This is a genomic window from Pseudomonas sp. GW456-E7 (assembly GCF_059424105.1).
Genome location: NZ_JBWKZB010000013.1, coordinates 1 through 57,671, shown reverse-complemented (window position 1 = coordinate 57,671; position 57,671 = coordinate 1). Strand labels below are relative to the sequence as shown.

At 58.7% G+C, this 57,671-nt stretch carries 44 protein-coding genes, 3 tRNA genes, 1 pseudogene and 1 riboswitch (1 of these 49 running past the window's edge); of the genes and pseudogenes, 21 read left to right on the top strand and 27 right to left on the bottom strand.

The genetic code is table 11. The features are described 5' to 3' along the window. The 4 genes from flgA to AC07YV_RS11140 form a co-directional block, all read left to right on the top strand. A protein-coding gene (flgA, locus tag AC07YV_RS11155; protein WP_102699809.1) for a flagellar basal body P-ring formation chaperone FlgA crosses the window boundary here: on the top strand, window positions 1-267 show its end. It extends 492 nt beyond the left edge of the window; only the last 267 of its 759 coding nucleotides appear in the window; the start codon falls outside the window, past its left edge; the stop codon is at window positions 265-267. Between the two features lie 166 nt (window positions 268-433). Beyond that, window positions 434-760 carry a flagellar biosynthesis anti-sigma factor FlgM gene (gene flgM, locus AC07YV_RS11150; RefSeq protein WP_102699810.1) on the top strand — a complete coding sequence of 109 codons (327 nt, stop codon included), beginning with the start codon at window positions 434-436 and terminating at the stop codon, window positions 758-760. Between the two features lie 48 nt (window positions 761-808). Then, complete coding sequence (locus tag AC07YV_RS11145) at window positions 809-1,276, top strand: flagella synthesis protein FlgN (protein WP_102699811.1); 468 nt, start codon at window positions 809-811, stop codon at window positions 1,274-1,276. 93 nt (window positions 1,277-1,369) lie between these two features. Beyond that, the gene (locus tag AC07YV_RS11140; RefSeq protein WP_102699812.1) at window positions 1,370-2,116 is read left to right on the top strand and encodes a flagellar brake protein; all 747 of its coding nucleotides are present in this window, start codon (window positions 1,370-1,372) and stop codon (window positions 2,114-2,116) included. Window positions 2,117-2,179: 63 nt separating this feature from the next. Here the strand turns inward: AC07YV_RS11140 and AC07YV_RS11135 are convergent, their stop codons facing one another. From AC07YV_RS11135 to AC07YV_RS11120, 4 genes are all read right to left on the bottom strand, one after another. Then, window positions 2,180-3,556 (bottom strand): MFS transporter, encoded by a 1,377-nt coding sequence (locus AC07YV_RS11135; RefSeq protein ID WP_102699813.1) that lies wholly within the window; start codon window positions 3,554-3,556, stop codon window positions 2,180-2,182. 70 nt (window positions 3,557-3,626) lie between these two features. Continuing rightward, on the bottom strand, window positions 3,627-4,871 hold the full coding sequence (locus tag AC07YV_RS11130; protein ID WP_173900809.1) for a glutamine synthetase family protein: 1,245 nt from the start codon (window positions 4,869-4,871) through the stop codon (window positions 3,627-3,629). A 287-nt stretch (window positions 4,872-5,158) separates the two neighbouring features. Next, entirely contained in the window at window positions 5,159-5,851 is a 693-nt protein-coding gene (locus tag AC07YV_RS11125) for a sensor histidine kinase (protein WP_102699815.1), read from the bottom strand. Then, the gene (locus AC07YV_RS11120; RefSeq protein WP_102699816.1) at window positions 5,848-7,452 is read right to left on the bottom strand and encodes a tetratricopeptide repeat-containing response regulator; all 1,605 of its coding nucleotides are present in this window, start codon (window positions 7,450-7,452) and stop codon (window positions 5,848-5,850) included. Before AC07YV_RS11120 ends, AC07YV_RS11125 begins: the two co-directional genes overlap by 4 nt. A gap of 613 nt (window positions 7,453-8,065) precedes the next feature. On the opposite strand from AC07YV_RS11120, the gene AC07YV_RS11115 reads away from it, so the two are divergent. Both AC07YV_RS11115 and AC07YV_RS11110 read left to right on the top strand, forming a co-directional pair. Continuing rightward, entirely contained in the window at window positions 8,066-8,194 is a 129-nt protein-coding gene (locus AC07YV_RS11115) for a hypothetical protein (RefSeq protein ID WP_256356710.1), read from the top strand. Then, a complete protein-coding gene (locus tag AC07YV_RS11110) occupies window positions 8,191-8,904 on the top strand; it encodes a response regulator transcription factor (RefSeq protein ID WP_102699817.1) in 714 nt (237 codons plus the stop codon). The genes AC07YV_RS11115 and AC07YV_RS11110 overlap by 4 nt, the downstream gene beginning before the upstream one ends. A gap of 278 nt (window positions 8,905-9,182) precedes the next feature. On the opposite strand, the gene AC07YV_RS11105 is transcribed toward AC07YV_RS11110, so the two are convergent. Further along, the gene (locus AC07YV_RS11105; RefSeq protein ID WP_494990285.1) at window positions 9,183-15,620 is read right to left on the bottom strand and encodes a DUF5801 repeats-in-toxin domain-containing protein; all 6,438 of its coding nucleotides are present in this window, start codon (window positions 15,618-15,620) and stop codon (window positions 9,183-9,185) included. A 269-nt stretch (window positions 15,621-15,889) separates the two neighbouring features. Continuing rightward, window positions 15,890-15,966 (bottom strand) — tRNA-Arg (locus AC07YV_RS11100). Window positions 15,967-16,256: 290 nt separating this feature from the next. On the opposite strand from AC07YV_RS11100, the gene AC07YV_RS11095 reads away from it, so the two are divergent. From AC07YV_RS11095 to AC07YV_RS11085, 3 genes are all read left to right on the top strand, one after another. Then, window positions 16,257-16,478, top strand: a complete 222-nt coding sequence (locus AC07YV_RS11095) for a hypothetical protein (protein WP_102699819.1) — start codon at window positions 16,257-16,259, stop codon at window positions 16,476-16,478. Between the two features lie 21 nt (window positions 16,479-16,499). Then, window positions 16,500-16,679, top strand: coding sequence for a PA3371 family protein (locus AC07YV_RS11090; protein ID WP_102699820.1), 180 nt, complete (start codon window positions 16,500-16,502; stop codon window positions 16,677-16,679). Window positions 16,680-17,086: 407 nt separating this feature from the next. Then, the gene (locus AC07YV_RS11085) at window positions 17,087-17,413 is read left to right on the top strand and encodes an Arc family DNA-binding protein (protein ID WP_003178899.1); all 327 of its coding nucleotides are present in this window, start codon (window positions 17,087-17,089) and stop codon (window positions 17,411-17,413) included. A gap of 335 nt (window positions 17,414-17,748) precedes the next feature. Here the strand turns inward: AC07YV_RS11085 and mgtE are convergent, their stop codons facing one another. Then, entirely contained in the window at window positions 17,749-19,191 is a 1,443-nt protein-coding gene (gene mgtE / locus AC07YV_RS11080) for a magnesium transporter (RefSeq protein ID WP_007971042.1), read from the bottom strand. A 321-nt stretch (window positions 19,192-19,512) separates the two neighbouring features. On the opposite strand from mgtE, the gene AC07YV_RS11075 reads away from it, so the two are divergent. Next, window positions 19,513-20,031: a cell envelope protein SmpA gene (locus tag AC07YV_RS11075; RefSeq protein ID WP_102699822.1), complete on the top strand. Its 519-nt coding sequence runs from the start codon at window positions 19,513-19,515 to the stop codon at window positions 20,029-20,031. Window positions 20,032-20,050: 19 nt separating this feature from the next. Here AC07YV_RS11075 and AC07YV_RS11070 read toward each other — a convergent pair. From AC07YV_RS11070 to ltaE, 6 genes are all read right to left on the bottom strand, one after another. Continuing rightward, window positions 20,051-20,127, bottom strand: a tRNA-Arg gene (locus tag AC07YV_RS11070). A 107-nt stretch (window positions 20,128-20,234) separates the two neighbouring features. Then, window positions 20,235-20,325: transfer RNA gene (locus AC07YV_RS11065), tRNA-Ser, on the bottom strand. Window positions 20,326-20,387: 62 nt separating this feature from the next. After that, complete coding sequence (gene csrA / locus AC07YV_RS11060; protein ID WP_002554426.1) at window positions 20,388-20,576, bottom strand: carbon storage regulator CsrA; 189 nt, start codon at window positions 20,574-20,576, stop codon at window positions 20,388-20,390. A gap of 188 nt (window positions 20,577-20,764) precedes the next feature. After that, on the bottom strand, window positions 20,765-22,006 hold the full coding sequence (locus AC07YV_RS11055; protein ID WP_007971040.1) for an aspartate kinase: 1,242 nt from the start codon (window positions 22,004-22,006) through the stop codon (window positions 20,765-20,767). 91 nt (window positions 22,007-22,097) lie between these two features. Beyond that, window positions 22,098-24,719 carry an alanine--tRNA ligase gene (gene alaS / locus AC07YV_RS11050; RefSeq protein ID WP_102699823.1) on the bottom strand — a complete coding sequence of 874 codons (2,622 nt, stop codon included), beginning with the start codon at window positions 24,717-24,719 and terminating at the stop codon, window positions 22,098-22,100. Window positions 24,720-24,865: 146 nt separating this feature from the next. After that, window positions 24,866-25,870, bottom strand: coding sequence for a low-specificity L-threonine aldolase (gene ltaE / locus AC07YV_RS11045; RefSeq protein WP_102699824.1), 1,005 nt, complete (start codon window positions 25,868-25,870; stop codon window positions 24,866-24,868). 285 nt (window positions 25,871-26,155) lie between these two features. Further along, window positions 26,156-26,326: riboswitch (FMN riboswitch) on the top strand. A gap of 103 nt (window positions 26,327-26,429) precedes the next feature. Here ltaE and AC07YV_RS11040 point away from each other — a divergent pair. Further along, complete coding sequence (locus AC07YV_RS11040; RefSeq protein ID WP_102699825.1) at window positions 26,430-26,939, top strand: 6,7-dimethyl-8-ribityllumazine synthase; 510 nt, start codon at window positions 26,430-26,432, stop codon at window positions 26,937-26,939. Window positions 26,940-27,067: 128 nt separating this feature from the next. Here the strand turns inward: AC07YV_RS11040 and astE are convergent, their stop codons facing one another. The 7 genes from astE to AC07YV_RS11005 form a co-directional block, all read right to left on the bottom strand. Further along, entirely contained in the window at window positions 27,068-28,078 is a 1,011-nt protein-coding gene (astE, locus tag AC07YV_RS11035) for a succinylglutamate desuccinylase (RefSeq protein WP_008049561.1), read from the bottom strand. A gap of 12 nt (window positions 28,079-28,090) precedes the next feature. Continuing rightward, a complete protein-coding gene (locus AC07YV_RS11030; RefSeq protein ID WP_007971029.1) occupies window positions 28,091-28,381 on the bottom strand; it encodes a hypothetical protein in 291 nt (96 codons plus the stop codon). A gap of 61 nt (window positions 28,382-28,442) precedes the next feature. Continuing rightward, on the bottom strand, window positions 28,443-29,789 hold the full coding sequence (gene astB, locus AC07YV_RS11025; RefSeq protein ID WP_102699826.1) for an N-succinylarginine dihydrolase: 1,347 nt from the start codon (window positions 29,787-29,789) through the stop codon (window positions 28,443-28,445). Between the two features lie 137 nt (window positions 29,790-29,926). Next, on the bottom strand, window positions 29,927-31,396 hold the full coding sequence (gene astD, locus AC07YV_RS11020; protein ID WP_173900810.1) for a succinylglutamate-semialdehyde dehydrogenase: 1,470 nt from the start codon (window positions 31,394-31,396) through the stop codon (window positions 29,927-29,929). Continuing rightward, window positions 31,393-32,418, bottom strand: coding sequence for an arginine N-succinyltransferase (gene astA, locus AC07YV_RS11015; protein ID WP_008049558.1), 1,026 nt, complete (start codon window positions 32,416-32,418; stop codon window positions 31,393-31,395). Before astA ends, astD begins: the two co-directional genes overlap by 4 nt. A gap of 87 nt (window positions 32,419-32,505) precedes the next feature. Further along, the gene (aruF, locus tag AC07YV_RS11010) at window positions 32,506-33,525 is read right to left on the bottom strand and encodes an arginine/ornithine succinyltransferase subunit alpha (protein ID WP_007971023.1); all 1,020 of its coding nucleotides are present in this window, start codon (window positions 33,523-33,525) and stop codon (window positions 32,506-32,508) included. Window positions 33,526-33,739: 214 nt separating this feature from the next. Further along, entirely contained in the window at window positions 33,740-34,960 is a 1,221-nt protein-coding gene (locus tag AC07YV_RS11005; protein WP_095963651.1) for an aspartate aminotransferase family protein, read from the bottom strand. Window positions 34,961-35,270: 310 nt separating this feature from the next. Between AC07YV_RS11005 and AC07YV_RS11000 the strand changes: the two genes are divergently transcribed. Then, the gene (locus AC07YV_RS11000) at window positions 35,271-40,208 is read left to right on the top strand and encodes a dermonecrotic toxin domain-containing protein (RefSeq protein WP_102699828.1); all 4,938 of its coding nucleotides are present in this window, start codon (window positions 35,271-35,273) and stop codon (window positions 40,206-40,208) included. 7 nt (window positions 40,209-40,215) lie between these two features. Here the strand turns inward: AC07YV_RS11000 and argR are convergent, their stop codons facing one another. From argR to acs, 7 genes are all read right to left on the bottom strand, one after another. Next, window positions 40,216-41,208 (bottom strand): transcriptional regulator ArgR, encoded by a 993-nt coding sequence (gene argR, locus AC07YV_RS10995; protein ID WP_007971017.1) that lies wholly within the window; start codon window positions 41,206-41,208, stop codon window positions 40,216-40,218. Window positions 41,209-41,472: 264 nt separating this feature from the next. Beyond that, window positions 41,473-42,237, bottom strand: coding sequence for an ABC transporter ATP-binding protein (locus tag AC07YV_RS10990; protein ID WP_007971015.1), 765 nt, complete (start codon window positions 42,235-42,237; stop codon window positions 41,473-41,475). Between the two features lie 27 nt (window positions 42,238-42,264). Further along, entirely contained in the window at window positions 42,265-43,389 is a 1,125-nt protein-coding gene (locus AC07YV_RS10985; protein WP_102699829.1) for a M14 family metallopeptidase, read from the bottom strand. Between the two features lies 1 nt (window position 43,390). Beyond that, window positions 43,391-44,089, bottom strand: a complete 699-nt coding sequence (locus AC07YV_RS10980; protein ID WP_007971009.1) for an ABC transporter permease — start codon at window positions 44,087-44,089, stop codon at window positions 43,391-43,393. Further along, window positions 44,086-44,775: an ABC transporter permease gene (locus AC07YV_RS10975; RefSeq protein WP_047532379.1), complete on the bottom strand. Its 690-nt coding sequence runs from the start codon at window positions 44,773-44,775 to the stop codon at window positions 44,086-44,088. The genes AC07YV_RS10980 and AC07YV_RS10975 overlap by 4 nt, the downstream gene beginning before the upstream one ends. Before the next feature lie 91 nt (window positions 44,776-44,866). Further along, complete coding sequence (locus AC07YV_RS10970; RefSeq protein ID WP_007971007.1) at window positions 44,867-45,643, bottom strand: ABC transporter substrate-binding protein; 777 nt, start codon at window positions 45,641-45,643, stop codon at window positions 44,867-44,869. 677 nt (window positions 45,644-46,320) lie between these two features. Next, a complete protein-coding gene (gene acs, locus AC07YV_RS10965; RefSeq protein ID WP_494990284.1) occupies window positions 46,321-48,276 on the bottom strand; it encodes an acetate--CoA ligase in 1,956 nt (651 codons plus the stop codon). 474 nt (window positions 48,277-48,750) lie between these two features. On the opposite strand from acs, the gene AC07YV_RS10960 reads away from it, so the two are divergent. The 9 genes and pseudogenes from AC07YV_RS10960 to AC07YV_RS10920 form a co-directional block, all read left to right on the top strand. Continuing rightward, window positions 48,751-49,014, top strand: coding sequence for a DUF2790 domain-containing protein (locus tag AC07YV_RS10960; protein ID WP_102702737.1), 264 nt, complete (start codon window positions 48,751-48,753; stop codon window positions 49,012-49,014). Between the two features lie 188 nt (window positions 49,015-49,202). Beyond that, window positions 49,203-49,556 carry a hypothetical protein gene (locus AC07YV_RS10955; protein WP_007978182.1) on the top strand — a complete coding sequence of 118 codons (354 nt, stop codon included), beginning with the start codon at window positions 49,203-49,205 and terminating at the stop codon, window positions 49,554-49,556. 528 nt (window positions 49,557-50,084) lie between these two features. Next, window positions 50,085-51,332, top strand: coding sequence for a ribonucleotide-diphosphate reductase subunit beta (locus tag AC07YV_RS10950; protein ID WP_007978181.1), 1,248 nt, complete (start codon window positions 50,085-50,087; stop codon window positions 51,330-51,332). Between the two features lie 407 nt (window positions 51,333-51,739). After that, window positions 51,740-52,273 (top strand): BRO-N domain-containing protein, encoded by a 534-nt coding sequence (locus AC07YV_RS10945; RefSeq protein ID WP_102702736.1) that lies wholly within the window; start codon window positions 51,740-51,742, stop codon window positions 52,271-52,273. A gap of 116 nt (window positions 52,274-52,389) precedes the next feature. Continuing rightward, window positions 52,390-53,103: an HNH endonuclease gene (locus AC07YV_RS10940; protein ID WP_102702735.1), complete on the top strand. Its 714-nt coding sequence runs from the start codon at window positions 52,390-52,392 to the stop codon at window positions 53,101-53,103. Window positions 53,104-53,838: 735 nt separating this feature from the next. Continuing rightward, window positions 53,839-54,813 (top strand): Fe(II)-2OG oxygenase family protein, encoded by a 975-nt coding sequence (locus AC07YV_RS10935; protein WP_102702734.1) that lies wholly within the window; start codon window positions 53,839-53,841, stop codon window positions 54,811-54,813. Between the two features lie 11 nt (window positions 54,814-54,824). Then, the gene (gene murI / locus AC07YV_RS10930; protein ID WP_102702738.1) at window positions 54,825-55,697 is read left to right on the top strand and encodes a glutamate racemase; all 873 of its coding nucleotides are present in this window, start codon (window positions 54,825-54,827) and stop codon (window positions 55,695-55,697) included. A 147-nt stretch (window positions 55,698-55,844) separates the two neighbouring features. Next, window positions 55,845-57,062, top strand: a complete 1,218-nt coding sequence (locus tag AC07YV_RS10925; protein WP_102702733.1) for an MFS transporter — start codon at window positions 55,845-55,847, stop codon at window positions 57,060-57,062. A gap of 199 nt (window positions 57,063-57,261) precedes the next feature. After that, a pseudogene (locus tag AC07YV_RS10920) lies at window positions 57,262-57,441 on the top strand (HNH endonuclease); the annotation flags it as partial. Between the last annotated feature and the right edge of the window lie 230 nt (window positions 57,442-57,671).

Sequence of the window (57,671 nt, the reverse complement as noted above, 5' to 3'; positions counted from 1 at the left end):
CTCGACCAGGCGATCGGGCAGCGATTGACCCGACCAATGGTCACCGACCAGGTGATTACCCTGGTGCATATCGAACAGGCCGAGGTGATCCGCAAGGGTGATCAGGTGGTGATTACCGCCCGCAGCGGTACGCTCAGCGTGCGCATGCCCGGCGAAGCCCTGTCGAACGGCAGCCTGAGCGAACAGATCCGGGTGAAAAACCTCAACTCCCAGCGAGTCATCAAGGCGCAGGTCATGGCGCCGGGGCAGGTGGAAGTGTCCATGTAAGGCGCTCTGCTCATCGGAATGTGGCGCTTGCCGCGGCTGTTCCCTAGACTGTGCTCCATGCAGGGCAAGCGCTGACGCGCGCGAGGTTCATTGAAAATGAGCCTAAAGTTTTCCAGGGAATGGCCGAAACCATGGCAAGCGTCCAAATTCCCAGAGGTTTTTTATCATGGTCATCGATTTCAGCCGTTTGAACAGCTCCTCGCCCCTTACGGGCAGTACACGTACCAGCGCCAGCAAGGAAAGCGCCGAAGCCGGCAAAACCGCGCCGCTGGAATCCGCGGCCGAACAGGCCGGTACCGTCAACAGCGGGGAATCGGTACATCTCAGCAATGAGGCTCAACAGTTGCAGAAGGTCACTGACAAGCTGCGCGATCAGCCTGCCGTCGACAAAGCCCGCGTGGCCGAGTTGAAAGCAGCGATTGCCGATGGCAGCTATAAAGTCGACAGCAACCGTGTAGCCAGCAAACTGCTCAACTTCGAAGCCCAGCGCTAGGCCACCGCCGGCGCCAGGCTTTTGGACGCTTAAAACCCAAGGCCAGCCATGCACGACACTCATTTACTGCAACTGATCACCGACGACTTTGCTCCAGCGCAACATCTGCTGGAATTACTGCAGACCGAATCCCTCGCCTTGCATGGCCGTGACATGCCATTGCTCGAGGGCATCCTGGCGCAGAAACAGGCATTGGTCGTCCTGCTCGAACAGCATGGCCGCAAGCGCAGTGAAATCCTCGCCAGCCTCAACCTGCCGACCAACCGCGGCGGGCTGGAGCAACTGGCCAGCCAGTCGAGCATTGGCGACCAGTTGCTGGCGCAAAGTGACGTGCTGACCGATCTCCTGGCCCAGTGCCAGGCCATCAACGCCAACAACGGCCAGTCGATCCTCACTCAGCAGGCCGCTACGGCCACCCAGCTGAAAATCCTTACAGGCGGTGAAACTCCGGCGCTTTACGATGCCAGCGGAACATTCTCCAAGCTTGCTAAGCCGCGCCCCCTCAGTCAGGCTTAGGCCGCTCAATGAGCCCGCTCTATCCAAGACGCGAAAGATGCTGGCAGAATGCTGGCCAGCCGTAGTCAAATTTTGCCTGGAGATTGATTAACCGTGTCCAATGCCTTATCCGTGGATGATGCTCCGCAGCCACCCAAGGTGCTCTCCACGCCCTTGGAAATCTCCAGCAACCTGCGCCAGCTGCTCGAAAGCCATGACCCGCTGATCATCACGTTCCACGAGCGCAGCCAGCGCTTCCAGAGCTATCTGGTGGATCTGGACCGTGACAGCAACATGATTGCCCTGGACGAAATGATCCCTCGTGATGGCGAGCGCTACCTGATGGCGGGCGAACCTTTCAGGGTCGAAGGCTTCCACGAAGGTGTGCGCATTGCCTGGGAAAGCAACGGCCAATTGAAGATCGACGAATCCGGTGGCAGCCGCTGCTATCGCGGCGCCCTGCCCGATGAAGTGGTGTACCACCAGCGCCGCAATGCGTTCCGCGCGGCACTGAAGCTGGCACAACTGGTCAACGTCAATCTCGACGGCGAAAAACTCAAGGCCCCCATCAGCGGCAAGCTGCTGGATATTTCCGCTACCGGCTGCAAACTGCGTTTCGACGGCGACATCACGGGCAGCCTGCAACTGGGCCAGGTGTACGACCGCTTCAGCGCCGACCTGCCCTTTGGCAAGATGACTGCTCCGGTCGAGTTGCGTTATCTGCACTTTGAAGAAAAGATCTCCACCACCTTCGCCGGCGTTCGCTTCCACAACATGAGCGGACTGGTGCAGCGTCAGGTCGAACGCTTCGTCTACCAGTTGCAACGAGAAGCGCGCCGCTTCGACAAAGACGACATCTGATAGAGCCTCCACAAAAAACGGGCAGTCCCTTGCGGTGACTGCCCGTTTTTTTTGTGCCCGGCTTTAAGGCCTGGCCTCGCTGAAGTTAGGGTCCCGCCCTGTATCAGGGTCTTGCGGCGGCTGATCGGTTTCAGTTTCGGTGACGGCTTCTGGTTCTGGCTCAGGCCCGGTACTCACCGGAGTGTGCATCTGATCCTGCACCACCTGTTCATCAACACGCGGGTCGAGGCAGGCCACCAGTGGCGAACTCGTCATATTGTCCGGCATGGCCACGTGATGCAGCGGTGCGTCGTCGACCTGATGCAGGTTGGTCACCGCTTTCGGGCGAATCCGCCACACCAGCACCAAGGCGAAGAAACTGAAGAAGGCATAAAGCATCTGGCTGCCGAACAGCTTCATCAGCACACCTGCCACCAGCGGCCCGATACTCGCACCCACACCGTAGGTCACCAGCAACATCGCCGTCAGGGACACCCGGCGATCACCTTCGACGTGGTCATTGGAGAACGCCACCGCCAACGGATACAGGCAGAACTGCACCAGCGAGCAGAGGAAGCCGGCGATGAACAATACCTCCAGCGGCACCTGCGGCATGATCGCCAGCGGCAGTGCGGCCAGTGCCAGGCTGAACGCGAAACTGCGGATCAGCACCGCCCGGTCGTAGCGGTCGGACAGCCAGCCCAACGGCCACTGCACCAGCAGCCCGGCAAAAATGCAGCTACCCATGAACAGACCGACCTGCTCCGTGGACAACCCTTGCTGCGAGGCATACAGCGGCGCCAGACCGTAGAACGAACCGACAATCAGGCCCGCCCCGAGCACCGTACTCAATGATTGCGGGACACGCTTGATAAAGAACCGTGGCTCCATCGGTGCAGGATGCAAGGGTGCAGGGTGAATCCGCCGGGTCAGGGCCACAGGCACCAGGCACAGGGCAAAACACAGGGCGACCAGCATCAGCAGCTCCAGCCCCAGCGCCGGGTGCATGACCAGAATCAGCTGCCCCAGCACCAGGCCCAGGTACGAAGCGATCATGTAACCGCTGAATACCATGCCGCGCTGATTGGCATCGGCCTGCTCATTGAGCCAGCTCTCGATCACCATGTACTGACACATCATGCCCAGACCCACGATGACCCGCAGGAACAGCCAGGCCGGCAGCCAATCGACCAGGCCATGGCCGAGCACCGCCGCACCGACGATCCCCGCACAAGCCGAGTAGGCCCGGATATGCCCGACCCGGGCAATCAAGCGGTGACCGATCTTGCCCCCCAGCACCAGGCCGAAATAGTTGGCGGCCATCAACGCACCGACCCACAGGCTGTCGACATGGTCGGCCGCCAGGCGCAAGCCCAGGTAAGTACTCAACAGGCCCGAGCCGATCAACATCATCAGCGAGGCGAAATACAGTGCTCGAAAGGATTTCCAGATTTGGCGCATCGGCGTTCCGAGCGGCTCCTTGCAGTGAGAATCGGCTATCGCTAAACGATAGCCGGATGTCGACAGATCGTCAGGCCTGGGCGGCTAAAACACGTCGTTCCCAGGGCGTAATTTCATCATGGAAACTGCTCAGCTCCAGGGTCTTCGAAGCGATGTAGCCTTCGATGAATTCCGTGCCGAACAGTTCCTTGGCCAACTGGCTACGTTTCAGACGCTCAAGTGCTGCATGCAAGGTACACGGCAATGAAAGATTGTCCGGCACTTCGAATTCACCCTGGATCGGTGCGCTCGGCTCCAATGCGTTCTCGATGCCATGCAACCCTGCCGCCAGGCTTGCGGCAATCGCCAGATACGGGTTGGCATCGGCGCCAGGCAGGCGGTTCTCGACCCGACGGGCCACCGGCAAACTGGCCGGGATACGCAGGCCGGCCGCCCGGTTGTCGTGGGACCAGCAGGCATTGTTCGGTGAGGCGTAAGGGTGGCACAAGCGCTGATAGGAGTTCACGTTCGGCGCAAACAACGCGGTGAAGTCGGCCATGCACAACTGCTGACCGGCAATGAAATGGCGGAAGGTGGCCGTCTCCTGCCCCGCCTCGTCACTGAATACGTTACGCCCCGAATCGATCTCGACCACGCTCTGGTGAATATGCATCGAACTGCCCGGCGTATGCGCCAACGGCTTGGCCATGCAGACCACACTCAGGCCGTGCTTGAGCGCCACTTCCTTGAGCAGGTGCTTGAACAGGAACGTCTGGTCGGCCAGCAGCAATGGATCGCCATGCAGCAGGTTGATCTCGAACTGGCTGACACCCATCTCGTGCATGAAGGTATCGCGGGGCAATCCCAAGGCCGCCATGCACGCGTAGACTTCATTGAAGAACGGCCGCAAGCCGTTGTTGGAACTGACGCTGAACGCCGACTGACCGTCCTCGCGACGACCGTCCTGCCCCACCGGTGGCTGGAACGGCTGAGTCGGGTCGGTGTTAGGCGCAAAAACGAAGAATTCCAGCTCGGTCGCCACCACGGGCGCCAGGCCGAGGGCCGCGTAACGGGCAATCACCGCCTTGAGCTGGCCACGGGTCGACAGGTTGGAGCTGGTGGTAGTGCCCAGTTCATCCGCGTCGCAAATGGCGAAAGCACGCGGCGGGTTGCTCCAGGGCAAGCGGTGGATTTGTGCAGGGTCCGGAATCAGCGCCAGGTCGCCATCATCGCTGCCGTAAAACCGCGCCGGCGGATACCCGCCCATGATGCATTGCAGCAGCACACCCCGCGCCAGCTGCAAACGTCGACCGTCGAGAAAACCCTCGGAGGTCATCACTTTGCCCCGTGGTACGCCATTCAAATCCGGCGTGACACATTCAACTTCATCAATGCCCGTCAATCGCTGCGCGAGTGAACTCAGGCCAACGGTCGTCATGACGCTATCCTTGTTATTGTGCGGGCCGCGAACGGCGACCGTACAAAATAGGCTCCGCGTGTTCGGAATTTCAAGCAGCCCTCATCAATAAAGACGCAAAACCCCGTAGGAGCTGCCGAAGGCTGCGATCTTTTGACTTCCAGGATCAAAAGATCGCAGCCTTCGGCAGCTCCTGCGAGAAACAATCATGGAAGGAAAAGTCTGAAGACCCCACCGCCCAACGGACCGCCATTGCTGATCTCGGTGTGCCCGCCCACGCCGTTGCGTTGATGCAGTGCGGCAATTCGTCCGGCAAAGTACAGGCCCAGGCCGGTGCTGCCGGTGCTTTGATTGATGCCCTGCGCGTAATCGGCCTGACGCTCGATCATCTGCGCCGGATACCCCTCGCCATCGTCATTGATGGTCAACACCAGTTGCCCGGCTTCGTCACTGACACTGATCAGAACGGCATGCCGTGCAAAACGAATGGCGTTGTTGATGCAGTTGGCCAATACCGACGCGATCAACTCGCGGTCGAAGAAACCCAGCGGGCTCAGCGGGTCCACTTCATAGGTGGCCATGATGCCGCGGCTGGCGAACACCTCTTGATGACACGCCAGTTGCGCTTCGATGAAGTCGTCCAGCTCATGGTAGGCCGGTTGCAACGGCATCTGGTTGACGCCGAGCTTATACAGCCCCAGCAACTGCACCAGCATGCCGTTGAGGTGGGCGAACTCGAAGTCGATCACGCCCTGCTCCGGCGTCTGCTGCGCCGATTCCGGCAATCGCGCCAGCCACTGGCTGTGGGCCTGCATCAGCATGGCCAGCGAGTTCTTCATGTCGTGCACGGTGGAGGCGATCACCGTGGAGAAGTCCAGTGCCTGTTCGTTGTCGTTCATTGGCCAAACGCCTTGCTTTTGAGCTTTTGGTAACGTGGAAAACGCGCGTCGGTGTCGGGCATCAAGCCGACCATTTTCAGACAGGTCCGGCATTCCTCCAGCTCCGCCGAAGCAATGCTGGTATCGGTGCCGTGCAACAACGACTGCGCCATGTTCAGGGCGATACTGATGTTCTTCGGTTGCATGGCCAGGGCTTTGCGAAAGACCTGCCGGGCCTCCACCAGATTGCCGGTCTTGTAGACGCGCACGCCCTGACGGTTGAGTTCAGCGGCGGCGTTGCCGGCATTGAGGATGCTCGGGTCGTCGGTCTGCTTGGCGATGTCCTTCATCACCGCCGGATCGTCGCCGTAGATTTCCACGCAGTTTTTCAGCATCGCGGTGCCGGCCTCGGACTGCCCGAGCATTTTCAGTTGCTTGGCCACCAGCAACGCAGCTTCCGCGCTCATGAACTGCTCCATGCCATCGAGGCGCAACAGGGCCTGCTCGGTGAGCTTGTCGGCCGTTTCCGCATCGTTGATCAGCAGACTGGTGGCCTTCATCAAGCGTGCACGAATTTGCAGGCCAGGGTCGCCAGGGTTGTCCTTGGCCACTGCGCTCAACGTGGTGTTGATTTCCAGCCGGGTGCGGGTATCCAGCCCCCTGTCGCTGCCCTTGCTGATCAAGGCGTGAGCCAGGCCGAGGTTACTTTCAGGATCCTTGAAACGTGACTGCGCGCCTTGGGCTACCGCCTGTCGATAGGCTTTGGAAGCGGTATCGAAGTCCTCGTTGGTCATCGCCAGCTTGCCCAGCAACGCTTGCCGGCGCACCGCCAGCGGCGACAGGCGAATCGCTTCTTCGAGAACGCGTTGCGCCCCCTTGGTGTCCCCTTCGGCGACCAGCACGTCAGCCATGCCGTCGTACAGCGACGGCATCATCGGGAACACTTTCAGGGCTTTTTCGTAGATACCTTTGGCCTGTCCGACCTGACCGCGCTTGAATAGCAACTTGCCCAGCCCGGCAAATGCCCAGGGCAACGGACGGTCGGCGATGATGCCGTCGTACAGCCGCTCCAGCGCTTCGTTCTGATTGAGGTCGCGCAAGGCATCGGCGCGATAGCGCAGGCACAACGGCGAGTAACGGATGTCTTGCTTGCACAAGGCGATGCAGGCGTTGAGCACCTCCATCGGCTTGCCTCGGTCGAGGGCCTGCAGGATCGGCTTGAGCAACGTCTTGCGCTGCTCCAGGCGCTCCAGGCGCTGGGCCAGGCTGGAACGGTTGAACGGTTTGGTCAGGTAGGCATCGGGCTCATGCTCCAACGCACTGAGCACCATGGCCTGGCTGGTTTCGGCGGTGACCATCACGAACACCGCTTCATGGCTGATCAACTTTTCTTCCATCAGGTCTTCGAGCACCTGCTGGCCGTTCTTCTTGCCGTCGCCCAGGTGAAAGTCCTGCAGGATGAAATCGTAGGCCTTCTGCGAACACATTTTCAGCGCCTGTTCGCCGGTATCGGCAGTGTCCACGTCCTTGACACCCAGTTCGCGCAGCATCGAGCGAACCGAACTGCGGAAGTCCGAGAAATCATCGACGATCAGAAAACGCTTTTGGTGATACGACAGCATCGAAGATTTCCAGGCAATTTAAGAAGGAGAACCCAAAGGCAAATACACGGACGGACTCAGCTTCGCAGCCCCTGTTTTGGCGCGCAGATGATAGCTGGTAGCCCTTAGCCATCAAACAGCTTCTCATCGCCAATCAGCACATGCACTGACCGCCAGAGGTGAAGACGCTCGTAACTGTCCGGGTTATCGGCCAGCCATGGCATTCCCTTGAGAACCTGCCCCAACGCTCACTCGGAATAGGTGACGGCGTTTCTGGAAACGAGACATCGCGCACAAAAAGTGCTGATTCATGAACACCGGCAATACATGAACACCCGCAATTGCCAGCGGCTGGCCAGGCAGATTTCGCCGATAAATTGACTGGACTGATATTAGCGCTCCTAAGTTAACGCCACTCGTCGATTAATTGACGACCATAATGTGGATCCGACCTTGGCCATTGGCCATCTATGGCAGGCCTAATACCTTGATTTTCTAGGGTTACTCTCCCTTCCCGAGAGCATCGGACTGGCCTGTCCGCACCGGATCTGGATCGAGGACTGATGGGCGGGCAGGCAGGTAGCGCTCCGGGTTGACCTAGAATCAGTTGAGAGGCGGGAGGGAGCAGATCATCATGCGCAAACCACTGATAATTATTCGTATTTATCTGCTCTCCCGGGCTTTGGCTGCCTTCTGGAAACGTTCGCGCCGCCTGCCGGTGGAGGCCATCATTGGTTTTTCAAGGAGGTCAGGAAGATCATGACTGACCCAAAAGAGCCCATTGGCGTGATGCTGATCGATTGTCGCCCCCTCGTACTCATGGGCCTTCACGACTTGATCAATGCCAGAAAGCCCCGGATGGAAGTGACAGGACAGGCCACCACCTATACCCAGGCGCTGGATCTTGCCGATCAGTTGCAGCCCGATGTCATTTTTTTCAGTTTCTTTCCGGATGCGCTGAATCCCCTGGATGTCGTCGCCGAACTCACCCGTAGCGCCGCAATGAAAGTGCTGCTGCTCAAGGGCCTGTACGAAGTCGTTCCCGCAGCCCAAGCGATAGAGGCTGGCGCTCGCGGCATCGTGTTGGCGGAAGACCCGACAGAATCGATTATCCAGGCCATCCTCAAGGTCCACCATAGCGACTGCGCAATGGATAGAGCCTGGGCCGGCGGCCTTTCCGGCTATGCCGCGAACGGGCATTTCCCCATGAAGTGCAATCTGGAGCGGGCAAAACAGGCGCGGTTGACGCTGCGCGAGAGAGAGCTGATTCGCGCCATCGTGGGTGAGCCGTCCGCCAAATATGTAAGCATCGCCGGGCGCCTGGGGATCAGCGAGCACACCGTGCACAACCACCTCAGCAACATCTATCAAAAGCTTAATCTGATCAATCGCATCGACTTGCTGATGTATGCGCTGAAACACGGGCTCACCAACGAAGCTCCGACCGAGTCCGCCTGGGTGGAACTGGATTGAGTTTCAAGTCGATAGAAGGCGGTCTGCCATTCAGGAGCCAGGCCGTCACTGTTCCCCCCTCCTTGTCGCTGGCCCGGGACAGAGTGCCCCCGCAAGATTGATGTCGTTCTCGGTAAATCCTGCCTCTCCCACTTGCACCTACCCTGCGCGCTCTTCAAGCCTTGTGCTGCTCGCCAGTCCACAGCGCATGGGCACATGGGGATCTCGCATCAGAACTGCAAAAAGAATGCGAGGGTGGTTTCCTGCGCCACCCTCGCATCCGTCACGCGCGCAAAGCCTCAGGCGCTGCCAAAAAAGATGTCGGTACTCTGAACATGGGCCCCGACCAAGGTGATGGTCGTTGTTTGTCCGCCCGTCTCGGCAACCGTCACGACGCTGTCTGCGCCGACGTTGTTGATCGATTGAACAACAGCGCTCGGGTCTCCGTTGAGCACCAGCTTGTCTTGCGTGCCTGAGCCCACATCGAAGCCGCTGACCTGGTACAGGTTCTCATTGACTGACAGATCGATGTTGAACGCATCCTGCAGACCGATTGTGCCAACCAGCGAGAAGTCGAAGGCTGCGTTGACCGGGTCGTTGGCGAACAGGTTGGCGGCAAACGTACTCGTCGCCGAGTCCCCATCCTTGTCCGTCAGCGTCGCACTGAACGCCAGCTGGACATCGCTGGCCAGACTCTCGCTCTGCTGAATGAACTGGATCACCGGGATCTTGACATCGCCCCGGCCCATCGTCAGCTGGACAGCGTCGATCAGTGTCGCGCCCTCCTTCTGGACGAGGAAGGACACCTGCCCGCCAGCCTCCGGCGTCAGGGTGTTCACCTCGACGAGGCTGGAATTCGAGCCATCGGCGTAGTAGATCCTGTAGTACAGGTCCTCGGTCGCCGTGTTGTAGCCCGCCACGGAGTTGTCGATGAAGACCTTCATGCCCGTCAGCAGGCTCTCTGGATTGATGACGAAACTTTCATCGGCAGCGCTGATTGCCGCCAGGTTATCGCCCTGGAAAACGTTGTTGGCGACGCCGATGCCGGACGTGCTGACGTTCATCGCCGCCGGGTCGATGTACGACGGCAGGGGGTTGGTCTGCAGCGTGGCTTCGGTGGGGTCGGATGCTCCGAGCCCGATGCCGGTCAGGATGTCCGCCGTCGAAGCAAGCGCCTTCGCGGAAAAGAACACGATCTCCTCGGATGTCGAAGGAATAGCCGGGTTACTGGTCTGCGGAATCAACAACGTGCGTACCGAATCCGGGCCACCGGCAGCGAGCGAGCCGTCGGCACTGCTGAGCACGATCGTCGAACTGAAGCCCTGCACCAGATCCAGTGCATAGCGACCATCGGCATAGGCGGTCAACGTGTAGTCGACGGTGGTATTCGTCGTTGCACTGTTGTTGTCGAAATCACCGGTCAAGGTTCCCGCGAACTGGTACGCGCCATTGACATCCGGTGACTGCGCCAGCTCGGTGAGCGTGCCGGTCCCGGTCGTGGTCGTGTTGTCTGGCCTGACGAGGGTGAACAGGTTGTTGACCAGCGAGATATCCAGACCGGCCGCACCCAGCCCGTCGGCTCCGGTCGCCATATTCCAGAACCCGGATTGCGCCAGGACACTACCGGTCCCGATCAGGTTGCCGAAACTGAGTGCCGGCCCGTCGTCCTTGAACACCAGGTTCTGCCCGATGTTCAGCGTCGCCTGGGCGCTGTCGCCGTCCCCGTCGGTCTTGATCGCCGTCAGCGTCACCAGGTTGTCCGCGGTCAACGTCCTCGAATCATCCGGATTGTTTGGATCGGAATGCACCACGGCGCGGAGTTGGTCAAGCGTGACGCTGCCATTGGCGGCGACACTGACGGTGAATACCAGCAGGTTGCTGAGGGCCGTACGCCCTTCGACCACGGCGCCATTGAGCGACAGGTTCACCGCCTGGCCCGAGGCCGTGTCCGTCAGCCCGGAGGCCCCGGCCACCACGCCCAGCGCATAGCTCAGCGTGCCCGCCCCATCGGCGCCAAATGCCGAGTTGAAGTTGGCGGCGAAGCTCTGGGTGTCGTTGGTCGCCAGCAGTGTCTCGTCCACCGTCAGCGTTGGCTCCGTGCCGGTGGTGCTGATGCTCGGCCCGTCATCCTTGAACACCAGGTTCTGCCCGATGTTCAGGGTCGCCTGGGCGCTGTCGCCCTCCTTGTCGGTAATGGTCGCCGTCAGCGTCACCAGGTTGTCCGAGGTCAGCGTCTTCGAATCATCAGGATTGGTTGTGTTGGGATGGACCACGGCGCGGAGCTGGTCAAGGGTGACGCTGCCATCGGCGGCGACGCTGACCGTAAACACCAGCAGGTTGCTGAGGGCTGTACGCCCTTCGACCACGGTGCCATTGAGCGACAGGTTCACCGCCTGGCCCGAGGCTGTGTCCGTCAGCCCGGAGGCTCCCGCCACCATGCCCAGCGCATAAGTCAGCGTCCCGGCACCATCAGCGCCAAACGCCGAGTTGAAGTTGGCGGCGAAGCTCTGGGTATCGTTGTTCGCCAGCAGCGTTTCGTCCACCGTCAGCGTCGGCTCCGTGCCAGTGGTGCTGATGCTCGGCCCGTCGTCCTTGAACACCAGGTTCTGCCCGATGTTGAGGGTCGCCTGGGCACTGTCGCCGTCCCCGTCGGTCTTGGTCGCGGTCAGCGTCACCAGGTTGTCCGCGGTCAGGCTCGTCGAATCATCCGGATTGGTTGGGTCGGGATGGACCACGGCGCGAAGCTGGTCGAGCGTGACGCTGCCATCGGCGGCGACACTGACCGTGAATACCAGCAGATTGCCGAGGACCGTACGCCCTTCGACCACGGCGCCATTGAGCGACAGGTTCACCGCCTGGCCGGAGGCCGTATCCGTCAGCCCAGAAGCCCCGGCCACCACGCCCAGCGCATAGGTCAGGGTGCCTGCCCCATCCGCGCCAAACGCCGAGTTGAAATTGGCGGCGAAGCTCTGGGTATCGTTGCTCGCCAGCAGTGTTTCGTCCACCGTCAGCGTCGGTTCCGTGCCGGTGGTGGTGATGCTCGGCCCGTCGTCCTTGAACACCAGGTTCTGCCCGATGTTCAGCGTCGCCTGGGCGCTGTCGCCGTCCCCGTCGGTCTTGGTCGCGGTCAGCGTCACCAGGTTGTCCGCGGTCAGGCTCGTCGAATCATCGGGATTGGTTGGGTCGGAATGCACCACGGCGCGGAGCTGGTCGAGCGTGACGCTGCCATCGGCGGCCACGCTGACGGTGAACACCAGCAGGTTGCTGAGGGCCGTACGCCCTTCGACCACGGTGCCATTGAGCGACAGGTTCACCGCCTGGCCCGAGGCCGTGTCCGTCAGCCCCGCAGCTCCCGCTACCACGTCCAGCGCATAAGTCAGCGTCCCGGCACCATCCGCGCCAAACGCCGAGTCGAAGTTGGCGGCAAAACTCTGGGTATCGTTGGTCGCCAGCAGCGTTTCGTCCACCGTCAGCGTCGGCTCCGTGCCGGTGGTGCTGATGCTTGGCCCGTCGTCCTTGAACACCAGGTTCTGCCCGATGTTCAGGGTCGCCTGGGCGCTATCGCCATCTCCGTCAGTCTTGGTCGCCGTCAGCGTTACCAGGTTGTCCGAGGTCAACGTCTTCGAATCATCGGGATTGGTTGGGTCGGGGTGCACCACGGCGCGGAGCTGGTCGAGCGTGACGCTGCCATCGGCGGCGACACTGACCGTGAATACCAGCAGGTTGCTGAGGGCGGTACGCCCTTCGACCACGGCTCCATTGAGCGACAGGTTCACCGCCTGGCCCGAGGCTGTGTCCGTCAACCCGGAGGCTCCGGCCACCATGCCCAGCGCATAAGTCAGCGTCCCGGCACCATCAGCGCCAAACGCCGAGTTGAAGTTGGCGGCGAAGCTCTGGGTATCGTTGTTCGCCAGTAGCGTTTCGTCCACCGTCAGCGTCGGCTCCGTGCCGATGGTGCTGATGCTCGGCCCGTCGTCCTTGAACACCAGGTTCTGCCCGATGTTCAGGGTAGCCTGGGCGCTGTCGCCGTCCCTGTCGGTCTTGGTCGCGGTCAGCGTCACCAGGTTGTCCGAGGCCAGGCTCGTCGAATCATCGGGATTGGTTATGTTGGAATGCACCACGGCGCGGAGCTGGTCGAGCGTGACGCCGCCATCGGCGGCCACACTGACGGTGAACACCAGCAGGTTGCTGAGGGCTGTACGCCCTTCCACCACTGCACCATTGAGCGACAGGTTGACCGCCTGGCCCGAGGCCGTGTCCGTCAACCCGGAGGCTCCGGCCACCATGCCCAGCGCATAGGTCAGGGTGCCTGCCCCATCGGCGCCAAACGCCGAGTTGAAGTTGGCGGCAAAGCTCTGGGTGGCGTCGGTCGCCAGTAGTGTTTCGTCCACCGTCAGCGTCGGCTCTGTGCCAGTGGTGGTGATGCTCGGCCCGTCGTCCTTGAACACCAGGTTCTGCCCGATGTTCAGGGTCGCCTGGGCACTGTCGCCGTCCCCATCAGTCTTGGTCGCGGTCAGCGTCACCAGGTTGTCCGAGGCCAGGCTCGTCGAATCATCCGGATTGGTTGTGTTGGAATGCACCACGGCGCGGAGCTGGTCGAGCGTGACGCTGCCATTGGCGGCCACACTGACGGTGAACACCAGCAGGTTGCCCGTGGCGGTGCGGCCTTCCACTACGGTGCCGTTGAGTGACAGGTTGACCGCCTCGCCCGAGGCCGTGTCCGTCAGCCCGGAAGCCCCGGCCACCATGCCCAGCGCATAGGTCAGCGTCCCGGCACCATCGGCGCCAAACGCCAAGTTGAAGTTGGCGGCGAAGCTCTGGGTATCGTTGGTCGCCAGCACCGTCTCGTCCACCGTCAGCGTTGGTTCCGTACCAGTGGTGCTAATGCTCGGTCCATCGTCGTCGAAGATGATCTTGGAACCGATCTCGGCTTTCGAAATAGAGGCCTGGACCAGCGTGAAACCACCGATATCAAAATCGGCGTGCTCATTGCCCTTGGCATTGACGGCCGCACCGTTCTCGACGAGCACGCGGTTGTGGTCCGACGTCGTGGTGTATTCAATCTGGTAGCCGGCTTTAACGCCGGTGATGGTTGCAACCCCTGTTGCAAAGCTGATGGTGATGGCCGGATCATTCACCGAGCCGTTTGAGTTCTCGATCACCTGCCCGGTACTGTTGAAGACGCGAACATTGGTGATGGCCACCGACGCATCATTCCCGTACCCATTGATGAAATTCGTGCCGGGTTCAGCCGCGGTGCTGAATGCGCTGACCCTTACCACGGCACTCTTGCCGCTTTGCAACTGCACAACGTCGAAACTGGCCGACTTCGCATTGAAGACGCCGGTAAAGTCGACGTTGGATTCAACATCGGCTTCGTTCTGGTCCAGGTTGGGAATGGTCACATTCTGCCTGGCACCCGTGACGAACGAAAAGCGGATGCCCTCTTGCTCCACAATCATCTGATTGTTGGTACCGAATGTGGTCGGCCCCCCCGCCTGGCTGGTATTGATCGTGTCGCCAGTCGTTATATTGACGCCGCTTGACTGGTCTGCGGGGTCTTTGCCGGTGGCGATGATGGTGGGATCCGTGATCCGCAACACACCTGCGACATCGACAACGTTCGGGTTCACCTTCGTGAACATCAGGAAGAGGTTCTGACCGGACGGCGCATTGGCCAGGCTGAATTCCAGGTCCTGGCTGGCCCCGATGAAAACCTTATCCGCCAGATTGAGCGAATCATCGGCATTCGTCATGTCAGGATGTTTGAGCGGTTGGTACTCCACGGTCCAGATCTTGCCGCCCGTGACCGGCGATCCGGTTTCTTCTATATAGGCGGCGAACACGATCGCGCCGGTTGCACTCCCGGCTCGGCCCAAGACGATGTTGTTGTTCGTATCCGTATAGAGAAGGATGCTGGTGCCATCGAGGGTATCCAGTCCGCTGTCCACGCCATTGAGTGGTGCGCCGGAGCTGCCGACGAAGCTGATATCGGTAATGCTTGCGCCGGGGTCAGCGGTGATGGTGAATGCATTGCTGCCCGTGTTGCCCGCGGCACCGGTATAGCCACTCAAGGCCGCGCCCGTGGCAGTACCTGCCCCCAGTGCGGCTAAACGGGTAGTGAAGGTCGAAGGCAGGGACGCCACCAGAATGTCGTTGTCGTCAACGTCCCCCGCCGGGGTTGGCGTGGCAGTGGCGTTCTGTAACCCGGCCGTTTCGTCCAGAGTCACGTCCTCGCCAGTCGCCACGACGCCCAAAACGCTGTCCGTAAACGACGTTGTCGCCACGGCGTCGTCACCGCTGCCGACGACGCCATCGACGCCCGCAGAGGCCGCAGTGAGCAGAAACGTTGCGCCCGCCGAGTCGTCGGGATTCACGTACCAGGACGTGGTAACGCTGCCGTTGACCTGGCCGTCGAGATCGCCGGCACCGCCGTCGGTCACGGACCAGGGCTCGTGACCCGCGCCGGTGTTGGTATCGAGCACATCGTCGGACGTGCCCCACACGCCATCCGCGCCAGCACCGACGACGTGGTCCACTTCGAGCGTCACTGTGCTGCCAGCGGCGAAACCGCTGGCCGTGATGATGGCAGTGCTGCCCGGTGCGTAGTCTTTAAGGTTGGTGGTGACGGTCGGAATGTAGGTAAAAGTCCAGTCGTGGCTGACGGGTGAAGGATGCTCACCGGCGTTACTGGCCAGGTCATTCGTTAGCGATGAGGTTCTCTTGCGCATAGCCATGACTTTCTCCTGAGCGGGGGTCCAGTCATCGGAGGTCGACCTTGGACCATTTTCTGATCTATAGGTCCAACTATGAACAAGCACTGCAGGCCGCACATCGGCGGAAACTCCCAGACGGGATGGGAGATTCAGACTACGTGGGAGAGGAGGACGGAGAGTCGCGAAGACAGGGTTGATAGCTTCGATAAATCCAGGGCACCTGAATCTGTCGGGTTTTATCTACAAGTCGTGAAAAGGAAGCGTTGAAACAGGCGGGGAGTTGAAGAATATGGTGTCCCAGGGCAGGTTCGAACTGCCAACCTTCCCCTTAGGAGGGGGATGCTCTATCCAATTGAGCTACTGAGACACAAGTCGGCCGCGAAGAAACGCGGTGCGATGGACGGCGTGCATGTTAACGGCCGGGCTGGCTTTTGTCATGTCGTCCGTAGGCTTTTTAAGTGTAGGCAGACGCCTCGGCCGAGCGCGGACTTGTTGACCGTGCAAATTGCATCAATGCAAAAAGCCATCATTGCAAAATGCAATATGGAGCTTTACCAAAAATAACTTAATTCATTGTTTTTAAAGAATTTAATTGTCGATAAACTCTGGCATGCGAGCTGCTTCTACTGTTCTCACAGAACAACCGAGGTCCGCGCCATGAAATGCGCCCTTTTACTCTCGAATGCAATCGCACTGGCAGTTTTACTGGGATTTCATTTTTTTCCCGAGAGCAGCGCGACGCAGGTTGCCCAACGCATCCCGCATTACCTTCAGTTGCAGAAGGCTCCGCAGCTGGCAGCGATAAGCGACCAGCACGGTTTTGTCAGCCAGGAAAACATCCCGGTGCCGAACCCGCCTGCCGAACGTTTGGTATTTTGAATCCCCCATCAGGAGCACCGCATGTCCAGATCAGCCGCGAGTTTCTTCATCCTCGCCTTGTTGAGCGGCATTTTTCATCTGTCATTGACCCAGGACATGGTCGTCACCCTCCCCCTGATCGCCTGTGGTGTATTCACCGCTCTGTTCGTGCTCGCATTGATTGTCGGACGCAAGATCAAGTTTGATCCGGTACTGCGTTGACCCTGGCTTGGCAGATTCAGTGCCTGCCATCCATCCTGAATTCAGCCCCTCAATACGACCTCCCCTAGTAAATCGGCCATTTGCCACTATTCTGTAAGGGTAAGGAACAGGGATCGAGTCCGCTTTTTTCCTCCCGCCAGAGACCTTTCGTCGGTCGGAGAAAGCACCAAGCGAAACGACCCGGTCAAACTTTTCAAACCAGTGCGCATTTCTGATAATTGGTGCTGGCAGAACGCCTTTATCCAGTTCAATATTTGTCACAGAATTGACGCCAAGGATCTGGCTGGTTTGAGGCATGATGCGCGCCTCTATCAATTCAGGTTGAACATTTGGTCAGAGAGCTTGTCCTACCAGACATCCTGCGGCCAATCCCGAAAACCGCTCCCCTGAACTAACCGGTTAAATATATGCGCCCATTGAAACAGGCAATTTATTCCAGCCGTACGGCTGACAAGTTCGTCGTACGTCTGCCAGACGGAATGCGTGAACGCATTGCCGAGGTGGCTCGCAATCATCATCGCAGCATGAACTCCGAAATCATTGCGCGCCTTGAGCAGAGTCTTATTCAGGAAGGCGCACTGGGAGAAGAGTTGAGCATGCGCCTGGACAGCCCGGAGCTTTCCTTGCACGAACGGGAGCTGCTGCAACGCTTCCGCCAACTCTCCCATCGACAGCAGAACGCCCTGGTTTCGCTGATCGCGCATGATGCTGAAATGGCCGCCGACGCGTCCTGATTCAGCCAGAAAGCTCAAGCCAGCCTGATCGCTGGCTTTTTTTTGGTTTTTTCACAGGCTTGAGCGTGGGCACGACCCCCTTCTGGTGATGATCGTTAAACGCGGCGCACTTGAGTCCATCGCCAGCAGGCTGGCTCCTACAATTTCAGCGTGGGCATGGCCCCCTGTGGGAGCTGGCTTGTCGGGTCGCCGCATCGCAGCGATGGTCGTTAACGATGACGCGGGTGAAATGGATAAACACGGCGCCCTTGAGTCCATCGCCAGCAGGCTGGCTCTTACAGTTTCACCCGGGCACAAAAAACCCGCCAGAAGGCGGGTTTTCAGTGAGCAGGACGTCAAAGCAGGAAAATTGTCGCCAACCCGAGGAAGATGAAAAAGCCTCCGCTGTCGGTCATGGCCGTAATCATCACACTGGCTCCCATCGCAGGATCACGGCCCATCTTCGCCAGGGTCATCGGAATCAAGACCCCCATCAATGCTGCCAGCAACAGGTTGAGCGTCATCGCGGCGGTCATCACCACGCCGAGCGACCAGCTGCCATACAGCAGATAGGCGACCACACCGATCACACCGCCCCATATCACACCGTTGATCAAGGCGACTGCCAACTCCTTGCGCATCAGGCGCGAGGTATTGCCGGTGCTCACCTGGTCCAGCGCCATGGCCCGAACAATCATGGTGATGGTCTGGTTGCCCGAGTTACCACCGATCCCCGCCACAATCGGCATCAACGCCGCCAGCGCCACGAGCTTCTCGATCGAACCCTCGAACAAACCGATGACCCGGGAAGCCACGAACGCGGTAATCAGGTTGATCGCCAGCCAAGCCCAGCGGTTACGCAGGGATTTCCAGACCGACGCAAAAATGTCTTCTTCTTCACGCAGACCCGCCATGTTGAGAACTTCGCTTTCGCTCTCTTCACGGATCAGGTCAACCATTTCATCGATGGTCAGACGGCCGATCAGCTTGCCGTTCTTGTCGACCACGGGCGCGGAGATCAAGTCGTAACGCTCGAACGCCTGGGCGGCATCATAGGCGTCTTCGTCCGGGTGAAAGCTCACCGGATCGCTGGCCATCACCTCGGAAACCTGTTTGTCCGGATCGTTGACCAACAAACGCTTGATCGGCAACACACCCTTGAGGACGCCGTCGTAATCAACCACGAACAGCTTGTCGGTGTGGCCCGGCAGCTCTTTCAGACGACGCAGATAACGCAGGACCACTTCAAGACTGACATCCTCGCGGATGGTCACCATCTCGAAGTCCATCAGCGCACCGACCTGCTCCTCGTCGTAGGACAGGGCCGAACGCACACGTTCGCGTTGTTGCTGGTCGAGGGTCTCCATGAGCTCATGGACGACGTCTCGCGGCAGCTCGGAGGCCAGGTCAGCGAGTTCGTCGGCATCCATGTCCTTGGCGGCTGCCAGGAGCTCGTGATCATCCATGTCGGCGATCAGCGATTCACGGACCGAATCGGATACTTCAAGGAGGATGTCGCCGTCGCGATCGGCCTTGACCAATTGCCAGAGCGTCAGACGATCGTCCAGCGGCAAGGCTTCAAGGATGTAGGCGACGTCGGCGGAGTGCAGGTCATCGAGCTTGCGTTGCAACTCGACGAGGTTCTGCCGGTGGACCAGGTTCTCGACCCGGTCATGATGCGGGCCTTCCTGGCGGTGAGTCAGGTCTTCTACCACTCGCTGGCGCTGCAGCAACTCAACCACCTGAGCCAGGCGATCCTGCAAGCTTTCCTGCGTTTTCTTTACTTCAACTTCGGACATAGGCGAACTCCACTCCCAGCAGCGGGGCACGCCGGAAGGATCAATCAGTCAATTCATGATTGGTAAAACGGGGTACTGAGTAACTACTGGGTAAGTCCATGGAGGTATTCCACAAGCCCCGGCGGGGCTGACGGGCGCAATGATACACCGCCTGACGGTTTTAAACGTTAAAAAATCTTGGCTGAAACAAGCGCTTGCATAACAAACCTGAGCATCGTCCTGATCCGTGAAAGTGCGACGACGTATTCTGAAAAGAAAACACACGCCGCTTCGAAAATTGTAGCCGCTACCCTTGAAAAGGAACGTCATGGAGGACGCCTGATGCCATCATCTTCACAATTCTTCTTACTGCTCAGCCTGCTCAGCCCCCTGCCCCTGGCACTCGCCACCAGCGTTCAACGCTGCGAGGCGGCCAATGGGCGCATCACCTTCACCACACTGAGTTGTGCCGCAGGAGAAAGCGTTTCACTACAGGATGTCCGCGCGTTTACACCCGGCAGCACGATGGCGCTTATGCCGCCAGCCGAACCTCGTGAAACATCAGGAATGAAAATCCAAAGGAAAGAGCCGACCGTGGTCGGTCAGGCGCAGGACAAGTGCGGAAACCTGATCACTGCCAGGCAGCGCCGGGAGGCGATCATGCATCAGCGAGTGATCGCCGGCATGACCCAACAAGACGTCGAAAGCGCCCTCGGCAAGCCGGACAGGATCAATATTCGCAATTCAGCCACGAGCTACCGCTACGACACCCTGCGAGGTCGTAGTGCAAACGTAGAGTTCGATGAGAAGGGATGCACGAAAGGAAAAGCCAAATCCCGGACGGCAAAAAGCCCGCATTAAATGCGGGCTTTCTGTTGTATGGTGCACTCGACAGGATTCGAACCTGTGACCGCTCGGTTCGTAGCCGAGTACTCTATCCAGCTGAGCTACGAGTGCATTTGTTGCCGCGCATTATAGGCCGTCTAATCTCTATGTCAAACACTTTTTCTAGTAATTTCAACAACTTACCGAAAAAGCCAGATTACAACGTACTAAGCAAATAATGGCGGAGAACGGGGGATTCGAACCCCCGACACCCTTTTGAGGTGTACTCCCTTAGCAGGGGAGCGCCTTCGGCCACTCGGCCAGCTCTCCGCAACACGGGGCGTATATTAACCAGCTTCTTCCCCGTTTGCAAACATAAAAAACGATAAAAATTAATGGCTTGGTTCTTCGTCCTTCTCTTTCTTGATACGCAGGTAAATTTCTTCCCGGTGAACCGCTACCTCTTTAGGGGCATTAACACCGATGCGCACTTGATTTCCTTTGACGCCGAGTACGGTCACGGTGATTTCGCCATCACCGATAATCAGGCTTTCTGCACACCGACGAGTCAGAATCAGCATACCTTTCTCCTCACGCATTTCATTTCAGGGACAACAGTCTGCAAAAAAAAGGCACTCGACCCACAACCGGAGCGGTCGCAGCCCTACATGCCTGAGTATTGACTAGCGCGAGCAAAAGAACAGTCTCGGGGGTCACGCCATTCAAAAAAACAAAAGGCGCGGTCAGACCGCGCCTTCTGGCAAACGCATCACTCGCCCTGGCGGGCCGGTGCGTCCAGTTCGAAAGCCGTGTGCAGAGCGCGCACAGCCAGTTCCAGGTACTTCTCTTCGATCACTACGGAGACTTTGATTTCCGAGGTCGAGATCATCTGGATGTTGATGCTTTCCTTGGCCAGGGATTCGAACATGCGGCTGGCCACGCCTGCGTGAGAGCGCATGCCGACGCCGACGATCGAGACCTTGGCGATCTTGGTGTCGCCCACGACTTCACGGGCACCCAGCTCGCCAGCGGTTTTTTCCAGCACGGCTTGCGCCGCCTGGTAGTCGTTACGGTGCACGGTGAAGGTGAAGTCGGTGGTGTTATCGTGCGCGACGTTCTGCACGATCATGTCGACTTCGATGTTCGCGGCACTGATCGGGCCGAGAATCTTGAAGGCAACGCCCGGGATGTCTGGCACGCCACGGATGGTCAGCTTGGCTTCATCGCGGTTGAAAGCGATACCGGAAATGATCGGCTGTTCCATGGTTTCCTCTTCATCAATAGTAATGAGGGTGCCCGGACCCTCCTTGAAGCTGTGCAGTACGCGCAGCGGAACGTTGTACTTGCCGGCGAACTCGACCGCGCGGATCTGCAACACCTTGGAACCGAGGCTGGCCATTTCCAGCATCTCTTCGAAGGTGATCTTGTCCAGGCGCTGGGCCACGGACACCACGCGCGGGTCGGTGGTGTAGACGCCGTCGACGTCGGTGTAGATCTGGCATTCGTCAGCCTTCAGGGCCGCCGCCAGCGCCACGCCGGTGGTGTCGGAACCGCCACGACCGAGGGTGGTGATGTTGCCGTGCTCGTCGACGCCCTGGAAACCGGCGACAACCACCACACGACCTGCCTTCAGGTCACCGCGAATCTTCTGGTCATCAATCTGCAAGATACGCGCTTTATTGTGCGCGCTATCCGTCAGAATCCGCACCTGGTTGCCGGTGTACGACACCGCCGGCACGCCGCGCTTGATCAGCGCCATGGCCAACAGGGCAATCGTCACCTGCTCACCGGTGGAGACGATCACGTCCAGCTCGCGCGGAACCGGTTGGCCGTCGCCACTGATTTGCTTGGCCAGATCGATCAGACGGTTGGTTTCGCCGCTCATTGCAGACAGCACAACCACCAGGTCATCGCCGGCATCGCGGAATTTCTTAACCTTGTCGGCGACCTGCTCGATTCTCTCGACAGTGCCGACCGAGGTGCCTCCAAATTTCTGTACGATCAAAGCCATTTCAAAGCCGCCTCTGCCCATGAAGGGCGCCCAAATAATCACTCAAACAGCATTGCGGCCCGCCACTAGACTACGAGCCGCAAGCACTGCCTTATAGACCCTGCTCTACAAACGGAACGGTCAGCGCCAGTGCCGCATCCAGTGCGCCAGCGTCGGTACCGCCGCCTTGCGCCATGTCTGGACGACCACCGCCCTTCCCGCCCACTGCCGCAGCGGCTTGCTTCATCAAATCACCGGCTTTGAGTTGGCCAGTCAGGTCTTTGGTTACGCCTGCAACCAGAACGACCTTTTCCTCATGGACACTGCCGAGCAGGATCACTGCGCGGCCGAGTTTGTTTTTCAGTTGATCGACCAGCGCCAGCAGCGCCTTGCCATCCTGACCGTCCAGACGCACGGCCAGCACTTTCACACCCTTGACGTCCTGCGCCTGGGCCGACAGATCGTCGCCCGCGGCACTGGCAGCCTTGGCTTGCAACTGCTCGAGTTGCTTCTCCAGCAGACGGTTGCGCTCCAGCACAGCCGACAGCTTGTCGATCAGGTTGTCGCGGCTGCCCTTGACCAGGCTGGCCGCTTCCTTGAGTTGTTCTTCCGCCGCATTCAAGTAGGCCAGTGCTGCTGCACCGGTGACGGCCTCAATACGACGCACACCCGATGCCACACCGCCTTCGCTGATGATTTTCAGCAGGCCGATGTCGCCGGTACGGTTGGCGTGGATACCGCCGCACAGTTCGACAGAGAAGTCACCCATGCTCAGTACGCGCACGCTATCGCCGTATTTCTCGCCGAACAGCGCCATGGCGCCTTTCTGCTTGGCGGTTTCGATATCGGTTTCTTCGGTTTCAACTTCGGAGTTCTTGCGAATCTCGGCGTTGACGATGTCTTCCAGCGCTTTCAGTTGCTCAGGCTTGATCGCTTCGAAGTGGCTGAAGTCAAAGCGCAGGCGCTGACTGTCGACCAACGAACCTTTCTGCTGGACGTGGTCGCCCAGTACCTGGCGCAATGCAGCATGCAGCAAGTGAGTCGCCGAGTGATTCAGCGAAGTCGCGTGACGCACTTCGGCGTCGACATGAGCCTCCACCGGCGTACCTACGATCAGGCTGCCCGAATCCAGCACGCCGTGGTGCAGGAACGCACCACCGGTCTTGGTGGTGTCGCGCACGTCGAAACGCGCAGCACCCGCCTGCAGGAAGCCGCAATCACCGATCTGGCCACCGGACTCCGCATAGAACGGCGTCTGATCGAGGACGATCACGCCCTCTTCGCCTTCGCTCAGCACGTCAACCGATTGCCCGTCCTTATAAAGAGCAACGATTTTGGCGGAACCGCTGTGAGCGGTGTAACCGGTGAACTCGGTGTCCACATCGACCTTGACCAGGCTGTTGTAGTCCATGCCGAAGGAACTGGCGGAACGGGCACGGACGCGCTGGGCTTCCATTTCACGCTCGAAACCTGCTTCGTCGATGGTCAGGCTGCGCTCGCGAGCGATGTCGCCGGTCAGGTCCATCGGGAAACCGTAGGTGTCGTAGAGTTTGAACACCACGTCGCCCGGCACCACGTCGCCTTTGAGTTCAGCCAGGTCCTGCTCGAGGATCTTCAGGCCCTGCTCCAGGGTCTTGGCGAATTGCTCTTCTTCAGCCTTCAGCACGCGCTCGATGTGTGCCTGCTGGGCTTTCAGTTCAGGGAAGGCCTCGCCCATCTCGGCGACCAGGGCCGCGACGATCTGGTAGAAGAAGCTGCCCTTGGCGCCCAGCTTGTTACCGTGACGGCAGGCGCGACGGATGATCCGGCGCAGCACGTAGCCGCGGCCTTCGTTGGACGGCAGCACGCCGTCGGCGATCAGGAAACCGCAGGAACGGATGTGGTCAGCCACGACTTTCAGCGAAGCCTGGGCGTCGTTGGTGCAGCCGATGGCCTTGGCCGAAGCGCTCAGCAGGCTCTGGAACAGGTCGATTTCATAGTTCGAGTGAACGTGCTGCAGCACGGCACTGATCCGCTCCAGGCCCATGCCGGTGTCCACCGACGGCGCTGGCAGCGGGTGCAACACGCCGTCGGCGGTGCGGTTGAACTGCATGAACACGTTGTTCCAGATCTCGATGTAACGGTCACCGTCTTCTTCCGGCGAGCCCGGTGGGCCGCCCCAGATGTCGGCGCCGTGATCGTAGAAAATCTCGGTGCAAGGACCGCACGGACCGGTATCGCCCATGGTCCAGAAGTTGTCGGAAGCGTACGGCGCGCCCTTGTTGTCGCCGATGCGCACCATGCGCTCGGCCGGAACGCCGATTTCCTTGGTCCAGATGTCGTACGCCTCGTCATCGCTGGCGTAGACGGTGACCCAGAGCTTTTCCTTCGGCAGGTTCAGCCACTTGTCGGAAGTCAGGAAGTTCCAGGCGTAGCTGATGGCATCACGCTTGAAATAATCGCCAAAGCTGAAGTTACCCAGCATTTCGAAGAAGGTGTGGTGACGAGCGGTATAACCGACGTTTTCCAGGTCGTTGTGCTTGCCGCCGGCGCGCACGCATTTCTGGCTGCTGACCGCGCGGGTGTACGCACGTTTTTCCTGGCCCAGGAAGCAGTCCTTGAACTGGTTCATCCCCGCGTTGGTGAACAGCAGGGTTGGGTCGTTGCCCGGAATCAAAGAGCTGGAGGCTACACGGGTGTGGCCTTGCTCTTCGAAGAAGCGAAGGAAGGCTTCACGGATTTCTGCGCTTTTCATTAGGTTCTTCCACGGAGGCTGCGGCCAAAGGCCTGTTCGAAACGTCAACAGACGAAGCGACGGCAAAGGGCCGCATTATATCGGCCCTGCGCGCGGGGTACAGCGTGTTTATACGATAGAAACAGTCAATTGGAGCGCTAACGCTATCACTTGCGCGAAAAGTCGACGAATGTCGCGACGACTTGCTCGATTTGCGCACGGCTGACATCCATGTGCGTGACCATGCGCAGACGCGCGGCCGCACTGAGCTTGATCCCGCGCTCGACGGCAAAGGCCTTGAGCGCATCGGCCTGGTCGCCCATCTGCACATATACCATATTGGTCTGCACCGGCTCGACCTCGAAGCCCGCCGCACGCAGGCCTTCGGCCAGCACTAACGCGTTGGCATGGTCATCGGCCAGGCGCTGAACGTTGTGATCCAGCGCATACAGGCCCGCCGCCGCCAGAATACCGGCCTGACGCATGCCGCCACCGACCATCTTGCGCAGCCGCCGGGCCTTGCCGATCAGCTCGACCGAGCCGCACAGCACCGAACCGACCGGGGCACCCAGGCCTTTGGACAGGCACACCGAGACCGAATCGAAATACCGGGTGATTTCCCGGGCATCCACACCCAGCTTCACCGCAGCGTTGTACAAGCGTGCGCCGTCCAGGTGCAGCTGCAAACCCTGCTCGCGGGTAAAACTGCGCGCCCGAGCCAGGTACTCCAGCGGCAGGACCTTGCCCTGCATGGTGTTTTCCAGCGCCAGCAAGCGGGTGCGGGCGAAGTGGAAGTCGTCCGGTTTGATCGCCGCCGCGACCTGTGCCAGGTCCAGCGAACCATCGGCCTGCACTTCCAGCGGCTGCGGCTGGATCGAGCCGAGCACCGCTGCGCCGCCACCTTCGTACTTATAGGTGTGGGCCTGCTGGCCGACGATGTACTCGTCACCGCGCTCGCAGTGGGCCATCAGCCCCAGCAGATTGCTCATGGTCCCGGTCGGCACGAACAGCGCCGCGGCAAACCCCAGGCGCTTGGCCAGTTCGGCCTCCAGCTGATTGACCGTCGGATCTTCGCCATACACGTCGTCGCCGGTGGCGGCTTTGGCCATCGCGTCAAGCATGCTGGCGCAGGGTTGGGTGACGGTGTCGCTGCGAAGATCGATAACGCTCATGAATCTGGCCTCGGTAAGCAGGGGAAATCCCTTTCAGGAAAGAATTACTGCGGGCATGGCGACGATTAATCAACCCTTGAACGAGTAAAAGACGAAATGCGCCCATGTGGGAGCGGGCTTGCTCGCGAAGGCGGACTGACAGTCGACATTTGCGCTGGATGTTAAACCGTCTTCGCGAGCAAGCCCGCTCCCACAGGTTCCACACCTTAACTGACCGGTATTGGCCATGCGCATATCGGAAATATGTGATAAAAACGCTGCGCCGCCAAACATTCCGGCGGCAAAAAACGTTCTCAGGGCGGGGTGCAACTCCCCACCGGCGGTAATTGCGCGCAATGCGCATAGCCCGCGAGCGCTTGATGACAGCACGGCTTCGGCGGTGCCTGACAGCAAGGTCAGCAGACCCGGTGTGATCCCGGGGCCGACGGTCATAGTCCGGATGAAGAGAGAACGGGATTGACACTAGAGGGCCGACCGCCGGCATTCGTGCGAGCGTGCGTACCCTCAGATCCCCTTCGATTCATAACGCCCTGTTTTTCACACAAACAGGAGTCAGAACATGCAACCCACCGCAATTGACAGCAAAAGCAAACACCATCACGGCGAGCGCGTCGCGTTCATCCAGGCCTGCTGGCACAAGGAAATCGTCGATCAGAGCCGTAAAGGTTTCCTCGCCGAAATGATTGCCCAGGGTTATCAGGAATCCGACATCGACTTCTTCGAAGTCGGCGGCGCCTTCGAAATGCCCCTGCACGCCAAGTTGCTGGCCAAGACCGGTCGTTATGCCGGCATCGTCGCGGCCGCCCTGGTGGTGGACGGCGGGATCTACCGTCACGAGTTCGTCGCCCAGTCGGTGGTCAGCGGCCTGATGCAGGTTCAACTGGAAACCGAAGTGCCGGTGTTCTCGGTGTCCCTGACCCCGCACCACTTCCATGCCGGCGAAGAGCACCAGAAGTTCTTCTTCGAGCATTTCGTGCATAAAGGCCAGGAAGCGGCGAAGACCTGTGCGGATACGCTGATGAAAATCCGCGCGCTGCGCCGCACTGAACCGCGTGCGGTAGCCGTCTAACACCGCACCCCCCTGTAGGAGCGAGCTTGCTCGCGATGGTCGTCAACGATAACGCTGGGTATCTGATACCCCGCGGCGTTCTCAAGTCCATCGCGAGCAAGCTCGCTCCTACAGGGATCCAGGTCGGGTCAGGCGAGGTTTTCGTCGGTGGTCGGCACGACCAGGATGCCGGCACGCAAACCGTTCTTCACCTTGGGGTTCGGGAAGATGATCCGGGCGCCCTCTTCTTCGATGATCCAGCGGGTGTTGGCAATGTCTTCCGCCAGCAGGTAACCCACTTCCAGCTCCGAGAAGTTCTCGACGTCCGCCGGCAGGTTCAGGCGAAAGCTATCGCTGTGCTTGATGATTTCCCGCGCCACGCTGTACAGCTGCAAACCGTCCAGTGCCGCTTCAGTCAGTTCCGGCTCGGTGCCTTCGATGATCTGCTTGAGGCGCGCCTCCAGCAGCGAGACGTTGACCCCGGCGTTCTGCCCGAACGGCCGCGCCTTGCCCAATTCCAGGGTGAAGGCCTCGGCACCGAGCTTGTCGTAGGTGTAGGCGCTGAACACGATGGACGGCTTGTTCTGCAGCAACACCGCTTCCATGCCGGCGGCACGCAGGCGCGCCAGTTCCTGGCGCGAATGCTGGCGGTCTTCCTTCCACGGGTACAAGGCGAACTGCTCGATTTTCGAGCCACGAATCGCCGTGTGCAGGTCATAGTGCAAGCGCTGACGGTCCGGCAGGCTGAAGAAGCTGGCCGCCAAACGCTCCAGCTCACAGGCGCGCAAGGCTTCGGAGCCGCTGCTTTGTTCGTGACGGCCGTTGAACAGCCGATTGACGTCCTGCTCGACGAAGCGCTCGCCTTTGCGAATCGCTTCGGGGTTGCCGAACAGGAACAGAATACGTGCGCGCGGCTTCAGGTCGCCGCGGGCAATGTCGTGCAACAGGCGATCGAGCAACTCGATCGGCGCTGTTTCGTTGCCGTGGATCCCCGCCGACAGCAGCAGGTCCAGGCCATTGTCACGCGCTTCAGGTGGCCGGACTTCCAGCGCACCTTCGCTCAACCAGCGCATGCGCACGCCTTCGACAGTCAGTTGAGTCTTCTCCGCCGGTTCGCGGCCGGCGAGGGTCAGTTCAAGCAGTTTGCCGAGGGCGAGCATAGAGCGGTTTCCTTAGTGATCGTGGTTGCAATCCGGGCCGTGAACGTGGTCCTCGTCGTCGGTGAGGTCAGCCGGTTCCATCTCCAGTTGCAGACTTACCAGATTAGTCGCCAATGGGCGCAGCAGCAGGTTGGCGTATTCGGCATCGCCTTCTTCGACGTCCACGCCGATCAGCAACTGGCCACGGCCGTCCTGCTGGATCCACAGCTCTTTGCCTTGCCACAGGACCGCGACGCGGGTGCAGGACGTCTCCAGTTGCGTGCCGTCGGTGTCTTCAAGGATCAGCTGCAGGGTATCGCTCATGTGTTTACGCTCTCGTTTGAGATGAAGCGACGCGCTGCCATCCGGGGCAGCGCGTCGTCGATCAATTGATCTGGAATGGATAAACCGCGCCCAGTTTAAGGATTTGCGTCAGTTCATCCAGTGCCGTCCGGCACTCAAGCAACAATTGCGGGTCCGCCAGATCGTTTTCGGTCATGCGGTCGCGGTAGTGCTTCTCGACCCATTCGGTCAGTGTGCCGTACAACGGTGCCGTCATGATAACCCCTGGGTTGACGGCCGCCAGTTCAGTTTCGTTGAGTGCGACGCGCAACCGCAGGCAAGCCGGGCCACCGCCGTTCTGCATGCTCTGCTTGAGATCGAAGACTTTCACTTCGCGGATCAGCCCGCCGGAGCTGGTCAAACCCTGCAAGTATTGCCAGACACGCTCGTTGCCACGGCATTCTTCCGGCACGATCAACAGCATGGAGCCGTCAGGACGCGACAGCAGCTGGCTATTGAACAGGTAGGAACGAACGGCATCTTCCACACTGACTGCGGAACGCGGTACGCAGACTGACTGAAATTTCCCACCGGCCTTGGCGAGTTTGCTCTGCAATTCAGCGAGCATCTTCTCGGTCTCGAGGAACGCGTCCTCGTGATAGAACAACACCTCGCCGTTGCCTACGGCGATCACGTCGTTGTGGAACACGCCCTGATCGATCACCGACGGGTTCTGCTGGGCGTAGACCACGCCGTCATCACTCAAGCCGTGCAGACGGGCAACGGCCTGGGACGCTTCGAGGGTCTGGCGCGCCGGGTACTTCTGCGGAGCCGGGTAGCGGGTGTCGAACGCGCTGCGGCCGAACACGAAGAACTCGACACCGGCTTCGCCGTATTCACGGCAGAAACGCGTGTGGTTGGCCGCCCCTTCGTCACCGAACTGCGCCACGGCCGGCAAGGCAGCATGGTGGGCGAAGTGTTTCTGGTCAGCGAACATCGCACCCAGCACGCGGCTGGTGGTCGGGTGTTCGATGCTGCGGTGATATTTGCAGTTGAGGTTGGCAGCGGTGAAATGCACGCGGCCGTCAGCGGTGTCAGCGCTCGGGCTGACGGTGGCGGCGTTGGCCACCCACATGCTCGAGGCCGAGCAACTGGCCACCAGCAGCGGCATCGCGTCCTTGGCAGCACGCTCGATCACTTGAGCGTCGGTGCCACCAAAGCCCAGGCGACGCAGTGCGGCCACATCCGGGCGCTCTTGCGGTGCCAGCACGCCTTGCTGGAAACCCATTTCCATCAGCGCTTTCATCTTCGCCAAGCCCTGCAGCGCCGCTTCCTTGGGGTTGGAAGACTGCTGGCTGTTGCTCTGGGACGCGACGTTGCCGTAGGACAGGCCGCCGTAGTTATGGGTCGGCCCCACTAGACCGTCAAAATTGACTTCATAGGATTTCATCAGCGAGGCTCCACGAGAATCTGTTGTTATAGGCTTCAGTAACTAGATTTGAGACCGAGGCGCGGCCTTCGCGAGCAGGCTCGCTCCCACAGGGAAATGCATTCCAATGTGGGAGCGAGCCTGCTCGCGAATGGGCATCACGCCATCTTCACGCCTGGCGTCAGGGCCGCAGGCATCACCAGGCTCGGCGTTTCCAGCGAGGCCACCGGGTACGCGCAGTAATCCGCTGCGTAGTAGGCGCTGGCGCGATGGTTGCCCGAGGCGCCGACGCCGCCGAATGGCGCGCTGCTCGCGGCACCGGTCAGTTGCTTGTTCCAGTTGACGATACCGGCACGGCTTTCCAGCCAGAACTGCTGGTAACGCGCTTCGGAGTCCGACAGCAGACCGGCGGCCAGACCGTAGGCCGTGTCGTTGGCTTCAGCGATCGCCGCTTCAAAATCAGCGTAGCGGATCACTTGCAGCAACGGGCCGAACAGTTCTTCGTCAGGACGATCGGCAACGGCGGTCACATCCAGGATGCCGGGGGTCAGCAAGGCCGACTGAGCCTGAGGTTGGGTCATTTCCAGCAGCGCCACCGCGCCATTGGCCAGCAGGTGTTGCTGGGCATCCATCAGCGCTTTTGCCGCACCGAGGGAAACCACCGAGCCCATGAACGGTGCCGGTTGTTGATCGAAGGCACCGACTTCAATAGTCGCGCTGACGGCAACAAGGCGCGCCAGCAGCGAGTCGCCCCAGGCGCCCTGCGGCACCAGCAAGCGGCGGGCACAGGTGCAACGCTGGCCGGCGGAGATGAACGCCGACTGAATGATGGTGTACACCGCGGCATCGAGGTCGGCGACCTGATCGACCACCAGCGGGTTGTTACCGCCCATCTCCAGCGCGAGGATCTTGTCCGGACGACCGGCGAATTGCTGGTGCAGGTGGTTGCCGGTACGGCTGGAGCCGGTGAAGAACAGGCCGTCGATGCCCGGGTTCGCCGCCAGGGCGATACCGGTTTCGCGAGCGCCTTGCAGCAGGTTCAACACGCCCGCCGGCAGACCGGCCTCGATCCAGCACTTGACCGTCAGTTCGGCCACTTTCGGTGTCAGCTCGCTGGGCTTGAACAGCACGCTGTTACCGGCCAGCAATGCCGGCACGATGTGGCCGTTCGGCAAGTGGCCTGGGAAGTTGTAAGGACCGAATACCGCGACTACACCGTGAGGCTTGTGGCGCAGCACAGCGGTGGCGTCGCCCAGCGGGCCGCTCTTCTCGCCGGTACGTTCGCGGTAGCTCTGCACCGAGATGGCGATCTTGTTGACCATGCTGGTGACTTCGGTCGCCGCTTCCCACAGGGGTTTGCCGGTTTCTTCGCCGATGGTGCGGGCCAGTTCGTCCGCATGATTCTTCAGCGCGGCAGCAAAGGCTTCCAGCACCGAGATACGCTCTTCCAGGGTACGCCGCGCCCAGCTCGGGAACGCCTGACGCGCCGCCTGCACAGCCGACTCGACCTGAGCGGCGGTGGCACCGACGCCGGACCACAGCACCTGCTGGGTCACCGGGTTCAACGACTCGAAGGCCTCGCCCTGTCCGGTCAGCCATTCACCTGCAATGTAAAGCGACTTCATTATTTCGACTCCCGAGCTGCGGACAACGCCACGGCGCGCACTTGATCGCCAGCGTTGAGTTGAAGACGTTTGGCGGTCTGCGGATCGACCACCAGGGTGCCGGCGGCCAGACGTGCCGGCGCAGCAGTGATGCGGCAGTCTTCGCGCTTGCGGTTGTGAATGATGAATGGCGTGGCGTCGTCACCCGGCGTGCCGACGGCCAGCACCAGCGCCTGGCTGTCGCGTACCGCACGGATCTTGCCGGTTTCGCATTCGATGGCCGGGCCTGCGTCGAAAATGTCGACGTAGCCCTGGTAGCTGAAACCTTCGCTCTTGAGCATGGCCAGCGCCGGCTCGGTGTCCGGGTGCACCTGACCGATCACGTTGCGCGCATCCGGCGACAGGAAGCAGGTGTACAACGGGAATTTCGGCATCAGTTCGGCGATGAACGCCTTGTTGCCCACGCCGGTCAGGTAATCGGCCTGGCTGAATTCCATCTTGAAGAAGTGACGCCCCAGGCTTTCCCAGAACGGCGAACGCCCGGCTTCGTCGGAAACACCGCGCATTTCGGCGATGATCTTGTTGCCGAACAGTTGCGGGAATTCGGCGATGAACAGCATCCGCGCCTTGGACAGCATGCGGCCATTGAGGCCGCTGCGGTAATCGGCGTGCAGGAACAGCGAGCACAGCTCGGAGTTGCCGGTCAGGTCGTTGGCCAGGAACAGCGTCGGGATTTCGCGATAGATGTTCAGCTCCTGGGAAGCGCTGACCGTCAGACCGACCCGGAAGTTGTACCAGGGCTCACGCAGGCCGACGGCGCCGGCAATGGCGGAAATGCCCACCACGCGACCGTCATCGTCTTCGAGCACGAACAGGTAGTCCGCGTCGCCCCGCCCGGCTTCGCCGCGAAAGGTCTTCTCGGCCCAGCCGACCCGATGGGCCAGACGTTCTTCATTGGCCGGCAAGGTGGTCAGGCCGGTGCCGGTGCTGCGGGCCAGGTCGATCAGAGCGGGTAAATCGCTGCTGCGTACGGGACGAACGATCATGCTATCTCCTCAAACGGGCCGCTTGCGCCACCCGTGAAACTCGCTGCTTTACTAAGCATTCACTCTTTATAGGCATAGCAGCAGGTGTTAAACCGCCACCAGGCGCACGCTGGCACCTTCACCGACACCCAGGGCTTCGGCCGCTTCCAGGTCCAGGGTCACCGGTTTACCCGGCGCGTAGTCAAGCTCGAGCATGACTGCGCGGTAGTCCTGCAACTGGGCGTTCGCCACCAGGTACTGGCGACCGACACCTTTGACCGGCTCGCCGATCTTCACCGGCACCACGCGGCTCTGGGCGATCGAACGGATCCCCGAGACGCGGGCATGCAGGGTCGGGCCGCCGTCGAAAATGTCGATGTAGTGATCGGTCTCGAAGCCTTCGCGCATCAGGATGTCGAAGGTGATCTGCGCCCGCGGGTGCACCTGGCCCATCGCCTCTTGCGCGGAGTCCGGCAGCAGGGGCACGTAGATCGGGTAATGCGGCATCAGTTCGGCGAGGAACGTACGGCTCTTCAGGCCGCACAAACGCTCGGCTTCAGCGTAGTTGAGGTCGAAAAAGTTGCGCCCGATGGCATCCCAGAATGGCGAGTCGCCGTTTTCATCGCTGTAACCGACGATCTCGGTCACCACGGAATCGGCAAAACGCTCCGGATGGCTGGCCACGAACAGCAAGCGGCCACGGGAGTTGAGCTCCGACCACGGCGAACCCACCAGATCGCGCTGCACGTAGAAACTGGTCAGCAAGCTGTTGCCGGTCAGGTCGTGGCACTGGGAGAGCACGTGGATCTTGTTGTGAATCTTCAGCTCGCGCGAAGCATGCACGAAGGTTTCGTTGCGAAAGCTGTAGAACGGCTCGGAGTAACCGGCCGACGCCACAATGGCCGAGCAACCGACCAGCTTGCCAGTGGCGGAGTCTTCGAGGACGAAGAAATAGCTTTCCTCACCGTTGAAACTCACTTCGGCAGCGAACGAGGCTTCGCTTGCCGCGATCTTGTCGCTCAGGCGCTCAACGTCATCCGGCAAGGAAGTGACACCAATCGGACTGTCCGCAGCCAGACGCTGTACCTCGCCCAGATCAGCCATTTGCGCGGGGCGCATCACCAGCATGGTGTCACTCCTTAATCTCAGAACTTACAGAAGAAAAATCCCGGGCCTACACAGAGATCAGTGTGGGAGCGGGCTTGCTCGCGAAAGCGGTGGGTCAGACAGTAAAAATGTTGACTGATACACCGCTTTCGCGAGCAAGCCCGCTCCCACATTTGATCGTGCCCGGCATCAAAATTGGGTTCGACGCCTGAACGGTCAGGCGTCGAAGGGTCTATCAGGCTTGCGTCAGTTTTGCCGCGGCACGTTCGAAGCGGTCCAGACCGGCATCGATATCGGCGTCTTCCACCACCAGGCTTGGCGCGAAACGCACCACGTCCGGGCCGGCTTGCAGGACCATCAGGCCTTCTTTTTCAGCGGCGTTGAAGATGTCCTTGGCCTTGCCTTTCCACGCATCGCTCAACACGCAACCGATCAACAGGCCCATGCCACGCACCTTGGTGAACAGGCCGTATTTTTCGCCGATCTGCTCAAGGCGCGCCTTGAACTTGTCGTGCTTGGCGTTGACGCCGGCCAGCACTTCAGGGGTGTTGATCACGTCGATAACAGCTTCCGCGACCGCGCACGCCAGCGGGTTACCGCCGTAGGTGGTGCCGTGGGTGCCGACGACCAGGTGCTTGGCCAGGTCTTCAGTGGTCAGCATCGCCGCGATCGGGAAACCACCGCCCAGGCTCTTGGCGCTGGTCAGGATGTCCGGAGTCACGCCGTAATGCTGGTAGGCGAACAGGTGGCCGGTACGGCCCATGCCGGTTTGCACTTCGTCGAAAATCAGTAATGCGTTGTGCGCGGTGCAGAGTTCGCGGGCACCTTGCAGGTATTCGAGTTCAGCCGGGATGACACCGCTTTCGCCCTGGATCGGCTCCAGCACCACAGCGCATGTCTTGTCGGAAATGGCGGCTTTCAGCGCGGCCAGATCGTTGTACGGCACGTGGGTGATGCCGGTGATCTTCGGACCGAAACCATCGGAGTACTTCGACTGGCCACCGACGTTCACGGTGAACAGGGTACGGCCGTGGAAGCTGTTGAGCGCGGCGATGATCTCGTATTTCTCGCTGCCGAAACGGTCGAAACCGACACGACGGGCCAGCTTGAAGGCGGCCTCGTTGGCTTCGGCGCCAGAGTTGCAGAAGAAAGCGCGGTCGGCAAAGGTGGCGTCGACCAGCTTATGGGCCAGGCGCAGGGCCGGCTCATTGGTGAACACGTTGGACACGTGCCACAGCTTGTTCGCCTGCTCGGTCAAGGCACCGACCAGCGCCGGATGCGCATGGCCCAATACGTTAACGGCAATCCCGCCGGCGAAGTCGATCAGCTCGCGACCGGACTGGTCCCAGACGCGGGAACCGGCGCCACGCACAGGAATGAATGCGGCAGGCGCATAGTTGGGAACCATTACCTGATCGAAATCGGCGCGTTGTACCGCAGCGTGCTCAACGGACATCGGAGTCTCCTGAAGAGAAAACACTCGCCTGAAACTGGCGAGCGATGGGGGGATTGTAAGGACAGTTTTCAGCCCGGCCTTGCCGCCAAGCGACAACTTCTTATAGCGCAAACCCCGGATTTTCCCGGGTTTACGGCAATGCGACATATAGGGTCGCAAAGGCGCAGTTTAACTGGCGGCGGACGTTTGCGGCAGGCCGCTGTGTCGTAACCCATGCCGATTCCATGAATGCGGTAGATATGTACCGCGTGTCGTCTTCGATTACGGGGTTTCCTGACGGTCTATCAACCGCGAGGGTGGACCTATCCCCATGAATACCGAAAATCCCGACATCCCTGAGACCTTCAGGCCCGACGCGCATTACCAGCATTTGATGAACGTCATTGCGCCCTGGCTTCGCCAAACCACGCCACGAAGGCGTGAAGCGCTGCGCAACATCAAGCCAGTGTTGCCCGCCCCCCTCAGGGATGTATCTGACGCTCAGCGCGTCGAACTTGACCGACTCATTACCCTGCAGACGGTGAGCCAGAACCGGGTCGATCAGGCCCTGGCGAATCTGCTGGACCCTGCAGCCTTCGCCGAACCCATGCTCAAGGGCGCACTCAAGACACGATTCGGCCTGGAAGCGGACATCAGTAAAATCTTTCTGCGCCTTTACATTCCCGCGCACATCCCCTGGCTGCGCCTGAAGTCCGGAGCCGCCCGCACCTGGACCGTGTCGTTGCTGGACGCCGCGCTGCACAACTTCGAAAGCGCCGAAACCGAAGCCGACGCCTTTGAGCCCGCCTCGACTTACATCACTGCGCCCTCTTCCACCGGGCACTTCAGCACCCTGCCACAGATTCTGGCGACGATGCCCATCACGGCGTTCACCCAACTGTGCCGCGAGCTCGATATTGGCGAGCGCTATAAAAGATACCTGGAAGACAACCTTGGCATCAGCAACCCGGTAGCCGCGGCGATCCTGCAACCGAAAATTCGCGAAAGCCAAAAAACCGCGCTGACCGTCGCCCTGCAGATGGCGCGGATGCAAAACCTGCTGGCCAGCGACGTTCATCAGCCGCTCCTTCGCCTACTCTCCGATGCACACAGCCATTCCTGGCGATGCCATGACCTGACGATCATGAATGCCCGCCTGACCGGCATCGTGCTGTTCGCCCCGGGACTGGAGCGCGCCCGCGAAGAGGTCCGGGTAGTGGCCTACATTCCTGACGACCCTGAACATCCCATCAAGCAATACCCCTCATCGGCGGCATTCGCCGAGGAACTGAGCCAACGCCTGCGGGCGCCCGACTATCAACAGTTTTTCAGTCGTTTTATCAATCATGAAGACCGTGGCTACTTCTTCGCCGAGCTGAACAACCGCCTCGCCCCCATCACCTGGCAACCGGTCCCACCCGGCGATCCACGGCCGACCTGGAGAGAAAACCCCAACCAGCGTCCCGACCTGCAAATGGCAGTAACGCCGATCAGAGGTGACCTGTGGGTTCATCTCTATCAACGCAAACTCGACAAGATCCTCAATGACGCGCGCGTGATCGCAGTGTCGACGGCCACGGTCGACCGCAAGGCCCGATGGGCGCTATGGGACTCCTTCACGGAAATCGCCTCGGCGCTGCTGAACATCGCAGCCTTCATCGCGTTGCCGTTCGTCCCGTTCCTAGGCGAGCTGATGCTGGCTTACACGGCCTATCAGCTGCTGGATGATACCTTCGAAGGTGTTGTCGACTGGGCAGAAGGCCTGACCAACGAAGCCTTCGAGCATTTCATGGGGATGGTTGAATCCGCAGTGCAACTGGGCACTTTCGCGGCAGGTGGCATGATCGCCGTCAGCGAATTTCGCGCGGTCCTGCCCCGGGAAGTCGTGCAATTCATCGACCGCTTCAACGCCGTGAAACGCCCCAATGGCGAAACCCGCTATTGGCAGCCCGACCTGACGCCTTACGAACAAACCGTCGCGATCCCCAACGACGTGAAACCCGACTCGATGGGACTGCACACCCACCAAGGCAAAACCCTGCTGACACTGGACAACCGCCGTTACTCCGTGACCGAAGATCCGCTGACCGGGCGCCATCGCATCCAGCACCCCACGCGTCCCGAAGCGTACCAACCCACCCTGAGACACAACGGAAAAGGGGCCTGGCACACCGAACTCGAGCAGCCACTGACCTGGGACCAGGCCACCCTGCTGCGACGTATCGGTCCGGACATGCAGCGTTTTTCCGCGAGCGAACGCGAGCGCATCCTCAGCATCAGCGGCTGCCACGAAAACGCCTTGCGCAAGATGCATGTCGACGCCGAACAGCTACCGCCGCTGCTGGCCGACACCCTCAAACGCTTCATGATTGATCAGGACCTGCAGATCTTCATTGAGCAAATCGGCAGCGATCGTGCAGACGACTACCTGAAGGCCGATCCGCTGATGCAACTGGAACTGCTCTGCGACTACGGTGACTGGCCAGCGGACAAGGGCCTGCGACTGGTCGATGCAACAGGTGAAATCCTCTGGGAGCGCGGCGTGGGCAACCAGGTCGTGGTGCAGATCAACCTAGCGCAACTGGACGATGGCGACCTGATCAACAGCCTGTTGCAACACCTCGACAACACCGACGCACGCTCAGTGCGCCGCCACCTGGCAACGCTTGCCACAGCCAAACGGGAAACCCTCTTCAGCCAGCGCTACCGCAAAATCGAACAAGGTGCGCGCCCCTTGGTCGAGCGCATCATCGACAGCGAACCCGGTTTGCCAACCAGCCTCGCCGAAGCACTGCTCGACAGCGCCAGTGCCGCGGAACGCGAGCAACTGGAGCGTGGAACATTGTCCAAACGCCTCACGGAACTGGCACAGGAGGCCGGCCTGCAAGTGCGCGTCACTCGCGCCTATGAAGGGCTCGACCTGTACTCGACGCGCAACCATCTCGATACCGATCGCCTGGCGTTACACACCCTGGAACGCTTGCCTGGCTGGTCGGGACAACTGCGCCTGGAAATCCGTCAATACACCCACACGGGACCACTGATCGACAGCCTCGGCGACCCGCAGGCGCCCTTGCGCAAGGTGCTGGTATTGACCGATGAAGGGGCTTATCAGGCCTACGACGAAGCCGGTGAACAGCTCAGTGACACCGACTCCCTCTATTCCAGCCTGTTACAGGCACTGCCCGACAGCGAGCGAATCGCCCTCAACCTCAACATCGGTGAGGGCGAAAGGCTCAAGCAGCTGATTCGCACCCACGCTCTCACTCGTGAAGCATTGCGTGCGCTGCTGGCGCAACGGCCGAATCTCAAGCCTGCCTACGATCCGGCGGTCATGCGTTTGCTGGGCGGGGGCGATGGTTATCACCGGATGCCGGCCAATACCCCTTCATTACAAAGCCACATCTATCGGCTGTTTCCCCATCTGAGCCCAGAGGAACTGCAAGCCTTTGCCGCACGATTGCAAGGCACCCCCGGCGGACCGCGCGCAGAACTCCAGCGCCTGTTTTATCAACACGCGCAATTGTTTGAGCAATTGAGCGCCTGGCGCGACGAGATCCCGCTGTATGTTCCGGGCACGCAAACCCGGCTGAGCGTCGAGCAGTTCGCCAGTCAACGGCATGCGCGCCGGCAAATGTTAGCCAGCCTGTTCGACTGCTGGCGACGTCAGGCCACCTACGACAGCGCCCAGGGCGAACCGGTCTCCTTTGTATTTTCCCTGCCGGTTGTTGGCGAGCTGCCAAAGCTGAGCGTCGATTTCCCTCAGGTGCGCAGCGTGACGCTTGAAGGTCATCGTGCCACCCAGGGTGTGAATGATTTTCTGAAGGGGTTTTCCGGGCTCAACCGCCTGGCGCTACGCAACTTCGAACTGGGCCAGTTGCCGGACGCCATCGCCCAATGGCCCCAACTCGAAGCACTCATCCTCAGCGACTGCGCCGTGACCCTCACAGAACAGAGTCGCGCCACCCTGTCTGCCCTGAACCAATTGACTGCACTCGACCTGTACAAAAACCCGCTCGGTGTGTGCCCTTCCCTGGAAAACATGCCGAAGCTGACCTACGTCGATCTTTCCAGTACCGGAATTAGCCGCATTCCCGACGGTCTGGTGAATCACCCGAGCATTCGAACCGCCATTCTCAATGACAACCAGATCACCGAATTGCCCACCGCCCTCTTCGATCTGCCCGGCGACATCACCGAGGGGTTTGATTATGGCAACAACCCTCTGTCCTCAACCATCCGGGAACACATCAAGCGTCACTACCAGCGAACCGAAATGGATTTTGGAGTCCATGCCGAACAGGTCGATATCGATCGCGTCAAAGCCCTTTACCCAAGTCTGGACAACGAAGAGGCCAGCGACTTTATCTACCGCTTGCCCGGCACACTCGCAGAGGGTCGAGCTGACCTGACCCGTCGCGAGCTCGAACTCGCCCGACTCGGTACCGAACTGAGCCGGTGGACGGCCGATGTGCCCGACACCCACTCCGTTACTGGCGCCCCGCTGACGGCCGAGGAGATGTTTGCCGAGCACGTCAAAAGAGACGAATTCAAGCAAAACCTGGAACGCTGCTGGCGCCAGATCCCCATCGAAAACATTGCCGTGGGGGAGTACGGATTCGTCTCACACCTGGCAATCATGGGTGACCTGCCGACGCTGTCAGCCGACTTCAGTCATGTGCCCGAAATGTACCTGACGACCGCCCATGGCATTGCACCAAGACTTGGCCGGTTCCTGGACAGTTTTACCAACCTGGACACCCTGACCATACGGGGATACCAACTGGGCAACCTTCCCGAAGCCATCTTCAGAATGGGCAGGTTATCGGTGCTGAGCCTGTCGGAGTGCGGCATTACGCTGACTCCGGAAACCGTAGAGGCCCTGGCGGGCATGGAACACCTTGACCACTTGAACCTGCGGGACAATCCACTCGGTCCAAGCCCTGACCTTAGTCACATGACAGAAATATCCTCACTGGACTTGAGCCATACGGGCATCACTGAAATCCCCAAGGGAGTGCTGAGCATCACGACCTGGACCGACGCCGACCTGAGCTTCAACGCCATTACCGAGATGCCGCCCGAACTCATGGAGGTGGACCCAGGTGTCGGAGAAAGCTTTGACTTCAGCGGCAACCCGTTCAATGCGCAAAGCTTGCAACGCATCGCTGCATACTTTCGCGCAACCGAGAATGATCTGGGTATCCACGAGATAGCCGACTTGCCGGTGCCTGTGGATGAAGCGCCCGACACCGACATTGAAGACTGAGTACTGGCTACCCGCGTTCCGGCGGCACCGATGACAATTCGAACGGGCTGCTGCTGCGCCGCTGGTTGCGATCTTCCCGCGGCGTGGCACCGAAGAAGTTACGATAGGCGCTGGAGAAATGCGGCCCCGAGGAGAAGCCACAGGACAGGCCGATCTGGATGATCGACTTGCTGGTTTGCATCAACATCTGCCGGGCCTTGTTCAGGCGCAGTTCCAGGTAGTACTGGCTCGGCACACGGTTGAGGTATTGCTTGAAGATCCGCTCCAGCTGCCGACGGGACACGCACACGTGCTGGGCGATTTCGTCGGTGGTCAGCGGCTCTTCGATGTTGGCTTCCATCAGCAACACGGCTTGCGTGAGCTTCGGATGGCTGGAGCCGAGACGGTTCTGCAACGGGATACGCTGGCGCTCACCGCCCTCGCGGATGCGCTCGACCACCAGCTCCTCGGAGACTGCACCCGCCAACTCCGCACCATGGTCGCGGGCCAACACGGCCAGCAACAAGTCGAGTACCGACATGCCGCCGCACGCGGTCAGGCGATCGCGATCCCAGTCGAACAGGTGGCTGGTGGCGATGACCTTGGGGAAACGTTCGGCGAAATCATCCTGCCAGCGCCAATGCACGGCCGCGCGATAACCGTCGAGCAAACCGAGTTGCGCCAACGGGTACACACCGGCCGACAGACCACCGATCACGCAACCGGAGCGCACCAGCTGCTTGAGCGCACTGCTGAGCGCCGGCGCCAGTGCGGTCGGCGGCTCGTCAGCGAGCAGGAACAGTTTCTGGAAGTTTTCCAGCTTGCCGGTCCATGCCTCACCCGGCAATTGCCAGGCGCTGTCGGCCGCGGCGTCTGTAATGGCTTCGGCCTGCAGGAACGACAGCTCGTAAACCACGTCCGGATGCACACGCTGGGCAACACGCAAGGCCTCCTCAGCCAGCGCAAGCGTCAGTGCTTTAGTGCTGGGCCAAATCAGGAAACCAATTCGATGGGCAGTCATGGTGGGCAATCCGAAGCGAAGAACAGAGATGAAGGCATGGGCCAATGCTAGCCCGTAAATGAACGCAAATCTCGAAACCAACAGAGATCAAACACAGGAGTCGACTCCTTGTAGGAGCTGCCGAAGGCTGCGATCTTTTGATCTTGTTTTTTTAAGATCAAAAGATCGCAGCCTCGTTTCACTCGACAGCTCCTACACAGGGGATCGGGGCCGGCCTCTAAACGGCGAAGCATGCACTATCCCTGTGCACAACGGGAGTTCGATTTACTTCAGGCTGCCCGAGAGGAACTGCTGCAGACGCTCCGATTGCGGATTAACCAGCACTTCGCGCGGGTTGCCACTTTCTTCGACCACACCTTTGTGCAGGAACACCAGCTGGTTCGACACCTCACGGGCGAAGCCCATTTCGTGCGTCACCACCACCATGGTCCGGCCTTCCTGGGCCAGGGCCTGCATGACTTTCAACACGTCGCCCACCAGCTCCGGGTCGAGGGCCGAGGTCGGTTCGTCGAACAGCATCACCTCAGGTTCCATCGCCAGTGCACGGGCAATCGCCACGCGCTGCTGCTCGCCGCCGGACATGTGACCCGGGTAAGCGTCTTTGCGATGGGCCACGCCGACCTTGTTCAGGTAGTGCTCGGCTTTTTCCCGCGCTTCGGCCTTGGACACGCCGAGCACGTGCACCGGCGCTTCCATGATGTTTTCCAGCGCGGTCATGTGCGACCACAGGTTGAAATGCTGGAACACCATCGACAGGCGCGAACGCATGCGCTGCAGCTGTTTCGGGTCGGCGGCTTTCAACGCGCCGTCCTTGTTCGCCACCAGCTTCAACTCTTCGTTGTTGAGCAGGATCTTGCCCGCGTGCGGCTGCTCCAGCAGGTTGATGCAGCGCAGGAAGGTACTTTTGCCGGAGCCACTGGAGCCGATGATGCTGATCACATCGCCGGCTGCCGCTTTCAGGGACACGCCCTTGAGCACTTCGTGACTGCCATAGCGTTTATGCAGGTCTTGGACTTCAAGTTTGTACATGCGGTCGGTTCTCACAAAAACAGTCAGTCAGTCGTTGAGCAAGCGCCCGTGACGCAGCGCTTCGCGCCCCGCCACCTTGGCCAGCCAGAAACCGGGTTGGGCATAACGCAGCCGTTCAATGGCAAACAGCACCCCGGACGTACCAGCACACACCGTGCTGACCCGATCCGCCAACGGATCGATCACTTCAAAAATCTCGTCGCCTGCTTCAACCCACTCACCGGGCTTACGCAGGAAACTCACCACACCGGGGTGCGGCGCGAACAACAATTCTGTGCCTTCGAATGGCATGCCTTCGCAAGGGTCTTGCGCAGGCGTCGGCCATTCGCCACTGATCAATCCTTGCTCGGCGAGGAACGCCAGAATGCCTTCGGCACAAGCCTCTGCTTCGGCGCGACCGGTGTCGGCCTGACCACCCAATTCAATGGTAGTCGCCAGGCAGGCCAGTGGAATCTGTGCCTCCGGGAACAGACGCGACAGGCGCAACCACGGCAACGAACAGGCTTCGTCGAACGAACTGCCGCCGGAATCTTCCGCCAGCAAACCGACCCGCACATTCAGGTGCGCAGCCAGCGAACGCCATTGCGGCCAATGTTGTGGCAAGGCGTACATGTGCAGCGCCGCTTCGGCGTCGCAATGCAGGTCCAGCACCACATCGGCGGTGCAGGCGTGGCTGAGCAGAACGCGCTGCATGCCTTGCAACTGGCTGCCCGCCTCTGGCAAAGCGGCCAGATGATCAACCATCGCCTGACGGATCAGGCGAATGTTGGCGCGCGGATCGTCACCCAGGCTTTCTGCCAAGGCAGCCGCCACAGGTGCGCTCAACTCGACGAAATCGCGGTTGAAGTTCTTGCCGCTGCCCGCCTCGAAACGCCCTTGATGATTGCCCTGAAGCAGTTGACCCAGACCCAGTGGATTAGCCACCGGCACCAGTTCGACCACACCGTTGAGCAAGCCCTGGGCTTCGAGTTCGGCCAGACGCTTTTTCAGCTCGAACGCCGTGCGCATACCCGGCAGCTCATCGGCATGCAGGCTGGCCTGGATATAGGCCTTGCGCTCGCCACTGCGCTCCTTATTGCCGAAACGGAACACCGAAATCCGGCGTTCGCTGCCCAGGTGGCTCCACGGCAAAGCATGATCGATGCGTTCCATATCAGTGCTTCCGCGGGGCCAGGTAGCCCAGCCAGCGGCGCTCGGCCATCTTGAACAGCTTCACCAGGATGAAGGTCAGGCACAGGTAGAACACGCCGGCGGTGATGTAGGCCTCGAACGGCAGGTAGAACTGGGCGTTGACCGTGCGCGCGGCACCGGTGATGTCGATCAGGGTCACGATGGACGCCAGACTGGTGGTCTGCAGCATCATGATCACTTCGTTGCTGTACTGCGGCAGCGCCCGGCGCAGGGCCGACGGCAGCAGGATGCGCTTGTACATCTTGAAGCGCGACATGCCCATGGCCTTGGCCGCTTCGATCTCGCCGTTCGGCGTGGCCCGCAGGCTGCCGGCGATGATCTCGGCGGTGTAGGCGCTGGTGTTGATCGCGAACGCCAGGCACGCACAGAAGGTTGCGCTGGACAGCCACGGCCAGAGGAAGCTCTCACGCACCGCTTCGAACTGCGCCAGACCGTAGTAGATCAAAAACAGCTGCACCAGCATCGGTGTGCCGCGGATCACGTAGGTGTAGAGCCAGGCGGACATATTGACCACCGAGTTCTTCGAGACGCGCATCAGGCCCAGCGGCAATGCGCACAGCAAGCCGAAGAACAGCGACAGCGCGAGCAGTTTGAGGGTGGTCACCAGGCCGCCGAAGTACAGCGGCAAGGCCTCCCAAATGACGTTGTAGTCGAAGATCATAGATCAGCCGCCCTTACGCCTACCGAGTAGCGCTTCTCAAGGTGACGCAATGCCAGCAACGACACACTGGTGATCACCAGGTACATCGCCGCCACTGCGAGGAAGAAGGTGAAAGGCTCGCGGGTGGCATCGGCCGCCTGCTTGGCCTTGAACATCATGTCCTGCAGGCCCACCACCGAAATCAGCGCGGTCGCCTTGGTCAGAACCAGCCAGTTGTTGGTGAAGCCCGGAATCGCCAGGCGAATCATCTGTGGCACCAACACCCGGAAGAACACCTGGAAACTGCTCATGCCGTACGCCATGCCGGCTTCGGCCTGACCTTTGGGGATCGCCATGAACGCGCCCCGGAAGGTTTCCGACAGGTACGCACCGAAGATGAAGCCCAGGGTGCCGATACCGGCGGCCAACGGATTCAGGTCGATGTACTCGTCAAAACCGAGCAGCGGTGCGACGCGGTTGAGCAGGTCCTGGCCGCCGTAGAAAATCAGCAGGATCAGCACCAGGTCGGGAATACCGCGGATCACCGTGGAATACAGGTCGCCCAGCCAGGCCAGCCAGCGCACCGGCGACAGACGCAGTGCCACGCCGATCAGGCCCAGAACGATGGCCAGGGCCATGGACGACAAGGCGAGCTGAAGCGTCAGCCAAGCGCCATCGAGGATGACAGCCCCGTAGCCTTTCAACATGATTCAGGTCCTCGAAAGTTGGGATGAAAAAATGGCGCAAACCTCAGAGATCCTGCTGCTTGCGCCATTTCGGACTTGTCGCCGGGGCGTGTTACTTGCCGTAGATATCGAAGGCGAAGTATTTGTCCTGGATTTGCTTGTACTTGCCGTTCTCGCGAATGGCGGCGATGGCGGCGTTGAGCTTGTCCAGCTCGGCCTTGTCGCCCTTGCGCACCGCGATGCCTACGCCGTCGCCGAAGTATTTGACGTCGGTGAACGCAGGGCCGACGAAGGCGAAACCTTTACCGGCGTCGGTTTTCAGGAAGCCGTCATCCAGAAGCGTAGCGTCTGCCACGGTGCCGTCGAGGCGGCCGGCGGCCACGTCGAGGTAAATTTCGTTCTGCGAGCCGTAAGGCTTGATCTCGGCACCCAGCGGGGCCAGGACTTCGCGGGCGAAACGCTCGTGGATCGAACCACGCTGCACGCCGATGTTCTTGCCCTTGAGCTCGGTCAGGCCGTCGCTGACCTGGGTGCCGGCCTTCATGACCAGGCGAGCCGGGGTGTTGTAGTACTTGTTGGTGAAGTCCACGGACTTCTTGCGATCTTCAGTGATCGACATGGACGACAGGATCGCGTCGATCTTGCGCACTTTCAGTGCCGGGATCAGGCCGTCGAACTCTTGCTCGACCCACACGCACTTGACCTTCATCTCTTCGCACAAGGCGTTGCCGATGTCGTAGTCGAAACCAACGATGCTGCCGTCCGGTGCTTTGGAAGCGAACGGAGGGTAAGCCGCTTCGATACCAATTTTCAGAGGCTTTTCATCGGCGAAGGATGGCAGCGACAGCACGGACAGTGCCAGGGCGCCAAGCAGCACGAGTTTCTTCATCTTGGGACTCCATCGGTAAAGGGCAAAAACGGCAGAGTGAGCAACAGCCCAATATGCGAATGAGTGGAACCAGAAAGCAGTGCTGCGTCCTGGGAAGCCGGTGTTTAAATTCAACACGAGCAACGACGAGCGAGTGATCGGCATTCTAACGACAGGCCCGAGGCCGATATTTCTTCAATGCGACAACTAATTACAGAAGCACCGAGAAAGTCGTTTTAGCACGTTGACAGCCCTGCAAAATCATGCAAGAGCAAAAGACATTGAACCGATCTATGTTGCAAATTGCGGGCCTATTATTGGCAAACCCTTCTAATCCGGCAAGCGCAGCGTTGCTTCTTATTTCTTAAGGGTGGTTAACAGGCGCCGGCACGGCACTTTGCGTTTCCCATCGCCCCGTATCGGAGCGAGCGGTTACACATTCAGTAACCGGAAGGGTCGCAGGTAACAGTAGGAAAGTGCCTACATGAGAAGCCGATAATTATTGGTTGAAAATCAACATCAAAAGATCGCAGCCTTCGGCAGCTCCTACAGGGGATACGGTTCCGCCCACCACCGTGTGTGTGACTGGACACAATCCCTGTAGGAGCTGCCGAAGGCTGCGATCTTTTGATTTTCCCCAAAAAAAAGCCCCGCCCGGCGCAATGCCGGGTGGGGCTTTGGATGACGCCGAACGCTACTTAAGCAACATTCATCGTCTTGTGCGTATCAATCAAATGCTGCACCACACTCGGATCCGCCAAGGTGGAAATATCCCCCAACCCATCATATTCAGCGGTAGCAATCTTGCGCAGAATCCGCCGCATGATCTTGCCCGAACGGGTCTTCGGCAGCCCCGGCGCCCACTGGATCACATCCGGCGAGGCAATCGGCCCGATCTCCTTGCGCACCCAGTTTTTCAGTTCCAGGCGCAGTTGCTCGTTCGGCTCCTCGCCGTTTTTCAGGGTGACATACACATAAATGCCCTGTCCCTTGATGTCGTGCGGCACACCGACCACTGCCGCTTCCGCGACTTTCGGGTGTGCGACCATCGCGCTTTCGATCTCGGCGGTGCCCATGCGGTGGCCGGAGACGTTGAGCACGTCGTCCACGCGACCGGTGATCCAGTAGTAACCATCGGCATCGCGACGGGCGCCGTCACCGGTGAAGTACATGCCGCGGAAGGTCTTGAAGTAGGTGTCGACGAAGCGGTCGTGATCGCCATACAGCGTACGCGCCTGGCCCGGCCACGAATCGAGAATCACCAGGTTGCCCTCGGCCTCGCCTTCGATGATGTTGCCCAGGTTGTCCACCAGGGCCGGCACCACGCCAAAGAACGGCCGCGCCGCCGAGCCCGGCTTGAGGGCATGGGCGCCCGGCAGCGGGCTCATCATGTTGCCGCCGGTTTCGGTCTGCCACCAGGTGTCGACGATCGGGCAACGGGACTTGCCGACGTTCTTGTAGTACCAGTCCCAGGCTTCCGGGTTGATCGGCTCGCCGACCGAACCCAACAGGCGCAAGCTGCTGCCATCGGCGCCTTCAACGGCGGCGGTGCCCGAGGCCATCATGGCGCGGATCGCGGTCGGTGCGGTGTAGAGGATGTTGACCTTGTGCTTGTCGACGATCTTCGCCACCCGGGTGATGTCCGGGTAGTTCGGCACGCCTTCGAACAGCAGGGTGGTGGCGCCGTTGGCCAGCGGGCCGTAGACGATGTAGCTGTGCCCGGTCACCCAGCCGACGTCGGCGGTGCACCAGTAGATCTCGCCCGGGCGGTAGTCGAACACGCGCTCGTGGGTCATGGCGGCGTACAGCAGGTAGCCGCCGGTGGTGTGCTGCACGCCCTTGGGCTTGCCGGTGGAACCCGAGGTGTAAAGGATGAACAGCGCCTCTTCGGCGCCCATCTCTTTCGGCGCGCACACGGTGCCGGCCACTTTCATCAGGTCCTCGAACCAGATGTCGCGATGCTGGTTCCACTTGATGTCGCCACCGGTGCGCTTGCACACGATGACTTTCTGGATGCTGCTGGTTTCCGGGTTGGTCAGCGCGTCGTCGACGTTGGCCTTGAGCGGGATCTTCTTGCCGGCACGAATGCCTTCGTCGGCGGTGATCACCACTTTGGATTTGCAGTCGATGATGCGACCGGCCAGGGCTTCCGGCGAGAAGCCGCCGAACACCACCGAGTGAATCGCGCCGATCCGGGTGCAGGCCAGCATGGCGACCACGGCTTCGGGGATCATCGGCATGTAGATGGTCACCACGTCGCCGCGGTGCACGTCCTGGCCGCGCAGGGCGTTGGCGAACTTGCACACCTGCTCGTGCAGCTCGCGGTAGGTGATGTTGCGGCTTTCGGCAGGGTCATCGCCCTCCCAGATGATCGCGACCTGATCGCCGCGCTCGGCCAGATGACGGTCCAGGCAGTTGTAGGACACGTTCAGGGTGCCGTCGGCGAACCACTTGATGTCGACATGGTGATCGTCGAAGGAGGTCTGCTTCACCGTGGTGAACGGCTTGATCCAGTCGAGGCGCTTGGCTTGCTCGCGCCAGAAGCCGTCCGGGTTGACGACCGACTGCTGGTACATGGCCTTGTAGGTCGCCTCGTCGGTCAGGGTATTGGCCAGAACCTCGGGACGAACGGGATACAGGGAAGCCGCACTCATCTTTCTTACCTCGGTGGAATAGTTGTTTTTGTATGGCCCTGTTGTAGCCGGGCCGGGCCAATAGAACCATTCGACGATGGTAGTAACAAGCCCACACAAAATGTCGTGAATACCCGTCAAACCCAATACCACCGCGGCACCTGTGGGAGCGAGCTCGCTCGCGATGGTCGTCAACGATAACGCGCCCAATCTGACACCCCGCGGTGCTCTCTGGCTCATCGCGAGCAGGCTCGCTCCTACAAAAGAACAGGCTATTCAGGGATTGTTACAGGATCTGTCAAAGGTGTTTATCAAAACCACGTCTATATGAACGTATCCAGCCCCCCTAAAATCTGCCACGCCAACAAGGCAACCTGATTAACCAAGTTACAGCCCCCACGAAGGCAGTTAATCAAACACCCAGGTACTGAAGCTCCACACGCAATCTCAAAAGGATTGCGTGCCCCCTCTCGACCTTAGAAAGGTAAAACTCAAATGAAAGCTTTATGGGTTCTGGCCCTCGGCAGCATGTGCGTAACCGCCATGGCAAGCGAGGTCCCAACTGATGTCGCGCAGCAACAACCGCCTATTGAGGAATACACTTACTCGATGAATCTGGACATCGCCAAAGTAATCTCGATGAGCGATGCGCCGAATGTTTGTGAAGTTGTCCCCATGAAAATGGAATACGAAGATTCCAACGGTCAACGGCATATCCTGCGTTACAGCGCGATGGGCAACGGTTGCTCTAACGGCTGATCCCTGCTTCACCCTCCCCCAATAAGGTTCGACCCACCCGCCACGATCAGGCAGATGAAGCGCCGAACCTTAATGATCGATTAAATCGATTATTTTAAGCATTTATTTGCGCTTTTTAATCGAATTAATCGGCGTAGTATCCAATTCAACCCAAGACAAACAACGCCCACGAATCCGGAGCACTGACCATGAAAACCCAACTGATCCTCGCCCTGACCCTCTCCGTCCTGGCTGCCAACACCTTCGCCGCCGATGGTTACGACCGCACCGGTTCGGCCGCCTACACCACTGAAGCGACTGTCGCTTCCGACGGTTACGACCACACCGGTTCAGCCTCTTTTGCCGCCGATGGCGCAGACCATGTAGGTGCCGGCAAACTGGCTTCCGACGGCGCGGACCACACCGGCGCCGCCCGCCTCGCTGCTGATGGCGCTGACCATGTAGGCGCAGGCAAACTGGCTTCCGATGGCGCGGACCACACCGGTGCCGCCCGCCTCGCCGCCGATGGTGCCGACCACGTCGGTGCAGGTCGCCTGAGCTGATCCACCCGCGTGACTTCACAGCCCGGCTTCGGTCGGGCTTAGTTGTGTCTGGAGCCTGAGAAAACCCCACAGAAACACAAGATGTAGTGAAAAAAGCCTTTTTTGGTTATTTCTTGTACAAAAAATTCCCGGGTCAAAAAATCAGGAAAAAAAATCTTCCCCCGCCAATACCCTTCAAAGCCCTGTAAACCCTCGCTCCGACCGAAATACGGCCCCTGTCGACCGATCCGTGAGCCATTTCGCCGCACCACAGCACGCAAAACTTCCCTATAATGCGGCCTTAAACGGGCCTGCAATATCCCCTTACAGGGATGAAAAGCCAGTCTGAAGCCCCGCACAGGCGCTTGCCGCTTGCTGCGCCCATCAGTGGCTCTCGGAACCCCCGTACAAAATTCTGTTTGATGCCTGCGTATAGCTGCTGCAAAAAACGATTCCTTTAGATCCAACGCGGCCAGTAAGGCCGTGTGAAAAACCAACCTATCCATTTTCACACGGGCACTCTGGCCCTCACGCAGGAGACGACACGTCATGCTGAGCTGGGACGAATTCGACAAAGAAGACACGGAAGTAGCAGTCAAGAGCGCCAACGCTGGCCACGCCACCGAAGCCAACATGGACCGTCTCGACAGCGCCGGCGGTGCCGCCGCCCTGGAAGCCCGTGCCGTGACCGCCGCTGACTCCGCCGCCGTTGCCCGCGCCAAAGCCGCTCTGGATTCCCTCGACGTCGCCGAAGGCCTCGCCGAACTCGAAGGCGCCTCCGCCCGTGTCGCCGTTGACGAAAAACGCATGATCAACTGCCGCGCCGACCTCAACCAACTCGTACCCTTCAAGTACGACTGGGCCTGGCAGAAGTACCTGGACGGCTGCGCAAACCACTGGATGCCGCAAGAAGTCAACATGACCGCCGACATCGCCCTCTGGAAAAACCCGGAAGGCCTGACCGACGACGAACGCCGCATCGTGATGCGCAACCTCGGCTTCTTCTCCACCGCCGACTCCCTGGTTGCCAACAACCTGGTCCTGGCCGTATACCGCCTGATCACCAACCCGGAATGCCGCCAGTACATCCTGCGCCAGGCCTTCGAAGAAGCGATCCACACCCACGCCTACCAGTACTGCATCGAATCGCTGGCCATGGATGAAGGCGAAATCTTCAACATGTACCACGAGATCCCATCGGTCGCGAAAAAAGCCACTTGGGGCCTGAAATACACCCGCTCGATCTCCGATCCGAAGTTCGAAACCGGCACCGTCGAAACCGACAAAGAGTTGCTGCGCAACCTGATCGCCTACTACTGCGTCTTGGAAGGCATCTTCTTCTATTGCGGCTTCACCCAAATCCTCTCCATGGGCCGCCGCAACAAAATGACCGGCGTCGCCGAGCAGTTCCAATACATCCTGCGCGACGAATCCATGCACCTGAACTTCGGCATCGACGTGATCAACCAGATCAAAATCGAAAACCCGCACTTGTGGGATGCCGAAATGAAGGAAGAAGCTTCGCAGATGATTCTGCAGGGCACTCAGCTGGAGATCGAATACGCGCGGGATACCATGCCTCGTGGCGTGTTGGGCATGAACGCGGCGATGATGGAGGACTACCTGAAGTTCATCGCTAACCGTCGTTTGAGCCAGATTGGTTTGAAGGAAGAGTATCCGGGGACGACTAACCCGTTCCCATGGATGAGCGAGATTATGGACTTGAAGAAGGAGAAGAACTTCTTTGAGACTCGTGTAATTGAGTACCAAACTGGTGGTGCGCTTAGCTGGGATTGATTCCCAAGCTAGCCGCGATTTGACGACTTGAATCGACAAATCGAACATCTGAAAGCCCCGATCTGATCGGGGCTTTTTTGTGGGGTAGGAAAACTCTTACTCGCAATCTCAGTAGTAGTTAAACCTCCTACATGTATTCCAGCACCTTCTGTATTGAGGGCCATTCCATACGGCCCTAAGCTCTACTGCAGGTGCCTAAGAAACGCCCAACGTAGAAAGCTAGCCAATTGCACAGACGAGCAGTCACCCCCTGGTGATTTATCCTACGGCTGTGTGAGGCTTTTGCTCGTTGGAGCTTCTTATGTCCACTCTACGTTGGGGTCAGGCCCGCAAAAGTCCAAACGTAGAGGTAATGGATATGCCTGAACACAACCTTCTCGTCACTCTCCGAACCATGGAGATTGGCCATGTCTGATCTCTTTTCTGTAACAGTCTTCACCCGCCACAATCTCCCTCTCCATGCTCTCCTCCTGGAAAACCAACCGTGGTTCTGCGCCCGCGATATCGGCCGCTTGATGGGTTTCCATCTGAGTGAGCGCATGGTCAACAAACTGGACAAAGACCAACACCGCCCGTTGTGGATTGAGTATTACCGGCAACCGGAAAAACAGCTGATGCTCAGTGAGTCCGGTGTCTATGCGCTGCTGGTCTATCACTACGCACCAGGAAATCGCTTGCTGCGTGAGTGGATCACCCATCAAGTGGTGCCGGCCTTACGTGATGCGGAGCAGTCGGACAATTCGGATCGGCCGATGCTGAGTCTGTTGGACTGGCCGGAGATGTCACTGAGCCTGCTGCACTGGCAGGATGAAGGCTGGATTCGGCTGCGGGACATGCCGTATCTGCTGCTCGATCACACGCAATGGCGGATGCCGGCAGCTAAACCTTGGTGGCGGAAGGTTGCGCGGGTGTTTCAGTCGTCGAAACATTCGATGGGTTAGGTGCCTCGCCTGTAGGACCGCCCGCAAGAACCTTCTCTTCTTTGTGTAGGAATTTTCGTAGACAGTCGTAGTGGCCACTCAGTATCGTCCGAGGGTATTTAACCCTCGGCGATTGTATGGATACGGAAAAGAGCAACGGCGATTGGAGTGAGGCAGAGATTCAGGCTGCGGTCGATGCCTATCTCAGCATGCTGTCACGCGAGCAGAACGGTCAGGCGATCAACAAGGCTCATGAAAATCGCGTCCTGCGCGAGGGTGCTTTGGCTGGTCGGACCAAAGGTTCTGTTGAGTTTCGGATGCAGAACATTTCTACGGTTATGGTCGAGCTGGGTCGAGAACCTATCAAGGGATACAAGCCTGCCAAGAATGTCGGCGCTAATGTTACGAAGAGCATTCGTGAAGCACTCAATACTCCTGACCCTGTGACTCCCGAGGACTTCGCCCCGACAGCCGACGAAGCGACGCTGGAGCGGCGAGCTGCAAAGCTTGAGCGACAACCGATCAAAGTCGAGCCGAAGGGGATTGAGAGACCAGAGCAAACTCAGTCCAGCGGAAGGTCTTTTTTTCGAGATCCTGGAGTGAGAGCGTGGGTGCGCCAACAGGCTGAAGGTAAGTGCGAAGGCTGTGGCAACTCCGCTCCGTTTGAAATGTCGGGCAGGCCGTTCCTTGAGGTTCACCACGTTAAGCATTTGGCACAGGAAGGCTCAGATCGTCCGAGCAATACTGTAGCCCTGTGCCCGAACTGTCATCGACGTTGCCACCATTCGAGTGATCGGGATGAGTTCACAGCGTTACTTTATGAAAGGGTTGGACGGTTGATTCCCGAATAGTCGCATATTTACTTGTTCTGACTCAGTTATATGGCACTTCCATAGAGAAAGCCAAGGTAGTTGAAACCTAAAATTTCAAAAGATAAGGCGCTAATTCGACCGACGCAAAAATCATTTTGAATCCCCTTGCAGCTGTTCAAAAAATTCCGGACCGGACGAGCAACGCCGCCGCACTTTACTCAAACTGCCATGGTCTGTTGCCTACACAAAAATAAACGTTCCGATCAAATCCGAGCGATTTTTTCTCATCAGAGCGCTTTCGCACACTATGAAACGCTGATCTTTTTTGCGTCAACAGTAAAACCAGAAACTTCCTACAAGCAAAAAAGTTGACTCCCTCCACCAAAATTAATACCTTATTTCGCAGTCCCCTGGGGTAGCACCACCGCTAATACTTCGCATAAAAACCAACTCATAACAAAATAAAAAAGTGCAAATCTAGTGACATGCAACACATTAAGCCACCTATGCCAATTCATTCACCAGACACACATACTAACCCATTTTAAATCCAAGCAAACCTCAGCCATTGATTTTTATGCCCACCTACAAACTTAATGGACCGACTTCTTTCGTTAAAAAATAACAACACAAGCAAAAGTAACAACCCAACAGTATGCCCAGCAGCATGAACTTGAGCAGCGGAACATACTACCTTATAAAAACCTCTGAGAATTTGCAAATTAAGAAAAACTTAAACACTGACAACAACCATAAATCTCATGGAGCAACACCATGGCAACATTAGTCAAAACAATAATACTTACCAACCAAGAAAAACAACAGATCCGCGGCTTGCTCGATGAGATCATCCGAATCCCTACAATGGCGAATCAGTACAACTTCATCGAAAAAGCAGTTCTGTACGCTCAGGAGCTTCCGCGAAGAATCCGCCAGGAATTCTATGACTTCAAGCGCAATGAGGAATTTTCGGCAATCTTGATTTCCGGCAGTCCTGTGCTTCTTGACGGCGCAGGTCCAAGTCCGTCAAGGTACATTGAGTTAGATGATGACTACTGTTTAAATGACGCAAAAATTTTGCATGGCCTATATGGTTCACTGCTTGGCGAGGGAGTCGGATTTACTTCGCAACGTTGTGGCAGCCTTTACAACAACATTATTCCACTTAAAGAACTTAGCAAAGTTTCAAACTCGAGTAGCGGATCTGCCCTCGACTTTGGATTCCACGTGGAAGATGCCTTTCACCCCGCACGTGCCGAATACTTGGGACTCGTCTGTATGCGCAACAATGAACGTGCTGCGACCACTATTTCGTGCATCGACGGCATCAAACTTAGTGCAGAGGAGAAGCAAGTACTATTTGAACCGAGGTATAAAATCTGTCACAACCCAATCCACAGCACTACTGACATAGTAGAGGAAATCTCCCAGCCCATCCTATTCGGTCACAGCAACGCGCCATATGTCAAAATTAATGCTGCCGCATTAAATATTGATGAGTATGACGGCATCGAACGTCAAGCTTTAGAAAAACTTCTACGTCACTTTGCAGAGAACCGCAAAGCGGTCATGCTCGAAGCTACAGATTACTTTTTCATAGATAATTACCGTTGCGTCCACGCACGAGACTCATTCAAGGCAAACTACGGCGACGGTGCTCGATGGCTCGCAAGGGTAGTATTTGCTTCGAGCCTGAGAAAATCACGCGAAATGCGAAACTCGGTAGAAACTCGCGCCATCAATGCGTAAGGGGAATGTCGATGGACGCTCACATTTCAACATTAGCAACCATCCCGAAATTCTGGCTAGGTGACGAGACGGTGTTTGATAGTGCGCAACTTATAAACTCTCGCCCGATTGTCGTGTTCGATTCAGGAGTGGGTGGCTTAACAGTAGCACGGCAACTGGAAAAATTACTTCCCAACGCAAACATTCTATATGTGGTGGATAACGATTGGTTCCCTTACGGCAATAAGCTTGGATCTGCGGTAGCTCAACGGGTGGAACAGTTGCTCGATGAACTTTGTACGCAGTTAAGACCTTCAGCGATAGTCGTAGCGTGCAACACAGCTTCTATCGCCATTATAGAGAACGGTCTCGACCAGTTTAGGTACAATTGTTTTTTTGTCACGCCACCTATAGATGAAGCGCTTGAAATTTCCGAGAACAAAAATATTGTTTTGCTTGCCACTCCCAGCACTATTGAAAGCAGACACATCATTCAAAAGATAACCAAAGCTAAAATGCACGCAAAAATATGGCCAATCGCAACCCAAGCGTTAGTAACACTATCCGAGACTAAATTAGCAGGAGAGAACCCAAGTTTCGCTAATTTCGCCGAACTGATCGACAATCACCTTACAAAAGAGCAGCGTTTATCAGTTGACACAGTTATTCTAGGCTGCACGCACTTCCCTCATTTGATCGATGACTTGCGCAAGATTTTTCCAACTGCTGAAAACTGGATTGATCCCGCCAACAAGCTTGCTTCGCAGGTCGCATCTTTAACGAAAAAAAAAGCAGCATCCATTAATCCCCCCTTTAAGATCACCACATTCACAAGCAAGCACGAATTGACAAAATACCAAAAGGCATTTTCGAACAATGGATTCAGCATAAGCCCCAATCATTAGAGATAGAACCTTACAAACAAATTAGCTATCTGTTCACTTAGTTACTTTGAATTACACTTCGCCATTCTCTACACAACCAGTCTCAGCTCATCATATCTTTACGAAGCATATCCCCACCCTGTCTTATCAAGAATGGAGATCAAGCATATGAAAACGCTTACCAAGGAGTATCGGTGGGTAATTTTAGCTATAGCCACATTAGCTCAAGCGTGCGCTTGCTTCTTTGTACAAGGATTCGGAGCCATTGCAATACATGTAAAAAATGAAATGAGCCTCAGCAACTGGCAGATAGGAATACTAGTATCAGCAGCGCAGTTCATTCCTCTTATTGGACTTTTGGTCGCTGGCGAACTGCTGGACAAATACAGCGAACGGTTTGTTGTAGGAATGGGAACGGTGATAGTCGGTGTCGCATTGTGTGGAGCAGCACTGGTTAATTCTTATACAGAGTTACTTATACTTCTTACAATATTGGGACTTGGATACAGCACTGCTCAGCCTGGAGGAAGCAAATCAGTATCCAATTGGTTTGCAGGTAATCAGTTAGGATTCGCAATGGGAATCCGACAAGCTGGATTACCACTTGGCGGCGCAATTGCAGCACTACTGCTCCCATTTATTGCTACCCGCTACTCGATTCAAGTAGCCTTCCTAACGGGAGGCTTGGTCGCCTTGTTTGGCGCTACTCTATTTATGCTACTATACAAGTCTCCTGAGCGACAACACCGCCTCCCCAAAAAACAAGTCGACTTAAGATCAGCGATCGCATCACGTTTTATGATGGCAAAGGACCCATCCATGAGAAATATTATGCTGTCGGGCGCTAGCCTTACTGCTTCGCAGTACGCCATTTCAGTCTTTCTTGTCTTGTATCTTCATACTTCGCTTGGACTTGATAGCTTCGCTGCGACAACGATGTTCTTTGTAGTGCTTGGGGCAGGTATAACTGGAAGAATTGTACTTGCAGCTTGGAGCGACCGTTGCAAGGCTGGTAGGTACTTCCCTGTGTTAACTTGTTTGGGTGCCGTTACTGTATTTCTGACACTGCTGCCACTTTTGGAAACCAAAAATTTAGCAATCATCAGTGTATTTATGGCTCTGATAGGATTTTTCGCATATGGGTGGTACGGCCCCTGGGTAGCTTATGTAGCCGAGACCGCTCCCGCTGATCGCAAGGGTTTTGCACTCGGAATGGCTATGACAGCCAATCAGATTTCCGTCGTATTGGTGCCACCAATTATTGGTCTGTCGAGAGATAGCCTCGGAACCTTTGCTTATGGCTGGGGGGTATTGGCAATAATCTCTGCCATTGTGTTGTTTATTACCAGCAGGAGAAAAAAGGAAATAGTAATGGCCTCTGGATAGTTTTGTTTAACACTCGCATGTCGCTGAAGATCTATGCACGGCGCATTACGTTTCCTTCTTCAACAGGTTCGAGTATCTATAGGGGCAAGATCAAGCGGCACGCGCCGAGCTTTCGTATCGACTCCGAATAGAAGGCCTGGTTCAAGCAAGCAGATCAGGTGAAGAAGGAGCTTTTAACGGTCGACGGAATGTGTCTAATCCGTTTGAAAAGTCGAGCAAGCCGTTTCTTGAGGTTCACCACGTTAAGCATCTGACACAGGAAAGCTCAGACCGTCCGAGCAATGCTGTAGCGCTGCGCCCGAACTGTCATCGACGTTGCCACCATTCAAGTAATCGGGAGAAGTTCACAGCGTTGCTTTATGAAAGGGTTGGACGGTGATTCCCGAATAGTCAGGCAAGCTGGATTCTGTGGCGAGGTAGCTTGCTCCCGCTCGGCTGCGGAGCAGTCGCTCAGCGAATTACGTGTTCTGTCTGATTGACCGCGTTTGCTGAGTTTGGGGCCGCTTCGCAGCCCAGCGGGAGCAAGCTCCCTCGCCACAGTAAGGTGTCTGTCTGCCAAATCGGTGTGAGAACTGCCAGCCCCCACTCAACGCCCCACCTCCCCTCCTT

What these genes read in the sequence shown, in the direction of transcription:
- flgM (WP_102699810.1), top strand. Translation starts at nt 434, where the DNA reads ATGGTCATCGATTTCAGCCGTTTGAACAGCTCCTCGCCCCTTACGGGC.
- AC07YV_RS11145 (WP_102699811.1), top strand. Translation starts at nt 809, where the DNA reads ATGCACGACACTCATTTACTGCAACTGATCACCGACGACTTTGCTCCA.
- AC07YV_RS11135 (WP_102699813.1), bottom strand. Translation starts at nt 3,556, where the DNA reads ATGCGCCAAATCTGGAAATCCTTTCGAGCACTGTATTTCGCCTCGCTG.
- AC07YV_RS11130 (WP_173900809.1), bottom strand. Translation starts at nt 4,871, where the DNA reads ATGACCTCCGAGGGTTTTCTCGACGGTCGACGTTTGCAGCTGGCGCGG.
- AC07YV_RS11125 (WP_102699815.1), bottom strand. Translation starts at nt 5,851, where the DNA reads ATGAACGACAACGAACAGGCACTGGACTTCTCCACGGTGATCGCCTCC.
- AC07YV_RS11120 (WP_102699816.1), bottom strand. Translation starts at nt 7,452, where the DNA reads ATGCTGTCGTATCACCAAAAGCGTTTTCTGATCGTCGATGATTTCTCG.
- AC07YV_RS11115 (WP_256356710.1), top strand. Translation starts at nt 8,066, where the DNA reads ATGCGCAAACCACTGATAATTATTCGTATTTATCTGCTCTCCCGGGCT.
- AC07YV_RS11110 (WP_102699817.1), top strand. Translation starts at nt 8,191, where the DNA reads ATGACTGACCCAAAAGAGCCCATTGGCGTGATGCTGATCGATTGTCGC.
- AC07YV_RS11105 (WP_494990285.1), bottom strand. Translation starts at nt 15,620, where the DNA reads ATGGCTATGCGCAAGAGAACCTCATCGCTAACGAATGACCTGGCCAGT.
- AC07YV_RS11095 (WP_102699819.1), top strand. Translation starts at nt 16,257, where the DNA reads ATGAAATGCGCCCTTTTACTCTCGAATGCAATCGCACTGGCAGTTTTA.
- AC07YV_RS11090 (WP_102699820.1), top strand. Translation starts at nt 16,500, where the DNA reads ATGTCCAGATCAGCCGCGAGTTTCTTCATCCTCGCCTTGTTGAGCGGC.
- AC07YV_RS11085 (WP_003178899.1), top strand. Translation starts at nt 17,087, where the DNA reads ATGCGCCCATTGAAACAGGCAATTTATTCCAGCCGTACGGCTGACAAG.
- mgtE (WP_007971042.1), bottom strand. Translation starts at nt 19,191, where the DNA reads ATGTCCGAAGTTGAAGTAAAGAAAACGCAGGAAAGCTTGCAGGATCGC.
- AC07YV_RS11075 (WP_102699822.1), top strand. Translation starts at nt 19,513, where the DNA reads ATGCCATCATCTTCACAATTCTTCTTACTGCTCAGCCTGCTCAGCCCC.
- csrA (WP_002554426.1), bottom strand. Translation starts at nt 20,576, where the DNA reads ATGCTGATTCTGACTCGTCGGTGTGCAGAAAGCCTGATTATCGGTGAT.
- AC07YV_RS11055 (WP_007971040.1), bottom strand. Translation starts at nt 22,006, where the DNA reads ATGGCTTTGATCGTACAGAAATTTGGAGGCACCTCGGTCGGCACTGTC.
- alaS (WP_102699823.1), bottom strand. Translation starts at nt 24,719, where the DNA reads ATGAAAAGCGCAGAAATCCGTGAAGCCTTCCTTCGCTTCTTCGAAGAG.
- ltaE (WP_102699824.1), bottom strand. Translation starts at nt 25,870, where the DNA reads ATGAGCGTTATCGATCTTCGCAGCGACACCGTCACCCAACCCTGCGCC.
- AC07YV_RS11040 (WP_102699825.1), top strand. Translation starts at nt 26,430, where the DNA reads ATGCAACCCACCGCAATTGACAGCAAAAGCAAACACCATCACGGCGAG.
- astE (WP_008049561.1), bottom strand. Translation starts at nt 28,078, where the DNA reads ATGCTCGCCCTCGGCAAACTGCTTGAACTGACCCTCGCCGGCCGCGAA.
- AC07YV_RS11030 (WP_007971029.1), bottom strand. Translation starts at nt 28,381, where the DNA reads ATGAGCGATACCCTGCAGCTGATCCTTGAAGACACCGACGGCACGCAA.
- astB (WP_102699826.1), bottom strand. Translation starts at nt 29,789, where the DNA reads ATGAAATCCTATGAAGTCAATTTTGACGGTCTAGTGGGGCCGACCCAT.
- astA (WP_008049558.1), bottom strand. Translation starts at nt 32,418, where the DNA reads ATGATCGTTCGTCCCGTACGCAGCAGCGATTTACCCGCTCTGATCGAC.
- aruF (WP_007971023.1), bottom strand. Translation starts at nt 33,525, where the DNA reads ATGCTGGTGATGCGCCCCGCGCAAATGGCTGATCTGGGCGAGGTACAG.
- AC07YV_RS11005 (WP_095963651.1), bottom strand. Translation starts at nt 34,960, where the DNA reads ATGTCCGTTGAGCACGCTGCGGTACAACGCGCCGATTTCGATCAGGTA.
- AC07YV_RS11000 (WP_102699828.1), top strand. Translation starts at nt 35,271, where the DNA reads ATGAATACCGAAAATCCCGACATCCCTGAGACCTTCAGGCCCGACGCG.
- argR (WP_007971017.1), bottom strand. Translation starts at nt 41,208, where the DNA reads ATGACTGCCCATCGAATTGGTTTCCTGATTTGGCCCAGCACTAAAGCA.
- AC07YV_RS10990 (WP_007971015.1), bottom strand. Translation starts at nt 42,237, where the DNA reads ATGTACAAACTTGAAGTCCAAGACCTGCATAAACGCTATGGCAGTCAC.
- AC07YV_RS10985 (WP_102699829.1), bottom strand. Translation starts at nt 43,389, where the DNA reads ATGGAACGCATCGATCATGCTTTGCCGTGGAGCCACCTGGGCAGCGAA.
- AC07YV_RS10980 (WP_007971009.1), bottom strand. Translation starts at nt 44,089, where the DNA reads ATGATCTTCGACTACAACGTCATTTGGGAGGCCTTGCCGCTGTACTTC.
- AC07YV_RS10975 (WP_047532379.1), bottom strand. Translation starts at nt 44,775, where the DNA reads ATGTTGAAAGGCTACGGGGCTGTCATCCTCGATGGCGCTTGGCTGACG.
- AC07YV_RS10970 (WP_007971007.1), bottom strand. Translation starts at nt 45,643, where the DNA reads ATGAAGAAACTCGTGCTGCTTGGCGCCCTGGCACTGTCCGTGCTGTCG.
- acs (WP_494990284.1), bottom strand. Translation starts at nt 48,276, where the DNA reads ATGAGTGCGGCTTCCCTGTATCCCGTTCGTCCCGAGGTTCTGGCCAAT.
- AC07YV_RS10960 (WP_102702737.1), top strand. Translation starts at nt 48,751, where the DNA reads ATGAAAGCTTTATGGGTTCTGGCCCTCGGCAGCATGTGCGTAACCGCC.
- AC07YV_RS10955 (WP_007978182.1), top strand. Translation starts at nt 49,203, where the DNA reads ATGAAAACCCAACTGATCCTCGCCCTGACCCTCTCCGTCCTGGCTGCC.
- AC07YV_RS10950 (WP_007978181.1), top strand. Translation starts at nt 50,085, where the DNA reads ATGCTGAGCTGGGACGAATTCGACAAAGAAGACACGGAAGTAGCAGTC.
- AC07YV_RS10945 (WP_102702736.1), top strand. Translation starts at nt 51,740, where the DNA reads ATGTCTGATCTCTTTTCTGTAACAGTCTTCACCCGCCACAATCTCCCT.
- AC07YV_RS10940 (WP_102702735.1), top strand. Translation starts at nt 52,390, where the DNA reads ATGGATACGGAAAAGAGCAACGGCGATTGGAGTGAGGCAGAGATTCAG.
- AC07YV_RS10935 (WP_102702734.1), top strand. Translation starts at nt 53,839, where the DNA reads ATGGCAACATTAGTCAAAACAATAATACTTACCAACCAAGAAAAACAA.
- murI (WP_102702738.1), top strand. Translation starts at nt 54,825, where the DNA reads ATGGACGCTCACATTTCAACATTAGCAACCATCCCGAAATTCTGGCTA.
- AC07YV_RS10925 (WP_102702733.1), top strand. Translation starts at nt 55,845, where the DNA reads ATGAAAACGCTTACCAAGGAGTATCGGTGGGTAATTTTAGCTATAGCC.